Below are 57,671 nucleotides of genomic sequence, written 5' to 3' on the forward strand. Positions count from 1 at the left end.
AAGGGAAACAGCCCTAACCTACAGCTAAGGTCCCCAAGTCATATCTAAGTGGGAAAGCATGTGGGAATCCCAAAACAACCAGGAGGTTGGCTTAGAAGCAGCCATCCTTTAAAGAAAGCGTAACAGCTCACTGGTCTAAATAAGGGTTCCTGCGGCGAAGATGTAACGGGGCTAAAGATATGCACCGAAGCTTAGGGTTCATAGTTTACTATGAGCGGTAGCGGAGCGTTCCGTAAGTGGATGAAGCCGAAGGGTAACCGACGGTGGACATATCGGAAGTGCGAATGCTGACATGAGTAGCGATAAAAAGGGTGAGATACCCTTTCGCCGAAAGACCAAGGGTTCCTACGCAATGCTAATCAGCGTAGGGTAAGCCGGCCCCTAAGACGAGCCCGAAGGGGGTAGTCGATGGGAACCACGTTAATATTCGTGGGCCTGAAGATGTGTGACGGTTTGTGGAAGTAGTTTGTCCTTATTGGATTGGGCAGGCTGCCAAGCAGATCCAGGAAATAGCCTCTTCATATAGACCGTACCCGAAACCGACACAGGTGGTCAGGTAGAGTATACCAAGGCGCTTGAGAGAAGTATCCTGAAGGAACTCGGCAAATTGCCTCCGTACCTTCGGAAGAAGGAGGCCCTGAATCGAGGCAACTCTTTTCAGGGGGCACAGGCCAGGGGGTAGCGACTGTTTATCAAAAACACAGGACTCTGCTAAGTCGGCTTCAAGACGACGTATAGGGTCTGACGCCTGCCCGGTGCTTGAAGGTTAAGAGGAGGAGTGCAAGCTCCGAATTGAAGCCCAAGTAAACGGCGGCCGTAACTATAACGGTCCTAAGGTAGCGAAATTCCTTGTCGGGTAAGTTCCGACCTGCACGAATGGCGTAACGACTTCCCCACTGTCTCCAGGATATGCTCAGCGAAATTGAATTCTCCGTGAAGATGCGGAGTACCCGCGGTTAGACGGAAAGACCCCGTGCACCTTTACTGCAGCTTTAGAGTGGTATTAGGAAAGAACTGTGTAGAATAGGTGGGAGGCTTTGAAACTTGGGCGCCAGTCCGAGTGGAGCCAACCTGTGAAATACCACCCTGTTGTTTTCTGATATCTAACCTAGATCCGTTATCCGGATCAGGGACCCTCTATGGCGGGTAGTTTGACTGGGGCGGTCGCCTCCTAAAGAGTAACGGAGGCGCGCGATGGTAGGCTCAGGACGGTTGGAAACCGTCTGCGAGAGTGCAATGGCATAAGCCTGCCTGACTGCGAGACTGACGAGTCGAGCAGAGACGAAAGTCGGTCATAGTGATCCGGTGGTCCCTCGTGGAAGGGCCATCGCTCAACGGATAAAAGGTACGCCGGGGATAACAGGCTGATACTGCCCAAGAGCTCATATCGACGGCAGTGTTTGGCACCTCGATGTCGGCTCATCACATCCTGGGGCTGGAGCAGGTCCCAAGGGTTTGGCTGTTCGCCAATTAAAGTGGTACGTGAGCTGGGTTCAGAACGTCGCGAGACAGTTTGGTCCCTATCTGCCGTGGGCGTCGATACTTGATAGGAGTTGCCCCTAGTACGAGAGGACCGGGGTGAACATGCCTCTGGTGTACCAGTCATTCCGCCAGGAGTGCCGCTGGGTAGCTATGCATGGACGGGATAACCGCTGAAAGCATCTAAGCGGGAAGCCTCCCTAGAGATAAGGTATCTTCGAGTCGTAGTAGACCACTACGTTGATAGGCTGGGTGTGGAAGCGCAGTAATGCGTGTAGCTAACCAGTCCTAATAACTCTGATCATGCTTGATGAATCTGCATCATCAACGACAGGCCTGCCAATTTGGCAAGTTTGACCGTTGGTGTCGGAAGACATCCGGCCAGATCTTTGACGCCTAATATACGTATCGCATCGATTAACCCCATATTCGCCTGCTTCATTGCTTGGTGACCTTAGCGTCTGTGACCCACCCGATCCCATCTCGAACTCGGCCGTGAAACCAGACAGCGCCGATGGTACTAACGCTTAAGCGTTGGAAGAGTAGGTCGTTGCCAGGCATTGTAGCCGGCGAATATGCGCGGTAAAAAACCCATTCATAAGTCAAAGGGCTGACCCCACAAGGGCAGCCCTTTTGGCGTCTCTAGGGCCCAGGCCCTGTTGGCGCTGCGCCAAACGAAACCAGAAGTTTCGCAAGGCCAAGGATGCAGTGGCATCCGCCGGCGGCTGACGCTGGCAAACAAGACGGTGACGCGGGATGGAGCAGTCCGGTAGCTCGTCAGGCTCATAACCTGAAGGTCGTTGGTTCAAATCCAACTCCCGCAACCATCGCAAATTTCAACAACCAGACTCAAATCGCGGCCCTTGGGGTGCCCGCTCAGGCGGGGCACATGGCTGCTATGCGAAGTTGCGACCTGTGGGGGCGATACCCCCGGTGGCCGGGGCGGACTGTCGCAGTCTTTGGGTCTAGAATGTGAGCCCCAGCGCCCATCCGCCCAGCAGATAGGTGAACAGCGTGATCAGCATGATCCCGACTATGTTGAGCACCAATCCGCCTCTTGCCATCTGCGCAATCGTCACCCGTCCAGAACTGAATGCGATGGCATTGGGCGGCGTGCCTACGGGCAGCATGAAAGCACATGTCGCGGCGAAAGCAGCGGGGATGAGCAGCGTCATCGGGTCCATACCGATACCTATCGCAACGCCGCCCAGTATCGGGATGAAGGTCGCAGCGGTTGCGGTGTTGCTGGTCACTTCGGTCAGGAACAGCACCAGAGTGACGACGCTCAGTACGATCAGGATTACAGGCAATGCGGCCAATCCGGAGACTTGCTGACCAAACCACGCATCCAGCCCTGTCGATGCGACCGCGCTGGCGAGGCTCAAGCCGCCGCCAAACAGTAGCAACACGCCCCAGGGCAACCCGTCCTCCGCATCTTTCCATTCGAGCACCATTTCGGAGCGGCCTTTGCCCGGGAGGACAAACATGGCGAGCCCGGCTGCGATGGCGATCGCGGTATCATCGAGCTGGCCCAGCCATGGTGCCTGTGCCTCAATCGATGGTATCGAGCTCAGCAGTCCGGGAACGACCCATAGAAAGGCGGCGGAGGCAAACACCAGGGCGACCATTTTTTCTCCCTGACTAAGCGTGCCTAGCTTCGTGATCTCTCCTTTGATCATTTCCTCGCCGCCTGGAATTTCCTCGATATCAAAAGGATAGAGATAGCGGGTCATCAGAAACCAACCGATGAGGATGAACACCGCGGCAGTCGGAACGCCCAGCAGCATCCATTCGAGAAAACCGATATCGCGCCCGAGCTCGTCGGCCGCATAGCCGGCGATGATCGCGTTGGGTGGGCTGCCAAGAAGCGTTCCCAAGCCGCCCATGCTGGCTGACCATGCGATGGCGAGCACCAGACAGGTGCCGAAACGGGCAATGTTGGCATCGAGCGGCTCGTCGCTATGCACCGCCATCTCTCCTGCAACATCAGGATTGCCCGATCGCATCCTGCCGCTGACCAGCGCGAGCACAGAGAAACCGATGGGAAGCATCATCAATGTGGTTGCGGTATTGGACACCCACATCGAGAGGAAGGCGGTGGCGATCATCAGGCCAAGCACAATCCGGCGCGGCGCAACGCCAACGCGTTTGAGGGTCAACAGCGCCACACGGCGGTGAAGGTTCCATTTTTCCATCGCAATCGCGATCAGGAAACCGCCGAGAAACAGAAACACGATCGAACTGGCATAGGGCGCGGTTGTTTCCCCCACCGACCTCTCGGTCAGCGCCGGGATCAGAATGATGGGGAGCAGAGATGTTGCTGCAAGCGGGATTGCTTCGCTGATCCACCAAACCGCCATCAATGTGCCGATAGCTGCCACCCAACGCGCATCAGAGGACAATTCGGGCGATGAGCCCAGAAGAAAGTAAACCAACGCGGCGGCGAGTGGCCCGGCGAGGCGCAGCAACCAAATGGTTCGCGCAGAACGTTCTGATCCGGTGGGGTAATCACCATATTCGCCTTGCTGTGCGATGGGTTCTGACACTCTGTTCCCCTTATTTCGCGTCACGGATGACGGCTTCGATCTGCTCGATAATCTGCGGGTCAATCTGCTCGGGATCGAGCAGCATCGCAATTTCGCCGGGTTGCAGATGGAGGTTGACCCCGGCGGACGCATTCAAGGCTTCTTCAAATGCAATGCCCTGCTGCGCGGATGACTGTATGATCTTCTTGACCAGCGCCTCTGCCTCGGTCCGGGGCATATGTTCGGCGAGGGCAAAGGCCACCCGCTGCGACATGGCATAGCCCGAGGTTCGGTCGATATTGCGCCGCATCGCTTCCGAATCCACTTCCAGCTCGTCGAGCAGGCGCACCAGGTTGCGCGTGGTTGTGACCGATTGGATCGAGATATCTTCGACAATGGGAGACAAGCGCGACGTGTTGTCGCGTTCATAGAAATTGACCATGTCATCGGAAAGAATTTCACCAAGACGTGGAATGGTTCGTCCCGCATGGATCAGGCGCTCTGGTACGATGGGGTTGCGCTTGTGCGGCATGCTGCTGCTGCCCACGACCCCATCAGGCAAGCCTTCGCGCAATTCGCCGATGTCGGTTGACTGGAGCAAAAAGATCTCCTGCCCGATCCGCGCATGCGATTTGGCAATCAGACCCAGAACCATTCCGTATTCGGCGATGACATCGCGCGTGCCGTGCCAATCGGCGGCATATGGTGCGCCGAAGCCCAGTTCGCGGGCAAAGCTCCTTTCAATGGCAATCGCGTGGGGGCCAAGCCCGGAATAATCGCCAACCGCCCCTTTGAGAATGGCCGAGCGGCGCACACGCGCGCGCAAATCGGATAAACGGCCGCGGTGCCGGGCATATTCACCGATCCACGTGCTCACCTTCTTGCCGAAAGTGATTGGCTGCGCATGCTGGCCCAGCGTCCGCCCGATCATCACGCTCGATCGATGCGCGCTCGCCAATTCGGACATTTCGGCAATGGCATCGACCAGACAGGCGTCCAATTGGGCGATGCTCTGATCGATCTGGATGATTGTCGCAGTGTCGTAAATATCGACCGTGGTCGCGCCGAAATGGACATATTGCGAAGCTTCTGGCGACAGGCTGCGGCGCCATACGTTGAGCAAAGCGACCATCCGGTGACGGACGGTGGCGTATTCGGCGCGAAAATCTGCCTCGGTCACCAGATCGACGCGCGCCTGACGCGTGATCTCCTCTGCCGCAGCAGCTGGGATATATCCGTGCTCGGCTTGCGCTCGCGCCATCGCCGCTTCGATATCCATCACCGTTTGCGTCTGCGCTTCATATTCGAACAGCGCCGAAACATTGCGTGTCGAGCAGGCAGCCGATGCCTGAACCGGCATGGCGATGAGAGCCAAAGCAATCGCCGCCGATTGCAATTTGAGCTTGAAATTGTGCAAGCGTCCCTCTCCCAATTTGGCCGCCATAGACGTCAGCTATAGCCGCCCCGCCATTCATTATTGGCGCTTTATGAAGCGCTCTAGCATCCTTTTCGCCAAGGGGTGAAGCGATTGTCTGAGCAGCGATCTGCAATTGTAATTGGTGCCGGCGTGGTCGGAATGGCGACAGCCTATGCGCTGGCCCGTCGCGGGTGGCGCGTCAGGCTGGTCGACCAGGCAATGGGCCCGGCAATGGGCGCATCGCATTCCAACGGAGCGCAGCTCAGCTATTGCTATGCAGACGCGCTTGCTTCGCCCGCGGTTCTGGCCAATTCGCTGTCCATTCTTTTCAAGGATGACGGGCTTAGCATAACGCCAAGCCTGAGCCCGGCCTTCGCCGCGTGGCTGGCCGCCTTTGCGCGCAATTGCACATCCGCGCGGTTCAAGCAGAACACCCTTGCGGCATTGGCGCTGGCGCAGGAATCGCGGGCGGCAATGGATGCTCTGCTGGCCAAGCATCCGATATCGTTCGGCCACCGCAAATCGGGCAAGATGCATCTCTATTTTGCCCCTGCCGCGTTCGAGGATGCCAAGCGAGTGCTGGATTTGAAATCGCGCCATGGATGCGAGCAATCGGTGCTTTCGCCCGATGATATTCCGGCGATCGACCCCGCACTCAAATCTATTGCAGGCAGCCTTGCTGGCGCGATCTATACGCCTTCCGAAGAGGTCGGGGATCCTCACCGTTTCTGCCGCGGCCTTTTGACGGTTTTGAAGACCCATTACGATGTGCAAACAACATTTGGATCGGCGGTCAAATGTCTCGATATAGCTGGCGACACTGCCCGCCTGCACTTGCAAAGCGGAGAGGATTACGAAGCCGGATTGGCGGTTATCTGCGCCGGGCAGGGCAGCAATGCGCTGCTGCGCCCGCTGGGCCTCTCGCTTCCGATCCAACCGATGAAAGGTTACTCGTTTGAAATGCCGCTGACCGAGGGTTCGCCCAAGGTTTCGGTTACCGATACAGCGCGCAGGATCGTCTTTACCAATCTGGGCGACCGGATGCGCGTTGCGGGCTTTGCGGATCTTGGCAATCGCGATCCCGCAGTCGATCCCCTAGTTGCAGCGCGCTTGGTCGCAGCGGCGCGGGCATCTTTGCCCGATGCGGGTGATTATGACCTGGCGGACAAGCATTGGGCCGGGCTGCGCCCGATGACGCCCAATTCGATGCCCATCATGTCACGGCCCAAACGTGCATTGGCGATCAATGCCGGTCACGGCATGTTGGGCTGGACCTTGGCGATGGGCTCTGCCGAATATTGGATACGGTTGATGGACCCGATGCAGATGACTTCGTGAAGCAACGGCGCACCGGGCAGCGCGCCGGTATAATCGCCATCGGCAATCATCGGTACACCGTTCACCAAAAGATGACGCACACCAACCGAGAGTTCGCGCGGTGACTGGTATGTTGCCACAGGGGCGAAGGCGTCGGGATCGAAAATGACGATGTCTGCGGCAAATCCCTTCTTCAGGTACCCCCGGTCGCGCAGGCCGATTATATCGGCGGTTTGGCCGCTGCTCCGGCGGATGAAGCGCGCCATATCCATCGTGCTGCTGTTCACCACCAGATCGCGATAAGCTTTGGGGAAGCTGGCATATTTGCGCGGGTGGCCGTTCGATCCATCGGATCCGGTAACCACCCATTCCTTATGGGCAAATGCGGCGATGTCAGACGGGCTCATGTTGAATGAGGCGACGCGGGCATCGCCCGTCATCAACACATCAATGGCCGCGTCGACCGGCTCGCGGTCAGTGGCCCGCGCGAGCTCTGCTAGCGTTTTGCCCACTTCAACATGGGTATGGCCGAGCAGGCCGGTAATCAGCAATTTGTCTGCGCCGCCGCGCCTTTCCAGACCGCCGAGCATTTCCTGGCGGATTGTCGCGCGGGTTTCTGCACTGTTCAACCGCGCGCGAAGACCGTTCAAGCCACCTTCCAGCGCCCAGCGCGGGACCAGAGCATTGCTGATCCGCGTGCCCGAGGCTTCCCACGGATATTGATCGGCAGTGATCCTGATGCCGCTTGCCTGCGCCTGCTCGATCGCTGCGATCATCTTTGTGCTGTGCCCCCACACAGCCGGGCCCAGCGCTTTGATATGCGAGATATGTACGGGAATATCGGCCGCGCGGCCGATTGAAATGGCTTCGTTCACCGCGCCGGTGACGGTGATATTGTAGGTGCTCTCGTCGCGAAGATGGGTGTCGTAATACCCGTTAAACTCAGCAGCGACTTTTGCGAGCGCGATCACCTCTTCGCTCGAAGCATAGTTTTGCGGGACGTAGTAAAGACCAGCGGATAGGCCCCATGCGCCCTCGCACATTGCCGATCGTGTAATCTGTTTCATCTGCGCAAGTTCGTCTGGCGACGGCGCGCGGTTGGCTTTGCCGAGCACAGCTTCGCGGATCGGTCCCAAGCCGGCAAGATACGCGACATTGGTGCCAATCCCGGCAGAGCGGGCATTTTTCGCCAGCTCGCTAATCTCGGGTTTGCCGTCGCCGTCATTGCCAACGACAACGGTTGTGACGCCCTGGAATGCGAAGGGCAGGTTGGCGCGGCGCGCTTTGTCGCCCGAAGCAAGATCGCTGCCTGCATGAGTGTGCGGATCGATAAAACCGGGGCAACGACGAGCCCGGATGCGTCCAAGATCTGCGCCGGTGCAAAGCGTGATCCGGCATCCGGACCGAGATAGGCAATGCGGTTTCCATCGATGGCAATGTCCACGCGGCGGGCGGGTTCTCCGCTACCATCAAAGACGCTTCCGCCGGTGATCAGCAGGTCAACGACCGGCAGTGGAACATCAGGGGGCGGGGATGTCTGGCAACCGGTCAACAGCAGCGCCGCTGCCGCCAACGAATGCCGCCAGCGGATCATTTGGGATCGGTGGCGAGCAGCGTTTCCATCATTGCAAGCGCCGACTGTTCGCCAATCCGCTTGATCAGTTCGCGGTCAGTCTCGTCACCCAGTTCGAAAGTCACGCCGGGAACGCCATAGGTATCAAACACATAGGCTTTCGAAATCGGGCGGCCTGCCGTGTGCCGTGCATCGCGGGTTACTTCGTAACCAGGCATCCGTTCCTGAAACCGCGCCAGCCAATCGCGGGTAAAAAACGGCGGATCGGTCGGTAGATCGTCAGGGATGGTGTAGAAAATATCGCGCTGCGTCGAATGGAAGTCGATCATCAGGCGCAATTGCCTGTCGGGGTCCTCGGCAATTTCATTGAAAAGCGTTTGCATCAGCTTGGTTTCGGGCTGGGTGAAGGGCCCCCAGTCGCGATTGAGATCAATCTCGCCCGTATTGTGCCGCCAATGCCCGCGGACTACCCCGTCTGGATTGAGCATAGGCACGACCTGCGTTTCAAAGCGGGCGCGATATCGCTTGGCTAGATCGCTGTCGCCGAGCAGTGTTTCGACGAATGGCAGCATTGCCAGCGCGCCGGTAATTTCGGGCGGATGCTGCCGGCCGACAAGCACCACCGTTTCGCGCTGGCCGCCCGAAGGTGCGGCGATAGTCATCGCATGGATTTCGCGCCCTTCGGCAGATTTGCCGAGCAGCCGCCGCTGGGTATCGGGCGAAGCGCTGAGCTTGTCGAGCCATGCATCATAGACCGATGGCGGCAGTATTTCTTGTCCGGCGATAAAGACCGGGGTGGTGCCCAGCTTGACCTTGATGGTGGCGGCGCTGTCATCGCCTTCGCCGTCAATTCGTACCGATTTGGCTGGAAGAAATTCCCAATTGACCCCGTCAGTGCTCATTTTGGGCCAATAGCGATGGCCGCATTTGGTATAGTTGAGGTCAACCGTGACCCGTCCTTTGTGTTCGGGCGTCAGCCGGAATGCATACCATGCGCTGCAATTTATGTCGGTATCGTCTTCGGGCGCGATGGTCAGCGTGAAGCGTTTTGCACCCGCAGCCTCGCATTTTGCATAGGCGCCGGTTGGGAAATTGCCATCGAGCGTTGCAGAACGATTTGCGCAAGTTTCCTGTTGTGCTCCGGCAGGATGCGCCGATGCGCCGCCGCCGGAAGAGATCGCCAGAAACAAGGCGGGTAGGGCGGCGGGAATCAGGAAACGCATATTACCCTACCAATCATTTTCCCAATCGATCAGTTGGTGGGACATTCGGGCGAATGCCCCACCAATTTCGATCAGAAGTCCTTGCGGATGTCGACCGAGAACTGCCGTCCGCGTGCACTGTGCAAGCTACCGTAGAAACCATAGCTTTCATCGGCAATCGGCGGTGCCTTGTCAAAGATATTGTTGATACCGAACCGCAGGCGCAGGCCGTCAAGGGCGGTGTCATTATCAACTGTATAGCTGACCGAAGCGTTCATGGTGAACCAGTCATCGACAGGGAAGAACGCCGCGGTCTGGTCTTGCTGTGCGCTCGGATCGAACACTTTGCCGACATAGCGGCCGAATGCGTTCACGCGCCACGGGCCATTGTCCCATGTAACCGACCCCGAGAAACGCCATTTCGGACGTCCGTCTATCTCGAGCAATTCGCCGAAGCCGAATGGCTGCAGCGCTGCAATATCGCCCACCGACAGTTCAGTGCCGCTAGGATCGGTCCGCGTCAGGCTTTGCAGTAGCGGCGTAAGATCGGTGAACAACGGCTCTGCGTCAGGGCCAGCGGCTTGGTTGAAACCAAGCAGCCGCGCTGCGTTGAGCTGGATATCGAAATCGCCAAAGCCGGTTCCGAATTCATAGAACACGCCAAAGTCCAGACCATCCGAAGTCCGTTGGTCAAGATTGCGATACGGGTTCAGGATTTGCTGGATATCGCCAGCGGGATTGATCCCGGTTCCCTGATACAGCGCAATCTGCCCGGCATCGGGCGCATCGCGGACCACATTGGGGTTGAAGCTTCCTTGTGAACGCAGCACCAGATCGAGCAGCAACGCATTCTGGTTGCCAAAGATACCGATAATACCTTCCTGGTTGACCCGCCAATAGTCGGCGGTCAGCGTAAGGCCCGGAATGAAGCTAGGCGTAATTACAGCGCCAAGGTTGATGCTCTCCGTTTCCTCGGGCTCGAGATTGGCTGCGCCCGACCGGAAGTCGATCGTGCCAACGGTGCCGCAATCTGGAACATCATCCTCGTCGCCGGCAAGAATCTCCGCAACGCATTCAACCGCGCGGATGACCGAGTTGGAACGCGTTGTGCCCGCATCATTGATCTGGATCAGGTTCGGCGCGCGGAACCCTTGCGAATAGGCGCCGCGGAAGAGAACATCGCGTACCGGACGCCACGCCAGTGCAGCACGCGGTACTAGTGCGCTGGTCGAATCCGAGAAGTCTTCGAACCGGCCAGCAAGTTGCAATTCAAGCGAATTAACCAGCGGGATATTCATGTCTTCTGAGACCAGCGGAACGAGCAATTCGGCGAATGCCGAATAGACTTCGCGATCTCCGCTAGTGTCGGGCGATGGGCTGGAACCGAGCACGTCGCTGCCGAATGTATCGCCGTTGACTGCATTGACGAAGGTAATCGTACCGTCGAGACGCGGATCGCGATCATCCTTGAAAGTCTCGCGGCGGAATTCGACACCCATGGCCAGACCTACATCGCCGTCGGGAAGGGTAAGAATGTCCGGCCTGGAGACTTTGAAGTCGGCCAGCGCCAATGTGGTTTCGCCCTTGCGGAAAACATCAATGGTGATGTCGTCGATCACCGATTGCGGATTGGGTGTGCAATCCTGATTTTCGAAAGCAGATTGCGGGAAGCAGCCACCATTGAACGGGTTATAGGCCGTTGCATCGGTGCGGTTGATTGCATCCTGCACAAGCGTGTTGGAAATCCGGTTGAGCGTCAGGTCGTTGGTATTGGCTTGCGAATAGAGGAAGCCGGTATCGAAGTCCCAACCCCACAGATCTCCGCGGAATCCGGCAACGAACCGGTACGTGTCCTTGGTCACGATACCAACGCGCGGACCCGCGTCGATGAAGCGGTAATCCTCCATCAACAGATCGCGTCCGCCGGGCCCGACATTGGGGCCAATGCCGTTATCGGCGCGGTTGGGGTTGGGCGAACCATCGGCAAGCGTCGTCGCGCCAATCGGGTTCCAATAGGCAGTGGCCTCTACCCCCAGAGGAACCGCGCTTAGCATTGTGTTCTGCTCGCGCTCGCGCTGCGACCTGGAGCGGTAATAGGAACCCTCGAGATAGAACTCGACAGCATTGCTTAATTCGTAGCTGAACAGACCCGAGACATTATAGCGGTCTTTCTCGGAGAACAGAAAGCGATCGCCGCTCAAATTGTGGCGTAGGACGCGATCGATTGTGCCGCCATTGTCGGCGCAAACTCCGCCGCCCAGATCGATCACGCGTCCATCGCTGTCTGCTGCGCCGTTGGGGCCGAACAGGCTGCAGGGTTGCAGGTGGAAGTCATCATCGCGCAGCGCAGTTGTGTTTGACGATGTCGCGCTGGAGCCTTGAATATCAAAGGCGCCCCATGGCGAGTTGATCGAACGGTTGTCGAATTGCGTATCGCCTTCGAAATCGGTGCCGACCAGGAAGGGACGAAGATCGCTGCTGGCAGCATAGTCACGCGCGGTCGCGCGAAGGCCGTTCTCGTGGAAATAATAGCCATAGACGGTCAGATTGCCGCGTCCGTCGGCAAAATCGAAACCGTAACCGCCGCGAATGCTGGCGCTATATAGGCTGGTGTCGTCCGATGCGCGCCAATTGCCCTGCAGGAAGCCGCCTGTCCGTCCGCCGCGCTGGATCGTGTTGACCACGCCCGCAACGGCATCGGCACCGTAAATCGGGGATGCACCGTCACGCAGTACTTCGACCCGGCGAATGCTGCCAGGAACGATAGTGTTTGTATCAGGCGATACCACCGGAACGAAAAGTTCGGTCTGGAAACCGGGGTTCAAAACCATCCGGCGGCCGTTGAGCAAGAGCAGCGTGTTGCCGGTGCCAAGCCCGCGAAGGTTGATTGATGCGATATCGCCGCGTGCGCCGTTGACGCCGCCGGTGGTGTTCTGTTCGTTAAACTCGACAGAGCCGGCTTGCGGGATTGCGCGGAACAGCTCGTCGCCTGAAGCCGGGTCAATGGCATCGACGTTCTTTTCGTCGACAACCGTTACCGGAAGAACATCATCGACCTTGGCTCCCTGAATTTGCGAACCGGTGACAACGATAATGTCTTCGGGTTCCTCCTGGGCTTGATCGGTGGCCGGTGGCGCGTCAGTTCCCTGCGCCAATGCCGCACTGCTTGCCAAAGCAAGCGCCGACGTGCCGATAGCCATACCCAGCTTTACGAAACTCTTTTTCATCAATTCCCCCATCCAAACACGGGCGTTGCACCCGTCGAGTTGAAGCAAAACTGTAACGTGATGGGGAAAGAAAACGCAACCGACACGCCTTAGAAAGTCCGACCCGAACCATAGCCTTGCGTTATGGTTCAGCTTTCCGCGGGGTTGATCGGTCCATTGCCAAACAGCGCGTCTAGGGCGTGAATACACTCTTCGATTAGTGCCAATTGCTGATTGTTGCGCAAATACATCGCTTCGAAAGGAAGTTGCATTCCCTCCTCGATTTGCGAAATTTTGAGCCCGTCAGCCGCCGAAGATTGCGCTGTAAACATATCGACGATGGCTAGTCCCACACCGAGTCGCACCAGCGCGGCTGCGACATAGTGGGTGTGTGCGGTAACGATGCCGGTGGGCTCGATGCCATTTTCAATCATCATAGAATTGGCGAGCGCAGCAGCAGGCCCGCTGTCGGTCAGGCCAATAAACTCGCGCTCATGCAGTGCGTTTATGGATATCTGTTCGCCGCTACCCGGCAGATCGCCCGGACGCGACAGGACAACCATGTCGACATTGTTGATATGATGCTGGGCAATCCGGCTGTCTTCCTCATATCCGAAGCCCAGGCAGATATCATGGCGTCGCTCCACCAAAGCGGGCCCGAAATCGTCGGTATGCAGCGTGCTTACATCAAAGCTGAGATGACGATTGAGCGCGCGCATCTGTGCGATAAATTTTGGCACAACCGAAAAGCCGAGCGAAGGCAAAACGCCCAAACGGATATGCCCGCCGGTGCGCCCGCGAATATTGCGTGCGGTCCGGTCAAAAGACGCCATCTTGCTGTAAATGTCGTGCACTTCGACAAACAGCTCATCGGCTGCGGGGGTTGGTCTTAAGCGCCCTTTGATCCTGTCGAACAAGAGGAAGCCCAGCTGGTCTTCGGCATGACGCAAAGTCTTGCTGACCGAAGGCTGCGAGACGTGGAGCACACGCGCGGCACCGCTGATCGATCCTTCGAGATAGACATGGTAGAAAATTTCGATGTGCCGCAATCGCATTGGGGCTGTGTGCATCGCGCGATTGACGCTGGCAAGCCACTCGCGCCGAACATCAGTTGGATTCTCGACATTCGTGGGGGAGGTGACAAGCAGGGGATTGTGGCTTTCGATGCTTGTCGCGCGAAAGGGCGGGCCTATAGTCTCGCCATGTCCAATGCCGATCCCGCGCCGCAACAAAAGCCCGAGGGCCAATGGCGCATTGCGATAGATCGCGGGGGTACCTTTACCGACGTCGTCGCCACCACGCCCGACGGGCGGATTGTTACCGACAAACTGCTTTCCGAAAATCCCGATCATTACGAAGATGCGGCGAGTGAGGCGGTGGCCCGGCTGATGGCAGAGCATGGCGAAGCCGCGATCCGCGAAGTGCGCATCGGCACCACGGTGGCGACCAATGCATTGCTCGAACGCAAGGGAGAGCGCGTTGCACTGGCGATTACCGCCGGATTTGGCGATGCTTTGAGAATCGGCACGCAAGCCCGGCCGGAAATATTCGCCCGGCATATCGTGCTGCCATCGCAATTGGCGCAGGACATTGTCGAGATTAACGAGCGGGTCGGGGTTGATGGGCAAGTGCTTACCGCTCTCGATGAGGACACGGCGCGCAAAGCGCTCGGCAAGATTCGCAAGCAAGGCATTTCCGCGCTGGCCATCGTGCTGATGCACGGCTGGAAATATCCGGAGCATGAGGCGCAGCTGGCGCGCATTGCCCGCGAACTGGGCTTTACCCAGATCAGCGCCAGCCATGAAGTGTCACCGCTGATAAAGCTGGTCCCGCGTGGCGATACGACAGTGGTGGATGCCTATTTGTCGCCGGTGCTTGGCCGTTATGTCGATCGGGTTGCCGCGCGTATGCCGGCGGCGCAGCAGCTTCGCTTCATGCAGTCGAATGGCGGGCTTGCCGAAGCACGCAGTTTTCGCGGGAAAGATGCGATATTGTCCGGTCCCGCAGGCGGGGTGGTCGGTATGGTCGCGGCGTCGCAACCGCTGGGTTACGAGAAGCTGATCGGTTTCGATATGGGCGGGACATCGACCGATGTCGCGCATTATGCTGGCGAATATGAACTGACCGGTGATAGTGTGGTTGCCGGCGTACGCGTTGCCGCGCCGATGATGCAGATTCACACGGTGGCCGCGGGTGGCGGTTCGATCTGCCGTTTTGACGGGACACGATTCCGCGTCGGACCTGAAAGCGCGGGGGCCAATCCGGGGCCTGCCTGTTACCGCAAGGGCGGGCCGCTGACGGTCACGGATTGCAATCTGTTTTTGGGGCGGATCGATCCGGCATTGTTTCCTTCGGTTTTCGGACCGCAAGGCGACGAGCCGCTCGACCCGGCGGCATCGCGCGATCGGCTGGCGGAAGTTGCGGCATCGCTGGAGGGCGACATGCCGCTGGCGGAAATTGCCGAGGGTTTTCTCGCCATCGCGGTCGACAATATGGCCAATGCGATCCGCAAAATCAGCGTGGCGCGCGGCTATGATGTGACGCGATATGCCCTGGCCTGTTTTGGCGGGGCTGGCGGGCAGCATGCCTGCAAAGTGGCCGACGAATTGGGCATCGAGACGGTGCTGGTGCACCCGTTGGCCGGAATGCTCTCTGCCTATGGAATCGGTCTCGCGCCTATCAAAGCAATCAGAGAAACAAGCGTCGTCAAACCTCTCGGGGAACCGATCGAGGCAGAGCTGGGTCAACTGGAAAATGCCGTGATGGCGGTGATGCGCGAACAGGGGCTGGAGGATGCCCAAATTTCTTTGGCACGCCGCGCAAAGTTGCGCTTTGCCGGCAGCGACAGCACGCTGACGCTCGACCTTGCCGATGCCGGCGCGATGGCCGAAGCGTTCCGGATCGAGCATCGCCGCCGCTTCGGCTATTCCGAGGCTGAAGGGCAGATCATCGTCGAAGGGCTTAGCGTAGAAGCGAGCGGGGCCGCAGGCGGATTGGCCAGCGCGGCGTACCAGCCCAAGCAAGCGCGCTTGGCAGCACAGGGTGATTGGCCGGCCTATGATCGCAGCCAGTTGGAGCGTGGGCAGCCGGTAAAGGGGCCTGCTCTGATTATCGATCCGGGATCGACCATTGTCATCGAACCGGGCTGGCAAGCCGCGCTGCAGGACGATTTCAGCCTTGTCGTCACGCGCCATTCGCCGCTTGAACGCCAACGCGCAGAGGGGACCGATGTTGATCCGGTCCGGCTGGAGATCTTCAACAATCTTTTCATGGCGATTGCAGAGGAAATGGGCGTTGTCCTGCAATCCACCGCGACTTCGGTGAATATCAAGGAGCGGCTCGATTTCTCATGCGCGCTGTTCGATGCGGAGGGTTCGCTGATCGCCAATGCGCCGCATATTCCGGTGCATCTGGGAAGCATGGCGGATTCGATACGGCGCGTGTTGGAAGCGCGCGGGAATTGCGAGGGCGGCGCAGCGCGCGATGGTCGCGGCATCCGTCGCGGCGACGCTTACGTACTCAACGATCCTTATCGCGGCGGCACGCATCTGCCCGATGTGACGATCATTGTTCCGGTGTTCTATTCTGACGATAGCGGCGCGCCCGATGCCTTTGTCGCGGCGCGCGGGCACCATGCCGATATTGGCGGGATCGCGCCCGGATCGATGCCGCCCGAAAGCCGCAATATCGATGAAGAAGGCGTGCTGCTCGACAATCTGCTGCTGTTCGATGAAGGGCGCTTTTGCGAAAACGAAATCCGCGCGGCGCTGGCATCGGGCGATTGGCCCGCGCGCAATCCGGATCGCAATATCTCCGATCTTCGCGCACAGATTGCAGCGTGCACGCGCGGTGCGGAATTGCTGGCGGGCGCTTCAGCGGATCAAGGAGCCGATGTGCTCGCTGCCTATATGCGCCATGTGCTTGCCAATGCGGAAGAGTCAGTACGGCGATTGCTCGACCGGCTCGAGGATGGGCACTTCACCTATCCGATGGACAATGGCGCGCGAATCCGTGTCGCAATCCGGATCAATCGCGCAGAGCGATCTGCCGTCTTCGACTTCACCGGCACAAGCGATCAGCAGGACAACAATTTCAACGCCCCGCGCTCGATCACACGCGCCGCCGCGCTCTATGTGGTGCGCACGCTGATTGACGATGCGATACCGATGAATGACGGGTGCCTGCGCCCGATTGAACTGGTCGTTCCCGAAGGATCGATGCTCAATCCGGCCTATCCGGCAGCGGTGGTGGCGGGCAATGTCGAGACCAGTCAGGCGGTGACCGACGCATTGTTCGCGGCGACAGGCAAGCTTGCGCCATCGCAAGGCACGATGAACAATTTCACTTTTGGCAATGACCAGCACCAATATTACGAGACAATCGCGGGAGGATCGGGCGCGGGGCCGGATCACGACGGGACCAGCGCGGTGCAAACGCATATGACAAACAGCCGCCTGACAGATCCCGAAATTCTCGAAACGCGGCTGCCTGTGAGGCTGGATCGCTTCGCCATTCGAAGCGGTTCGGGCGGCAAGGGCGCACATCAGGGTGGTGACGGGGTGGAGCGGCGGGTGACGTTCCTTGAACCAATGCGCGCCAATATGCTGGCCAACCGGCGCGCAATTGCACCGCGCGGAATAGCAGGTGGCGGTGATGCGCTGGCCGGCGCGAATTGGGTTGAGCGCGCTGATGGCTCGCGCGAGGACCTTTCGGCTACGGCATCCGCTGAAATGCAGCCGGGCGATACATTTGTAATTCTAACGCCCGGCGGCGGCGGTTTTGGACAGGTTCAGGGGGAACCGAAATGAGCGAATATTGGCCATTGGCCGGCATATTGATCGTTGTGGTGGGCTTCGCGCTGCGCTTCAACCCGCTGCTTGTGGTGGTGGTTGCGGCGATTGCGACCGGGCTGCTCGGCGGGCTCGATTTTGTCGCGGTGATCGAGGCGCTTGGCAAGGCGTTTAACGACAATCGCTACATAAGCGTTACGTGGATTATTCTGCCGGTGATCGGCCTGCTGGAGCGGTACGGTCTGCAGCAACGTGCCCGCGGGCTGATCGAAGGCATGCGTGGGGCGACGATGGGCAAGCTGCTGGTGGTCTATCTCGGCTTCCGGCAATTAACCGCAGCTATCGGCATGAAGGACATTGGCGGCCACCCGCAAGCGGTGCGCCCGCTGGTCGCGCCGATGGCCGAAGCCGCGGCGGAAAAATCGCATGGTGATCTACCCGATGCCGAGCGCGAGAAGGTCAAAGCCATGTCGGCAGCGACAGACAATGTCGGGCTGTTCTTCGGCGAGGATATTTTCTTCGCCATCGCGTCGATCCTGCTGATCCAGGGCGTGTTTGAAAGCGCGGGCTATCCGCTCACGCCTTTGCAATTGTCGGTTTGGGCGATCCCGACAGCGATCTGTGCGTTCTTTATCCATGGGGGCCGCATACTCGCATTTGATCGCAGGCTGGCGAATATTCCTCCCCCGCCGGGGGAGGGGGACCATCCGCAGGATGGTGGAGGGGCACCGTCAGCGTTTACCTTAGGTGGTAGAGAGTCTGATAGTTTGAACGTGCCTCTCCACCCCGCCGCTGACGCGTCGCGGTCCCCCTCTCCCAAAGGAGAGGAATGATGATCACTTATGAATGGCTCTATATCCTCGCAGGCCTGTTCTTCCTCGCTTGGTCGCTGCTGAGTATTCTCGACAGATCGAACACCAAACGCTGGGGCAATGCAGCGTTTTGGGGACTGCTTTCGGGTAGTTTCCTGTTCGGCAGTCACCTGAGCGATTTTGGCAACGGGATATTGGTTCTTGCCATGGTCGCGATTGCCGGCGTGGGCGGATTGGGGCGAAGCAATCCTGACACGACATCATTGGAGGATCGCCTCAATTTCTCCAATTTGCTGGGCAACAAGTTGTTCGTCCCCGCGCTGATTGTACCGGTAACCGCCCTCGCCGGGACGCTGCTCTATAATTACACGCCGTTTGGAGAGACCGGCCTGTTCGAAGAGCGTCGAGAGACGCTGATCCTGTTCGGCATTGGCGTACTTTTTGCGCTGGCCGCAGCGATGGTTTGGCTTAAACCACCCGCATTGGCGGCAGCCGAAGAAGGGCGGCGTTTGCTCGATTCAATCGGCTGGGCGGCGATCCTTCCGCAAATGCTCGCGGCTCTCGGAGCGGTGTTCGCTCTGGCCGGTGTGGGCGATATAATCGGCGGCATCGCGGGATCGGTGATCCCGGAAGGCAGCGTGCTCCTCACCGTCATAGTCTTCGCGCTCGGTATGGCGCTTTTCACGATGATCATGGGCAATGCCTTTGCCGCCTTCCCGGTGATGGCGGCGGCGATTGGCATTCCGCTTTTGGTCGAAGGATATGGAGGCGATCCGGCAGTGATCGGTGCGGTCGGGATGCTCGCCGGTTTCTGCGGCACGTTGATGACGCCGATGGCGGCGAATTTTAACATCGTGCCCGCTGCGCTGCTGGAGCTCAAAGACCAGAACGGAGTGATCCGCCAGCAGATCGGCACCGCGATCCCGTTATGGGTGTGCAATGTGATCATCATCTATGTCGGGGCGTTCCTGCTATGGAACTGACCCGGGACATTGCGCGCAATTTTGCGCGGATCGCGCTGGGTCATGTGGCGCAGGAGTACCCGCACAAGCTCGATCATGTGATGTCGGATGATGCCGATGTGTTGCCTCCGCGTGTGCTGCATCCGTGTTTCTTCGGCAGTTTTGATTGGCACAGCTGCGTGCATGGCTGGTGGACACTGCTTACCTTACGGCGTCTCTATCCGGACATGCCCGAAGCGGCGCAGATTGCAGAACTGGCCGAAAGCACGTTCACCGAAGAAAAGCTCGCCGCAGAGCTGCGATATCTCGATCGTCCGGGCTCGGCGGGATTTGAGCGCCCCTATGGTTGGGGCTGGTTGCTCTATCTGCATTTGGAAGCAGTGCGGCATGCGGATCAGCCATGGGGTGAACGGCTCGAACCGCTGGCACGCGCATTTGCCGCACGGTTCAAACACTATCTTTCTATCCTCACTTACCCGATCCGGACCGGTACCCATTTCAACAGCGCCTTTGCACTGACGCTGGCAATGGAATGGGCGGACGCGTTTGATGCGAACCTTGCGGGCACTATGCGCGAGGCCGCCAAGCGATGGTTCGGAGAAGATCGCGGGTGTAAGGCGTGGGAGCCGGGCGGCGATGAATTTCTCTCACCTGCTCTCAGCGTGGCGATGCTGATGCAAAAGTCACTCCCGCCGGAAGAATTCGCAAACTGGTTCGATGCTTTCTTGCCAGATTTGGCTGACAGCAGGCCCGCGACATTGTTCACCCCGGCGACGGTGAGCGACCGCAGCGACGGCAAAGTCGCGCATCTGGATGGGCTCAATCTCAGCCGCGCATGGGCCTGGCGCGAAGTCGGGCAAGCGACGCCGGAGCATAGCCAACTGGCCGAGCGTTTGGCCCATACACATCTCGACGCCGCAATGCCGCATGTCGCAGGCGATTATGCCGGTGAACACTGGTTGGCGAGCTTTGCCTTGTTGGCGTTGCTCGCCCCCCAGTCCTTAGGGCTTCACTCCCACCAATAGGGCAGGCGTTTCGCGTTGCCGGTTTCGACCTCGTTCATCGTTGTCGCATCGTACAGCCTGCCGCCGAGCATGACTTTCTCGATATCGTCGCTGTGCTGGATATCGGCAGTGGGATCGGCAGACAGCACAATCAGATCGGCCAGCTTGCCCGCCTCGATACTGCCAATGTCCCGATCCATTCCCAGCGATTGCGCTGGTATAATAGTGCCCGCGCGCAGCGCTTCGGTCGGGGTCATTCCGCCGCGTACAAAGCTCCACAATTCCCAATGCGCGGCAATACCGGCCTGCTGGCCATGCGCGCCGATGGAAACCTTGACGCCGGCATCGGCGAGCTTCTTTGCCTCGCGCGCATTGTCGTCATCAACGAATGCCCATTCGGGTGCGAGAGTGCGCCGCGCATTGTCTGCCAGAAGGCGCTTGGGCGGGGTGTGAACCAGCAGCGGGTTTTTCCAAACGTCCTGCGCTTGCCGCCAATAGGGATCGCCGCCCAGTCCGCCATAGGTGACGGTGAGTGTCGGGGTGTAATTGGTCTGGCTCTGGCTGAAGACCTGCACGACATCATCATAGAAAATGTCGAGCGGGACATTGTGCTCAACGGTTGAATTGCCGTCTGCGACCAGATTCATATCCATGCCGAACAGCGAACCGCCTTCGGCCACAACCAGCATATTTTCCGCCGCTGCGGCACGCGCGACCTGTTGGCGCTGTTCGCGGCGCGGCTGGTTGTAGTTTTTGACCGAGATACCGCCTTGTGCCTTGATCCGCCTCACATGGCCGAGCGCATCTTCATAATCGTTGATCTCGGCATAAACACTGGGTGATTTCGCGCCGTAAATGATCTCTCCGGTAGAGAAAATGCGCGGGGCGAGCAGCGTTCCCGCCTGCTGGCGTTCCGACGCGGCAAATATCTGGCTGGCAGATGAAGAGGGATCGTGGATCGTGGTCGTCCCCATGGCCAGATTTTGCACCAGCGCCCAGTTTTGTTGCGGTACCAGATCGCCGGTTCCCTGCGCACCATGCGCGTGGGCATCGACCAGGCCGGGCATGATGATCTTGCCGCTCATATCAATCTGCTTGGCCCCGGCAGGGATCGCCAGTTTGACATCCGGACCGCCAACAGCGGTGATCCGGTCGCCTTCAATCACGATGGTGCCGCCTTCGATCCTGCCCGCGCCTTCGCCGGTCATGGTCAGCAGCGTCGCGCCGGTCAGCACAACAGCGCCGCTCGGCTTGGCTGCATTACGCGTCATCGACAGCGAAATTCCGCTTTGGGGCGGGCTATAGGCATTGTCGCCTTGCGCCGGAACCTTCGGGAACATTGCGCTGATCGCTGCGGAATAGAGCGTGGGCCCCATGCTCCAATTGAGCGTCCCGCCATTGTTCGACCAGCCCATATAATCCGCGCCGCCGCTGCTGGCTTTGGCAACCGGAAGCGCATTGGCGCCCGCGCTGACCGAAACCATCTGCCCGCCGGGCATCAGCGGCATTGCGAAAGCTTCGTAATTTTCGCGGAATGCGAGGAATTTCCCGTCGGGAGAGACGGTGAATGCATTGACCATTTCGCCTTGCGCATGGACGCGCTGTGCTTCGCCGTTGAGATCGGTCGAAACCAGTTGCAGGCCGCTACCGCTTCCGCCGGTCATAAACAGCCGGTCCGATGCCTCGCCGAATTGGGGCGATCCTTTGCCCTGCGCAACCAGAGCAGGCGCGCCGCCGCTCGCCGAAACGCGATAGACGCCGGTATTTTCTGACCATTCGGGAGAGGTCAGGTATCCGCCGCTGCGTTTCTCGAACACGATGGTTCTGCCATCGGGAGAAAAGACCGGGTTGCCATAATGGCCCGGTTGGCTGGTGACAGCGGTTTCGCCGCTGCCATTTGAACCCACGGTAACAATCGAGCCCAGTCCCTGATCGGTCCAGCGGACGAACACGATCTTGCGTCCGTCGCGCGACCAGCTCGGGAAGGCTTCGATGGCATCGCCGCCGCCCGATGTCAGGCGGCGCGGGCCGCCGCCGCTTGTCGATTTGATGTAGAGTTTGCCCAGCGTTTCAAACACCACTTGCCGGCCATCGGGGGATACGCTGGCGAATTTGGGGATGCTGGTGGTGAAACTATCTGGTGCGACTTCTATTACAGGATGCGGCGCATCGGCCACTCCGCGCGTGTCGGAAATGCTGAAGGGGATGACGCTGGCGCCTGATCCATCGGCATTTACCCGGCGAATTTTTCCGCCCGCCCAGAAGATGATGGAGCGTGAATCGGGTGTCCAATCCATGTTCGGATAGACGCCGGTAACCGCCCAGGTTTCCTGCACATCCTTGTCCAGATCATCATAGATTTTGGTTTCGCGGCCCGATGCGATGTCTTTTACAAACAGCCGCGATTGGTCCTGCTCGCGCCGGACAAAGGCGATCTTCGTTCCATCCGGAGAAGGGGCAGGGCGGACCGCGCCGCCATAACCCGATACGGCGGTCGAAATCTCTCCGGTGGTGAGATCATACCGCTCGATATCGAAAATGCCCGCGTTGGAATCCTGGGCGTAAATGAAGGTTCCGCCCGGCGTCGTGTTGCGGGTGTAGTAAATTGCTTTGCCATCGGGCGAATAGGTCGGCTCGCCCAATTCTTTCTGGTGGCTTTCATTGGGCCGTTTGACCAGTTTGACCCCGCCGCCACCCGATACGTGGTAAAGCCAGATTTCGCCGGTTCCCAGCGAACGGCCCGTTGTGAAATGCTTCTTCGCCGCGATGAAACGGCCATCGGGGCTCCATGTCGGCTGGTTTGTCAGGCGGAAGCTTTCCTTGGTGACTTGCCTCGCATTGCCGCCCGCCGCATCCATAACCCAGATATTGTCGCCGCCGCCGCGATCGGAAGTGAATGCGATTTGCGAGCCGTCGGGGGACCATCGCGGTTGCACTTCCCATGCAAGCCCCTCTGCGATCCGGGTGGGGGTGCCGCCACTGATCGGCATCGTGTAAATGTCCCCCAGCAGCGAGAACGCGATCCTGCCGCCATCGGGGCTGACATCGACATCCATCCAGCTGCCTTCATCGACATTGATCGGGACCTGCTTGATCGTCGCGCCTTCGGGCGCGTTAACGTCCCAGCCTTTCTTGCCGGTTTCAGCAGCTTCACCGGCAAGCTCTTCTTCGGGAGCCTCTGCTGCGTCTTGCGCGTAGGCTGAGGTGGCGAAAAGCAGACCGGCAAGGACTGATGCCACGCCGGTGACTTTGCCGAATGACTTGGCAGTTTTCATAATTGGCTCCCCTAAAATGCTGAGCAGGTTTTAGGGGCGGGAAGGCGGCGCGTCCATGCTGTGCGTCTGGCCGATTTGACCGCTTGTAGAGTAGCTATCCGGCGCGCACGTGCCTCAGGAAATCACCAACTTGGGTGCGCAGCGTTGCGGCCTGATCTTCAAGCGCAGTTGCCGATGTCAGCACTTGCGATGCAGCGGCCCCGGTCGCCAGCGCGGTTTCGCGAACCCCGACAATGCTGGATGATACTTCGTCGCTGCTGCGCGCGGCGAGATCGATGCTGCGCGCCAGATCCTGCCCGGCGACCGATTGCTGATCCACCGCCGATGCAATCGAAACCGCAGTGGATTCAAGCTCTTGGATCTGGCCGCCGATTGTGCGCAAAGCGGAAACGCTGTTGCTGGTGGAGCTCTGCATGGCGCGAATTTGCTCGGCCACTTCCTCTGTCGCGCGGCTTGTCTGCGCGGCCAGTTCTTTGACTTCGGACGCGACAACCGCAAATCCGCGGCCTGCCTCGCCACCGCGCGCTGCTTCGATAGAGGCATTGAGCGCGAGGAGATTGGTGCGTTTGGCGATAGAGTGGATCAGTTCCACAATATTGCCGACCTGCTGGGCTGAATCGGAAAGGGCCGAAATCGTGGCATCGGCTTCTTCGGCAGAATCCGATGCCTTGCGCGCCAGTTCGGCCGAAGATGCGGCCTGGCGGCTAATTTCGCCAATCGACATGGCGAACTCGTCGCTCGCTGCCGCTGCTGCGGTCACGCCCGACGATGCTTCGCCCATCGATCGCACAACAATCGAACTTTGCGCAGTGGACTGGTCTGCCGCTGCTGCCATCGAACCGGCGGTTGATTTCAATTGCGAGGATGCCGTGGCGACGCCGCCGACAATATCGCCAACCGACATTTCGAAACGATCTGCGAGATCCCTCAGCAGCTTCGCCTGCTGCTCGCGTTGCTCTGCCTTTTCCTGTTCACGTTCCCGGCGTTGCTCCTGCTTGGCCTGTTCGCGCTCTTCGCGTTCGGCTGCGGTTTTCTTGAGGATGCCGTTTGCGCGTTTGAATACGTCCATCGCGCGAACCATCTCGCCTATTTCGTCTCCGCGATCTGCACCGTGGAGTTCGAACTGGTCATCGCTTTGCGCGAGCTTGGTCATCGATCCCGTGATGTTGGTGATCTGGGTGATCAGATCGCTGAGGAAGTAACGCATGCTGAAAAACAGGATCACACCTGCAATCGCCGCGAGGACCAGCACCACTACTACCAGATTCATGAAATACGCCATGCCCGTAGTTTCCAGGCCTGTGACTTCGTTGTTCAGCTGTGTCTGCAAGCTATCGACTTGCCGGTAGAATTCGTCACCGATCGCTTTCAATTCCGTCGCATTTTCCCGCGCTTCGGGGCCGTCGCTGTCGCGTGCGACGCTAGCCATGGTCCGGTCGAAAGCTTTGTCATAGTCGGCAAGCTGGGTGTCCAGCGCATTGGCGGCTGGTATGAATTCGGGATTGGTGCCGGAGACCTTTGTCTTGATAGTCGCGATGCTGTTCTTTGCATCCGCCATATTTTGCGACAATTGGTCGATTGACGATGCGCCGAATGACACGGTGTGAACCGCCGCCACATAGCGAATTTCGCCAATCTGGCTGCGCAAATTGGCAGCTTCGATGGTTGCGTCATTGAGCGCTTCGGTCTGCTGGTAGCGGTAATAGACGTCGATCATTCCCACGCCGAGCACAGCTACTGTGATGGTGAGAACGACCAGAAAAGTCCCGAATACAGCCCTGAGCTTGCGCGGGATGGACTGGTCCTGGAACCAATCGCGCAGGCGCAAAAACGGGTTTTCGCGTTGGCGTTTGCCCGTTTCAATGGCTTGAGTGGGATGTGTTGCCACAGCGCTCATGACACTTTCCTTTGGATTGAAATTGCAGCCGCTTTCTTGAGCGGGTCCGGCGCGGCCAGGTGCCGCGTCACGTCTTCGGCCGGCATCGCTTTGAAATAAAGCCAGCCCTGTATTTGGTCACACCCGGCGGAACGGACGAGATCGGCCTGGGCCTCGGTCTCGACACCTTCCGCAGTCACGTCCATTTTGAGCGCCTGGGCCATCGAAATGCTCGACAGCATCATCGCCCGCATCGACTCGTCTTCAGCGGAATCGACCACCAACGACCTGTCCAGTTTGAGCTTTTCAAAGCGGAACTGTCGGAGAAAACCGATAGAGGCGTAACCGGTGCCAAAATCATCCAGCGCGATGTTGACGCCGAACCCGCGGATCAGATCAAGGCTTCGTTCGGCAATAACCGGATCGAGAACCAGGCAGGTCTCGGTAATCTCTAGCTCGAGCAAAGTCGGCTCGAATCCCGTTTCTTCAAGAATTTGCCCCAGCTGGATCGGAAATTCCGGATTGCGCAACTGGGCGGCGGAAATGTTGACTGACAGTTTTATCCCGTCCCAGGCTATTGCATCGCTGCAAGCCTGACGGAGGACAAAAAGCCCGATCGCGTTGATCAGGCCCGATTCCTCGGCCACCGGAATAAAAGTCGTGGGTGAGATTTGCTTTCCGTCGGGGCGTTCCCACCGGATCAGCGATTCAACCGCGACAATCTCGCGCGACTTGGCATCAACCAGCGGCTGGTATCTTACGACAAACTCGCCTTCTTGCAGCGCGCGGCGAAGCTCTTCATCCATGTCACGGATGGCTTCGATATTGCGGTCAAATTCGCCTTTGAACCAGGTGCAGCGCATTTTTCCGCCGCGCTTGGAAACATACATCGCGACATCGGCGCGGCGCAGAAGTTCTGATGCGCCCAGACCATCTTTTCCGTCTGTTTCGGACAAGCCAACGCTGGCGCCAATGGCAATCCGGCGTTCGTCAATGGCGATGGGCTGTCCAAACCGACCCAGCAACTTGCGGCAAATCCCCTCAAGGATGGTCCCGGCCAAAGGTCCGGCCATGTAGATTGCAAACTCGTCTCCGCCGAGGCGGAAGCATTTGGCTTCCTTGCCGCACACTTCGCGCAATGTTTCCGAAATGCTTTTGATCAGCGCATCACCAACGGCGTGGCCATACAGATCGTTGACCATTTTGAACCCGTCGAGATCTATCAGCGCCACAGCCAGCGCGGTCTTGTTCTCTTTGAGCTTGCGAATTTCCGCCTGCAGTGCGCGCCGATTGGGCAAAGTGCTCAAACTGTCGGTCAGCCCCAGCTTTTCCAGCTGTGAAACGATATTCACACCGAACCAGCCGAGCAGCGCGGCAACGACCAGATAGCTGAGCAATCCGGCGACGATCAGGGTAGGTGATGTTGTTGTGCCGCTGGCCGCGATCACCGCCATGACCGCAACAAATATGGCGGTCAGGCCCGCAAGCGGTGCCACCACCAGCATGCGCGGCGCAGAGCCAAATTTTCGCCACGAAACTTGCATCAATACCCCCAAAATTGCCGCATCAGCGACATTGGGCTCCGGAGTTAACCACTCGACACTAAAGTCTGGTTAATTTCGGGTTTATTTTACGATTTTCTGCGCCCGACTTTTCTAGGATCCGGAGCGACGGTTTAATTGCCCGAGTTCGGACTGGTTTTTTGCACCAAGCCGAGGCACGAAAAGCCCCTGATGCCCCTCGACAGAGAGGAACCTGTCCGAATGACCGACGGTGGTTTCGCCTGAACCCAGCATCAGCCACCCGTCATTGTGCATCGCGCCGGCAATCCGGTTGAACGCACGGGTGCGCAAAGGGCTGTCAAAATAGAGCAAGACATTGCGGCACAGCACCAGATCGAACCGTTTGATGCTGGCGATCGGTTCCAAAATGTTGGCGGGTTTGAAGACGATCATGTCCCGCAAATCAGGCGAGGGCACCCAGCCTTCGCTGGTTTCGCTAAAATGGGTCAGCATCTGGGCCACACCCAGACCGCGCTGTACTTCGAATTGCGAATAGATGCCCCGCCGCGCGAGGCGGATCGCTTTCTCCGAAATATCCGTGCCAAGTATATCGATTTTCCAGCCCTTCCAAAGGCTGGGATTGTCCGCAAACAGCATCGCGAGCGAGAGGGCTTCCTGCCCGGTGGAACAGCCTGCAGACCAGATCGAGAGGCGCTTTGTGTCCGCGCGCTTTTTCGCCAGATCGGGGAGCACGCGCTGCGATAGCAGCTCGAACATGATCCGGTCGCGGTAGAAATAGGTTTCGTTGTTGAGCAAAGCTTCGACAACGTCCTGCGCAAGGTCATCCGCATTGTGTTCGGCCAGCATGCAAACAAGCTGGTCCAGATTGGAAATGCCGCGATCCCTGAACACGCCCGAAAGCGCCGTTCCGATCCGCCACCTGCGGCTTTCGGACAGCTGTTGCCCGGTCCGCGCACGAAGCAGATCGGCGATAATCCGGTAGGAAATGTCGCTTACTTCCATGGCGATGCGCCCAAGCTAGACATGACCCGGTCGGCCAGTTCGATCGGTGGCAGAAGCGCTGAGGCAAGGCCGCGTTCGGCAACGGCGCGGGGCATTCCCCAGACTGCAGAGCTTTCCTGGTCCTGCGCGAAAATTGCCCCGCCGTTTTCGACCAGCTCTGCCGCGCCAAGCGATCCGTCACGGCCCATCCCGGACAGGATCACGCCGATCGCGTGACCATCTGTTGCCGACGAAGCCGAAGCCAGCATCGGATCAACCGAAGGGGTGCATCCGCTGGGCATGGACTCGTTTGAAATGTTGCATTTGAACCCGCCCGCCGCGGCAATCACATTCAGATGGCCGTGCCCCGGCGCAATGTAGATATTGTTCCGCTCGATCCGCATGTCGTCTGCGGCAATGAACGCCTTGCGCGAGGATGCGGTTTCGATCTGGCGCGCGAACACCGTCATGAAAGATTCGGGCAAATGCTGCGTCACCAGTATTGGTAAGTGGAATTCTTTTGGCAGCGCCTGCAGCAGCGAACACAGCGCGTGGATACCGCCGGTCGATGCGCCAATCGCCAGCAATTGCGGAACCTTGTCTTGCCTGACCTTCTTCGGGCGCGTTATCTGCGCGCCTTCCAAGGCGGCAGCAACAGCATTGCTCTTGCGCCCCAATATGCGGATCTTGGCCAGAAGCGTTTCGCGGTACTCCGTATCAAACCCGCCAGAGCGGGGTTTGGGCATTGTATCCGCGGCGCCCATGGAGAGGGCCTTGAGAGTGGGTTCGGCGCCTTCTTCGGCAAGCGTCGATACAACCAGCACTTGCACATTGTTTTGCGTTGCGAGGATGTCCGGCAATGCCTTCAACCCGCCCATTCCCGGCATTTCGAGATCGAGCAGAACCACGTCTGCAGGTGTCTTTTTCAGCGCCTGCAGCGCCAATTCCGCGCTGCTTTTCTTGCCGACGATTTCGAGATCAGGCTGATCGGCGATCAGCCGGGTCAACGCCGTGCGCACTGTCAGGCTGTCATCGACAACCATCACGCGTGTGGGGCGCAATCGGCCTATAGAAGGCGGCTGTGCTGATTTGGATATCTTGGTTTCGCTGCCCATGGCCGCAGCCTTAGGCCATGCCAACCAGCTGGAGTTTGATCTGAAGCGTTTCATGATCAAACGGTTTCATCACATATTCGTCGGCACCGGCGCTGATCGCTTCGCGGATATGCGCGATATCGTTTTCAGTAGTGCAGAAGACCACTTTGGGCTTGTCGCCGCCCGGCTGTTCACGCAGTTTTGCGATGAATTCGATGCCGGTCATCACTGGCATATTCCAGTCGAGTAGGATCACGTCGGGCATGGCCTCCTGGCACTTGCCCAGCCCATCTTGCCCATTCTCGGCCTCATCGACCACAAAATCGAGCGATTCGAGGATGTGTCGCGAAACTTTCCGGATTACCCGCGAGTCATCGACGATCAAGCAGCTCTTCATATTGGACGATCCCTCTTATTCTTCTGCACTCAAGGTTCATATGCTGTCATGGTAACCAAATGATTAAGCCGCGACGGCAGGTGGTCCTTCAATCAGGCAGCGCACATCGATGACCAGTGCCGGCCCGTCTGCGGTTTCGACCATGCCATGCGCAACACGCTGCCAATTCTTGCCAAATCCGCCGGCCACAGCGGTGATTTCCGATTGCGCTTCGGCAACGTCATCGACTGCGTCGACCAACAAAGCGTACAGATGGCCGTCAATGTCGACCACCGGCGCGCGTTCGGCGGCGTCGCTTTCGCCTTGCAGGCCAAGCGCTTTGCGGCAGTCCACCACCGTCAGCGATTGGCTGCGCATTGCGCTTAATCCGGTGACGTAATCCGGCGCGCGAGGGATCGGGTATACTTTTTCCAACTCGATCACCGAGTTTACTTCGGCTGCCGGAATTGCGGCGCGCCGTCCGGCAATGTCGACCATTACGAGCAATCCGGTCATGATCCGCCTCCTGCATTGCGCACTTTGCCGAGCCCCGCACTGACGCCTCGCAGCGCGCTGACAAGCCCGCTGCGGTCATAGCGATAGATGGAATTGTCATTCGTTCCGGTGCGGTCAGGATCGTTGTGGATGGTGATTATTTCTCCGCTCAAAGCCGTCGACAACAGATCAAGATCATCGGCCATGGCAATCGTCACATCGGCATGATTATCGTGCGATTGGGCAATACGGTAGCCTGCGGCAGCGACCAGCGGAGCGAGCATTCGCGACGCCCATGGATCGTCCTGTGGCAACCTGCAGACAAGACGGTCCGCAGGCGCCACGCCCGATTGACCATAGCGCGCGAATAGCTGGTATCCGTCAATCACCGGAACCGGCTTCCCGCCGATCAAAGCGGTGCCTTCAATGTCTGTATCGCTGTTTGCCGGTGTCAGATTGTCGGTAATCGCGACTGTTTCGCCCAGTTCTGATACCGGCAGAGCGAGCTCGCAATCGCTGTCTGACAGCCGCAGAACCCTGATCTGCTCGCCGCTCATATCGTTCATGTCTCCGGCAATACGCGCAACCGGAAGAATGGTATCGTCGATAACGACTTGCCCGTCCGCGCCGGTGAAAGAGAACGCTTCGCCGGGAACCTGATCGATCCGCGCGACCAGCTCCATCCCGATCGCCCGTTCCCGGCCGTCGAATGCGGTAAACAGCATCAATGTCCGGCTGGGTTTGTCAGTGATTTCGGGTTCTGACGGGGCCGATTGCGCCGGGCGTTGGCGTGCATCGCTTACCAATCCGTGCTGCGCCCCGATCGAAGGGATGTCGAGCATCAACACCGGGCTGCCATCATCCAGCAAAGTTGTCCCTGCATAGATGCCGCTTTGCATGACCGCGGGGGCCAGCGGCTTGATAACAAGATCTTCCTGATCGTGAATCTTGTCGACCGAGATCGCGAACAGGTCATCCTTGCCCAGCTTGAGCAAAACAAGCCGCTGGTCGGAACCCGCAGCGCGCGGATTGACGCCGAGAATATTGTTCAGCGTCAGGCACGGAATGCGGCTTCCGCGAAATGTCACAAGGTCGGTGTCGCCGGCCTGAGCAAAATCCACCCACCCAGCGGCGCCATGCGCAATCTCTTCGACATAGGATTGCGGGATTGCGAAACGTTGCCCTGCTACGCTGACGGTCAGTGCGGAAATGATGCTGAGCGTTAGCGGAATTTGCAGATAGAACATCGTGCCTTCGCCCGGATTTGACGAAACTTTGATCGATCCGCCGATCTTTTCGATATTGGCACGCACAACATCCATTCCGACGCCGCGGCCCGATATTTCGCTGACCTGATCCGCGGTCGAGAATCCCGGTTCGAAAATGAGCGAAGTGATCGCATCATGCGACATCGCGTCGAGTTCGGCCTGGCTGATCAGGCTGGAAGAGACTGCCTTCTTGCCAATCGCAGCGGTATCAAGCCCGGCGCCGTCATCGGAAATGACTATCATAATTCTGTTGCCCGATTGGCGCGCGGAAATCGCCAGCATCCCGATCTCGCGCTTGCCGGCGGCGAGGCGGACTGACGGCTTTTCAATGCCGTGATCAATCGCATTGCGGATCAAATGCGTCACCGGGTCGCGAATGACTTCGATCATTTCGCGATCAAGCTCGACCTCGCCGCCGCTGAAATCGACCATGACTTGCTTGTCGAGCTGCGATGACACATCGCGGACCAAGCGCGGGATTGCGTTGAACAGATGCTCGATCCGCTGCATGCGCATCTTGGTGATCGCTTCGCGAACATCGGCAAGAATGCCCGAAAGCCGGTCAAACGGCCCGTCAATCGTCGGATCGCTGCCCGCATCGCGCAACCGCCGCGCGAGGTCGTTGCGTGCCAGCACCATGTCGGAGACACCGCTCATCACCCGGTCGAGCAATTCGACGGGGAGGCGGATGGAGCGCGGGGCTGCGGGTGCATTTTCGGTGCTTTGGCTAACCCGTTGCGCGGCCTGCATTGCAACGGTTTCGCCCACATCGATCGCATCGGCTTCGAGCGCTGCGATCAGGAATTCATCGTCACCCTCGGGCATTTCCTTGCCAGCTTCGATGGCACCCACAATCAATGTGATACGGTCGATTATGGCGAGAATGGCAGAAACAAGGCGGCTGTCGGGATGGCGGCGGTCAGAACGCACTTCTGCCAGCGCGCTTTCGGCAGCATGGCTGAGCGCTTCGAGCCGGGGGAAGTCGAAAAAGCCGCAATTGCCTTTGACGGTGTGAACGAAACGGAAAATATGGTCGAGGCGCGCACGATCAGTCGGCTGCGCCTCCCACGCGACTAGCTCGCCCTCGATTGCTTCGAGCATTTCGCGCGTTTCTGCGACGAAATCTTCCAGCAGATCATCCATCATCCCATGCCCCTAAGAAAGCTCCCGAAACCTATGGGCCATGATGGTTAATGATTTGTAACCGCGCGGCACTTGTCCGGCGGGCTGTGAAATTTAGTCTCGATCGAGAACGCGCCAGATTATGATGATCGCGACAAGCCCGCCAATGACATTGGCGGCGAGTTCTGCGCTATAGACCGCATCGGAACCCCACGAATTGCGCAGAAACCATGCCACCGGCATCATCACCAGAAACACGCGGACAAAGCTCTGCGTCAGCGCCCAGCCGGCTTTGCCAACCGAATTCAACGCGCCGTTGCTGACGATCAACAATCCGAACCCGGCATAGCCCCACGCGGCAATGGCCAGATAGCGGGCAAATTCGTCGATCACCTTGGGGTCATTGGTAAACAGGTCGGCAAAGCTATCGCTCGCGCTGACCAGCACCACCGCAATGACCAGTCCGTAGATTATCGAAAATCCGCCGGCCCAGCGCATTGCCTGACGCGCCCGATCAAATTTCTGCGCGCCCCAATTCTGGCCCACAATCGACCCGATGGCTCCTGACAGTGCCAGCAGCGGGACGATGGCGAATGACTGGACGCGCCCGGCCGCGCCAAATCCGGCAACCGCATCCTGTCCCTGTGTGGCGATCAGAGCGGTCAACACCGAAAGGCCGATCGGGTTGATCGCGTTGGAAAATCCGGCGGGCACGCCCACCGACGCCAAGGCTTTTAACGAGGGTGCAACGTGCGCTTTTTCGATTTTTGACGGGTTGAAGGGCAGGCTCGTCCCCTTGAGCAGGAACAGCGCCAGAATGATCGCCAGCGCCCAACCGGCATTGGTCGCATAGGCCGCGCCGGCGATGCCAAACCCTTCGAAGCCGAACGCGCCGGTGATCAGAATAGGGTCGAGCACCCAGTTCACTGCCGAATAGAAGATCGAAACATAAGATGTTTTGCGCGCCTCGCCCTGGCCGCGCATCACGCCATTCACGCCCATCATCAGCAGCAACAGCGGAAAGCCCAGCGCATAGGGCTGCATATAGCGCCGGATTATCGGAAGCATTTCCTCATCCGCTTGCATCAATGTGAACAGCGGATCGAGCAAAGCGTAAAGCGCCACAGCCATCACCGCGCCCAATGCCAGCGCGAACGCAATGCCGATATTGGCACGGATTGCGGCGACTTCGGTGTCTTCCGCGCCAAGCGCGCGCGAAACAACCGAATTGATCCCGACCATCACGCCGATGCCCAGACTGGTCAGCGCGATGCTGATCGGGAAGATGAAGGAAATGGCCGCCAGTTCGGCGCTGCCAAGCTGTCCGATGAAATAGGCGTCAACCAGGCCGACCGACATCATCGCGGCGACGCCAATGATCATAGGTGTGGTTTGGGTGACGAGGTGCCCGCGAATATCGCCGCGCGTTAATTTTGCTGCCCCGCTCATTGCGAGAACCCCTAGCGCCGCGAACGGAAACGGGAAAGCGATTTCCCGTTGCTTGTGCTGCGCTTCCTGCCCATGATAGCGGACGCGCCATAAGGCGCAGTGACGGGGAGCTTGGATTACATGCCGCGGATGACGGTCAATGAACAGCCGGTCGAGTTCGACATGGAACCCGACACCCCGCTGCTATGGGCGCTGCGCGATGCCGCCAATCTGACCGGCACCAAATATGGCTGCGGCGTGGGTGATTGCGGCGCATGCATGGTGATAATTGACGGGGAGGCTCTGCGCAGCTGCCTGATCACCATCGCCGAGGCGGAAGGCCGCTTTATCACCACGATCGAAGGTCTTTCGCGCGATCGTTCGCACCCGGTCCAGCAAGCATTGGTGGCAGAACAGGCGATCCAGTGCGGCTTTTGCACGCCGGGTATCGCGATGGCGGGCGCTGCGCTGATCGCCAAGAATGCCGATCCCAGCAGGGAAGACATCGAACAGGCGATTCCCAATCTGTGCCGCTGCGGGGTCTATCCGCGGCTGGTCCGCGCGATCGAGCGGGCGGGGCGGGTGACCCGCCGACGCGAAACCATCAGCGCAGCCCCCGCACCGGGTATCAGTGCGGAGGATGCGGCTGAGGAAGTTCCGGCGCTGCGTGCGCCCGATGAATAACGGATCCGTTAGAAACGTCCGCTGATCGAAAAGCGCGCATTGATCGGCGCGCCAACGGTTACCTGATGCGTTGAATGCGCATTGGGGAAATAGAGCGTGTCGGTGAGGTTCTCGACATTAACCTGCAGCCGCAGATTGTCGCTCAATTCGTAAAACGCCGCCGCATCAATCCGGATATATTCGGGCAGAGTGGCGTTGTTGCCATTGTCGATGAAGCTCTCCGATTGATAAGTGAAACCGGCACCGAAGCCGAAGCGATCGGTGATCTGGAACTTGTTCCACACTGCCAAAGTGCTGTCGGGCAATTCGCGCGGACGCAGCCCGGTGGGGCCGGCCTGATCCACTTGTTCGCCATCAAGGAAGCTGTAGCCCGCAGAGACTGACCAGAAGTCTGACAATGCACCTTGCAGCTGCACTTCAAACCCTTGGATCTTTGAATCCACGACAACCAGTTGCGACGCATCATTGTCGTCAACTTGCGGAGAACTTTGCTCGATCTGGAACACCGCAGCGGTCAGGCTGAGGCGCGGGTCGATATCCCACTTCACACCGGCTTCGAGGCTGGAGAATGTATCGGGATCGAGCGCGCTGTTGTTGCCATTGATATTGGCATATTGTTCGCCGCTGCGGGGCAGGAAGCTTTCGCTGTAGCTGCCATAGATCGAGACATTTTCTTGCGGCTTGATGATCAGGCCGAGCCGCGGCGAAATTTCCTCGTCCTTGCGGGTCCGGACTTCGTTGGCGACGACATTGTTCACGGTAATGTCAAAGCTGTCGAAACGCGCGCCGAGGACCACGTTGAGCCAGTCGGCCAGTTCGATCTCGTCCTGGATATAGGCCGAAAACACATCGATGCTGACGCGCGTATCATCGGCGATATCGACGGTGAAATCATTGGAGGTTGGCAGGCCCGAGGCATTGGTTCCGATGCCGCCGTTCAGCGCGAGCGGGCGGTTCGCAAGGAAAATCTCGTTGTCGTCTAGAGTGGCCGACCAGAACGAATTGTACCGGTCCTGATCGGATGATGTGTTGATATATTCACCGCCAACGATCAGCGTGTGCCCGATGCCGCCGGTCGCGAAATCGGCGATCAGATTGCCTGCCAGAGTCAGGTTCTGCCGCTGGGTTGTGTCAAGATATCCGTCAAGCGTAACCCGATCGGGTGTGGCTGCCTGGTTGTAACCGGACACGTAAAAGTTCTGGTAGAGCTTGTCGTAATCGCCATAGGCGGCGCTGATATTGGCTTTGACGCTGTCCGAAAGATTATGCTGCAATTTGGCGCGCAGCAGATGGGCTTCCAGCTCGGTCGTGTTGAGCTCTGGGTCGGCGAAGACGATATCCTGAAACGCTTCGACCGGGCTGCCATCCGATCCGGTCGGGATGCCGCGATCGATAAAGCGCTGGTGATCGAGATATTCATAAGACAGGTCGAGCGTTGTATCGCTGCCCAGCAGGATGCGCGCGGTTGGGTTGATGCCGATCCGCTCGCCATCATAAAAGTCGCGGTGATTATCGAGGCTCTCGTACATCGCATTGATACGGAATGCGGCATTGTCGCTGGCGGACAGGTTGAGATCAACTTGGCCGGAAAACGCCCCGAATGTATCGACGCTGGCCTGGAATCCGGTGAAGTTTTCGCCCACCACGCCTTTCTTGGTGACGCGGTTAAGGATCCCACCGGTGCCGCCGCGGCCGAACAGCAGCGCATTGGGGCCGCGCAGGATTTCAACCTGCTGCAGATTGTAGAGCGGGCGGTAATATTGAACGTCGTCGCGCACGCCGTCGATGAAGAAATCGGCGGTGGAGCGCACGCCGCGGAACACCACCGAATCGCGGTGGCCTTCGCCTTGCGAGGTATTCACGCCCGGGGTGTAATCGATGATCTGGCCGATGCTGGAAAATCCGCGATCGCGGATTTCTTCTTCGGTGGTGATCGATAGGCTTTGCGGCACATCGATGATCGGGGTCGGGGTTTTTACCGCGTTTACCTGATCGACATAAAGCACTTTGCCGCTGACGACGATATCGGCATCATTTGCCGTGTCTTCGGTCTCCTGCGCCAGAGCGGCTTGACCGGTGAATGTGCCAGTGAAAGTGAATGCCGCGCCAAGGAAAAGAGCGGCGCGCAGCGAGTAAGAAGACATATCAATCCTTAATGCAAATGATTCGCGGTAACAGCGCGCCTGCTATTGAGAATAACTTGCAGTAGCAACCTTCAATCTCGACTTGGCGTGAAATTTCTCTCGCTGTAGGAGGCGCGCAACACTTTTCAGGAGAATCACGATGAAAGCGACCATCTGGCACAATCCCAAATGCGGCACTTCGCGCAAAACGCTGGCGATTTTGGAAAATCTGTCAAAAGTCGATGTGACCGTGGTCGAATACCTCAAAACACCGCCGACGGCCGAAAAGCTGGCGCAGCTGTACAAGGATGCCGGATTGTCGCCGCAAGAGGCGCTGCGCCTGCGCGGAACCGATGCAGAAGAACGCGGGCTTCCCGATGCCGATGATGAAACCGTGCTTGCGGCAATGGCGGCTGATCCGATCCTGATCAATCGCCCGGTTGTCGAAACGGAAAAGGGCGTGCGCCTGTGCCGCCCGCAGGACACCGTGCTGGAAATTCTCTAGTCCAAAGACCCTAATCTGAAGCGGTTTCCTGCCCGCCGCGTTCGCGAGTCAGATCGCTGTCGCGCTGGAGCGACTTCCAGCCGCTGGCGGCCACCGCCAGACACAGCGCGATGATCAATCCGAAGCCAAGCCAGTCGCTGATATTATACAGCCACACCCCCAATGCAGGCGCGTAGATAAAGCTTGCCCCGGCAACCGATGCGACAATGCCCGATGCCTGCCCTTGCTCGGCTCTGCTTACGGCAAGCGATGTGCCCGCATTGGTGCCAGGACGGAACAATCCGAAGCCGAGCGAGGCAATCGCGAAACCCAAAGACAGGCTGAACAGATTTTCGGCGATGCCCAATATGACGGTGCCGAATGCGGCCACCAGAATTCCTGACAGCGTGGCAGTGCGCGGGCCAAGATCGAAGCGCGGGATAATCGCCCATTGCGCCAGCAAGGTCGCGAGCGCGCCAAAAACCAGTACAAGGCTGACCATGCTGGCCCCGACATCGGGAGTCGCGCGCAATCCCAATCGGTCGAGCACCAGGAAGCCGACAATGCCCATGATCATTGCCTGGGCGTGTCCGCCAAACAGTCCGGCCAGCACCCACGCACGCAGGCGTGGTTCAAACCAGCGTAGCTTTCCCGCTGGCGGTGTGTCGGAATAATCCTCTTCATCGTGACTGTCGCTGGGCGCACCTGCCGAACCATTGGCATAGGGCGCATCATAGGCCTGCCCGCGCGCGGGGAACTGAGGCACGTCATTGGGCAAGCGAAGGCGTAAAATCACCAGCGCAACAAGGCCGATCAGGGCAAAACCAAGAAACGGACCGGTCAGCCCGATACCGAGATAGGGGAATACCAGCAAAGGCGCCAAAACGGGGCCGAACACTGTTCCCAAACCAAAGCTTGATGCCACCAGAGACAGCGCCTTTGTCCGTTCCGCGCGCGGGGTGCGTGCAGCGACATAGGCCTGTACCGCTGGCGGTGCGGCGCTGCCAAAGCCGCCATAGAGGCTGCGCGCAGCAGCAAAGGCTATGAGCGCCCAGATGGCCGTGATCCAGCCAGACAGGCCCGCCCAAAGCGCAGCCCCGCACAGCGCCATGGAAACAATAAAGCCGACCAAGCCCAATGCCATCATGGCTTTGCGGCCGCGCCGGTCAGACCGTGCGGCCCAGATCGGGGCACATACCACCCACAGCAATGCTGACCATGAATAGGCAAGGCTGATCCACACATCGTCAACTTTCAGCGCAGTGCCGATCGACGGCATCACCGATTGCATCGCCGTATTGCCCGCCGCAGTGACCAGCATCACCGTGAAGAGCAGGGCCATCCGCTCTCGCGAAATCGGCTTGGACGGCGCGTCAGGCGAAGCTTGCGGCATTGGGGATTGATCGCTTTGGGACATTGTCAAAGCCGCTACGCCTGCTTTGCTATGCTTGCAATGGGATGGCGAATTTGGCAGGCGCACGCAGTCCAACCTTCCGATACGGAACGTTGTCATAGCACAAGGTGCATTTTTTGACTGAGATACAGAATGTTCCCGCAAGCAAACCTGCGGGTCTAGGCGGGCGGTTTCGCCGTCTGATGGGCCAGTGGGGTGTATTCTTCCGCGGATTTTTGGAGCACCCGCGAATGGTCGGATCGATCATTCCATCGTCGCGCTTCACCATTCGCAAGATGCTGGGCCCGGTAAAATGGGACGAATGCAAATTGTTCGTCGAATACGGACCGGGCGTCGGAACATTTTGTGGCCCGGTGCTGGAGCGGCTCCGCAGCGACGGGGCGTTGGTGGTGATCGACACCAATCCTTTGTTCATCGACTATCTCAACCGGACCATTACTGACAGCCGGTTTACCGCAGTGCATGGCTCTGCCGCTGATGTGGAGAAAATCGTCGCCGATCTGGGGCACGATCATGCGGATTATGTCCTATCCGGCTTGCCATTTTCCACCTTGCCCGATGGGGTGGGGCCGGCCATCGCCGCCGCCACGCACCGCATCCTGCGCCCCGGCGGTGCGTTTCTGGTCTATCAATTCAGCGCCAAGGCGCGCGATTTCATGGCGGTCCATTTCGACCGGATCGATAGCGGTTTCGAATTGTGGAACATCCTGCCCTGCCAGCTTTTCTGGGGCTGGAAAGACTAAGCCGCCCTATTGCGGCGGCTTTGCCCGCGCGGATTTACCCGAACGTATCGGTCAGCGATTCGCCCGAAGAGCCCGATAGCTGGCGGTGTACTGCGGCGAGGATCCCAGAGAAGAACATCGCCACTACCATGCCCAGCAAGCTGCTGAGGATGCCAAGGATCGCGATCCCGCCAGCGGCAGATACCACAACGCCCAGCAAGCCGAATACGAGCAGCGCGATCACCATATAGGCGACAAACAGCAGCACGTAGAAGCCGAGGAGCCGCCACTGAGCAGGCCCGGTCATCGACCATGACCGTTTCAGGACCGTGACCGGGTTGGTCACGCCTTCGATTGCGACAACCGGCATGATCATCGAAAGACGGGCGAATACCCACAGGATCGCCACAAACAGGCCTACAACCAGCACAAAGGTGACGATACCGGCAAGCGCGCCTGATATTGCGCCCAGGCCTGCAACCAGCAGACCCACAACAACACCAACAACAACTGCCGCCAAAATATAGGCGATAAAGAACAGCACGAAGACGCCGAGCAGCGTCGGCAGCGCCCTGAAACCGCGCGTAATGGCTTCACCCACCGTCAATTTCTGATCGTGATGCATCAGCGCGATCATCGCGGTATATCCGACCGTCGAAAGGATCGTCATCACCAGATAGCCAATGATGACCATCGGGGTGAACAGCTTGAGAATGGCCGTCGGGTCTTGCGGATTCATCCCTGCGCCAGACGCGGCGGCCATCAGATCGGGCGCTGCAATTGTGAAAATCGCGCTGGGCAGGAACATGAAAACACCGGCAACAATTGCCAGCAATTGGAAATTGTCGCGTACTTTGCCGACGCCATCGCTCCACGCCAGACCCAGATCGAATTGCATTTGTTGTCCCCCGCTTAGGTTTTGCTCTTGATAAGCGGAACAAGGCACGCCACGCAATAATAATGCACGGAAAACTTGCATCAGATATCGCGGTCAGGCGCGCCATTGAACAAGTGCCCTATCGCAGCGCCTTGGAAGAAATGGACGTGCGCAACCGCGCGATTTCGGCGGGTGACGCACGCGAATTGCTCTGGCTGCTTGAACATCCGCCGGTTTACACCGCGGGTACCAGCGCGGGCGAGGGAGAGCTGCTGGATCCCCGCTTCGAAGTTGTCGAGGCCGGTAGAGGCGGGCGTTACACCTATCACGGGCCGGGTCAGCGCATTGGCTATGTTCTGCTCGATCTGACCAAGCGCGGGCGCGATGTGCGCAGATTTGTCCATTGTCTGGAAGGCTGGGTGATCGACACGCTCGGCGATTTGGGCGTCAAAGCCTGGCGGGCCGAGGGGCGGATCGGAATCTGGACGCGCGATATTGACGGCAGCGAGGCCAAGATCGGCGCAATCGGCGTCCGCGTGCGGCGCTGGGTGACGATGCATGGATTCTCGGTCAATCTGGACCCGGACTTGTCGCATTTCACCGGAATTGTGCCATGCGGAATTGCCGAATATGGCGTGACCAGCCTTGCCAGATTGGGGATGGATGTCTCTGCCCAGCAATGGGATGAAGCATTGCTTGCGCGGGGCGATGCATTCCTCGATATGCTGGCTGAAACTTGTGGAGCTCGAACATGATCCGTTACGCGATTTTGCTGATAGCCGCGCCGGTCCTGGCCGGTTGCGGGGACAATTCCGCCACCACGGCAGGCCCAGCGGACGATGACCGCAGCGTCTCGGGCGATGTGCTCGAAGGGTCAATCAGCGACGAGATGTTACCGCTGGACGAATTGGAATCGAGTTCCCCTCCGGCCAATCCGGGCGAAGCGGAAGACGCCGCTGCGGACGATTCGGACGACAGCGAGTAATCCGCGTTCTAGCCGACCGCCAGAAGCCGTTCTGCCTGACCCAAGGCTTTCCGGTCGAATAATGCGCCATTGTGATCGACGGCGCTGGCCGAAGGATTGCTTTTGAAAAGGCTGACAATGCGCTGCGCTTCGGCGCGTTCGGACGGTGTCGGGGCAAATTGCTGGTTGATAATCCGTACCTGACGCGGGTGCGATGCGCACATGCCGGTAAATCCGTCCTGCTTTGCACCGCGCGCGGCCAGCAGGCCCGTGTCCACATCTTTGGGATCGGACACCTGCGTTTCAATCGCCATTAGCCCCAGCGTCTTGGCGAGCAGGATCACAGTGCCGCGCACCAGACGCATCGTGTCGCACCACGCGCCCGTCTCGGTATGGGTCCGCTGTGCACCCAATGCCCTAGCAAGCCCTTCGGCATCCCAGGCAAACCCGGCGAGGCGGGGGTGCGGATCATCTGTGTAATCGCGCAGCGTCAGCGCCGAGCCCGGGGTCGAGCCGATTTGCGGGATAATCTTGGTCGAACTGTGTTCAATACCCAGCCGCTGTTCCAACTCGTATAATTCGGATGCCAGCGTCCGGATCTGCTCCGGGCCGGTGCATTTGGGCAGAATGAGCCCGTCGGGCGCACCTTGCAGCGCGACCGCCAGATCATCATGCCAATGCGGCTGATCGAGCGATTTGATCCTGAGCCAGCGAGAGAAACCTGCCTTTTTGGTGACCCGCGTCCCGTGCATGGTCAGCCATTCGGCGGCATCCATGCGCAGTTGCGCAGCCGCCGGACCCGCCACGACATGCGACAGGTCCAGCACCAGCGCATCCGCACCGATACCGGGGGCCTTGCCCATTTTCGCGGCATTATCGCCTTCGATGAAAAGCCAGGATCGCATGCGACCGGCTATATCGCGAAAATGTTAAAGAGTGTTTCTATCCGCCCTACGCGGCGTTTCCGGCGGCTTGCTCTGCCTCTTCCATCGTCGGATAGTCGATATAGCCGGCGGGGCCGGGCAGATACCAGCTCTTGGGAACATCGACATTGGGGGCAAATTCCGCACCCTTGGCAATGCGCGCGGGCAAATCGGGATTGGAAATGAACGGGCGGCCATAGCTGATCGCATCGCAGCGGCCCGAAGCAATATCTGCCGCGCCTTCTTCGCCCGTATAATCGCTGTTGAGCACCAGCGGGCCTTTATAGATGCTGCGGATCAGCGCGTCCTGTTTGGGAACATCGGTCGATCCGAATGTGCCGTCGGGGCCGGGCTGGCGCAGCTCGACAAAGCCAAGGTTCAGATCCTGACAGACCTGCGCCGCGGCACCGAAAATAGCCGGCGGATTGCTGTCATCTGCGCCCTGCGTATCGCCATTGGGTGACAGACGCACGCTAACGCGGCCTGCACCCCACACCTCGATCAATGCCTCCAGCACTTCGCGCAGGAAACGCACCCGGTTTTCTGGCGGGCCGCCATATTCATCGGTGCGCAGATTGGTGGTTTCGCGCAGGAACTGATCGACCAGATAGCCATTCGCGCCGTGCAGCTGCACACCGTCAAATCCGGCTTTCTTGGCGTTTTCAGCCGCGTGTTTGTAATCCGCAATCACCCGCGGAATCTCGTCAATATCGAGCGCGCGGGCTTCCTGATGCGGCTGGCGTCCGGTGGGCGTATGCGCATGATCGGGCGCGGTGGTGGCGGATGCGGAAACGCCTTTCTCGCCGCCGAGGAAATCGGGGTGCACGATCCGGCCCATATGCCACAATTGCAGCACGATCTTGCCGCCTTCTTCGTGGACTGCATCGGTGATCGCTTTCCAGCCTTTGACCTGATCATCGTTCCAGATGCCCGGTGCATTGGGCCAGCCCAGACCTTCGACGCTGATCCCTGTCGCCTCGCTGATGATCAGCCCGGCGCTGGCGCGCTGACGATAATAGGTGACGTTCATTTCGTTGGGCTGGAAATCCGGCGGAGTGGCGCGACCGCGCGTCAGCGGAGCCATCAAAATGCGGTTCTTCGCTTCGATATCGCCGAGAGTGATCGGCTGGAAAAGTTCGGCGTTTTGTGGAGCGGTCATGCGCGGATTCTCACTTTTTTCTATGCTTTGGTTTTTTGCTAGCTATGGGCGCTGCATGAGCAATTCAACCGCAACAATCCCCTCTAGGAAGGAAAGCAATAATTGGCCGCGCTGGGTTTTGGTGGCGGCTTTGCTGGCGGGGAATATTGCTTTGGCAACGGGGCCGTGGTTCGTCCGGCTGGCCGATACCGGACCGGTTTCGGCGGCCTTCTGGCGGTTGTTTCTGGCCATTCCGTTCCTTGTTCTTCTGGCCAGAGGCACGGGGCAAGCGCTTTCCGGAATTCCTCGCAAGACACTGATGCTGGTGGTGCTCGGGGCGATTGCTTTCGCGCTTGATTTGTCGAGCTGGCATATCGGGATCGAGAAAACGCGGCTCGGCAATGCAACGCTGTTCGGCAATGCGGGCAGCATCGTGCTGCTGTTCTGGACTTTTATCATCACGCGTACTTTGCCCAAGGGGATGGAGTGGCTGGCGATCATTTTCGCGCTGGGCGGGGCGGCGATCCTGATGGGCCGCAGTCTGGAAATTAGCACCGCAACTTTGATCGGCGATCTGTTCTGCCTAGCGGCGGGCCTGTTCTACGCGGTCTATCTGCTGACATTGCAAGACGCGCGCAAGAATATCGGCGCGTGGAGCCTGCTGGTGTGGGTCAGCATCTTTGCATGCCCGGTGATATTGGCGCTGGCGCTGCTCAATGGTGAACTGATCTGGCCAACCAACTGGACCCCCATCGTGACGCTGGTGGTGACCAGCCAACTGATCGGGCAAGGCTTGCTGGTGTTCAGCCTGCGCCATTTCCCGCCGCTGATCATCGGGCTGGCCTTGCTGACCCAGCCAGCGGTCGCGGCGCTGATCGGCTATGCACAGTTCGGCGAGGTTTTGCTGCCGATGGACGTGTTTGGAATGGTGCTGCTTGGCGGGGCATTGGTGGTGGCAAAAAGCACCAAGGCAAAGGTCGCCAACGCGCCGGTCAACCGGCCTTAATTGGCACTGGCGTCTTCCCAGAAGCGCCGTTCAAAATCTGCGACATGCGTTTCGAACCGCTCCAGATCCGGCCCGGTAAGATGATTGCGGGCCTGCTGCGCCAGCAGCTTGCCCTCTTCGCGCAGAAGCGCCTGACGCTTGCGGTCCTTGATCGGCATGGCGGCGTTTGAAATCGTATCCAGCATCACTTCGGCCGCGATGGGTGAACTGGCCACTGCGCTGCGGATCGAACCGAAACCGCGTTTGAGATAATGTTCGAAACCGTCGGGCAGCGGGATAATGGGGCAGTCATCCGCATCGCCGCCGCACACATCCTTGCGCAGATCGCGCCGCCCGATTTCGGACGTCGCCGCGCCCAGCCAATGAAGCGCGGTGATCGCGGTGAAGGGATCATTTATGCCGGGCGACAGCGCGCGCAGGCCGATCTCGACAAGCTCGTCGATCAGGAATTGCGGGTCCTGTTCGGGAGTGCGCGATGCGCCCAGCGTGAAGTGTTCGCGCAGGCTGTCTTCGATATCCGCAGGCTTACAGCCGCTTGCCTCAAGCAAGGGGATCCCCGGATGCACGAAATCGCCCGTCCGTACTTTCAGTGAGAATGTCGCACCATTGTCGCGCGCTGTTTGCGCCAGCTCTTCGAAATCGATCATTTGCACATAGCCCGAATCCCAGGCCAAAAGCGGTTCGCCTTCGACCGGTTTGGCGGCTTCGGAAAATACGTCTTCAACCGGATAGGCCGATTGCACCGCACTGAGCAGCCGCCTTCCGATCCGCTCAAGCACGCGATTGATCCGGATGCTGGAGGGGACGTGGTGCAGAAAGAACACCAGCACACCGACGCACGCGGCCATCAGCGCATATGCGACCAGCAATGACAATTGCGGGGTGAATCCGGGTAGCGCGGTGGCGGTTGCATCGGCGGCGCTCGATGCGGATTCGTCTTCGGCGCGGACGCTTCTCAGAACGATTAGCGCATAGACAAAGCTGCCGATAAATGTGGCGAGGCTCAACTGGTTGCCGCGATCTTCCATGAAATTGGTGAGCAAGCGCGGCCCGTAATTGCCGCTGGCATAGGTCACCGCGACCAGCGTGATCGAAAACACGGTTGAGGCAACGCCGATCATGCTGCCCGCCATCACGGTTAGCATATCGGACGCGCCCTTGGGCCGCGCGGGGATCAGCCAGTCAACATCGTTCAACGCCTGCGCAAAGCCGCTACGATCAAGCGCGACCATGGCGAAGGCGAGCATCGCCGCAAGAATGGAGAAGGTCGCCGGATAGAACCAGTAATTGGCGTTCAGGCGCGCCCAGAAAAAACGGATTTCAGCTGTCATCGACGACAGTAACGCACGAGACGAAGGATGGTTGCCAATGGAAGTGCTTAAACTGGTTTCGTGTGGGGGGGATGGTTAACCGGAATTAGCCCTTAGTCCGTCATTCCCGCGAAAGCGGGAATCCAGATTGGCATGGAGCGAGTTACCCTAGATTCCCGCTTTCGCGGGAATGACGAATATTTTCTGGAAGGCGGGCGTGCCCGGGCAAGTCGGGCTCTACCTATTCCCCAAATCACCCTTGCCAACGGTCCCGCTCGCCATCTCAAGCATCTTGTCGAGGCTTTTCTTCGCTTGCAGGCGCAGGCTTTCCTCGATCTCAATCCGTGGCTCCAGATCGCGCAGGCAGGTGTAGAGTTTTTCCATCGTGTTGAGCGCCATGTAGGGGCAGATATTGCAGTTGCAGTTGCCGTCTGCGCCGGGCGCGCCGATGAAGTTTTTCTCCGGCAGCGCCTTTTCCATCTGGTGGATAATATGCGGCTCGGTCGCGACGATCAGTGTGTCGCCTTCGAATTCCTTGGCGAAATTCAAAATGCCGCTGGTTGATCCGACAAAATCGGCGTGATCGACAATGGTTGGCGGGCATTCGGGATGCGCGGCGATGGGCGCGTCGGGGTGTTCTTCTTTCAGCTTGATCAGCTCGGTTTCGCTGAACGCTTCGTGCACGATACACACGCCGGGCCAGAGCAGCATTTCGCGATTGAACTTGCGGCTGAGATAGCCGCCCAGATGGCGGTCGGGGCCGAAGATGATTTTCTGATCTTCGGGGATTTGCTGGAGGATCGTCTCCGCGCTGGAGCTGGTCACGATCACATCTGACAGCGCTTTCACTTCGGTCGAGCAATTGATGTAAGTCAGCGCGATATGATCGGGATGCGCCTCGCGGAAGGCCTTGAATTTGTCCGGCGGGCACGAATCCTCGAGGCTGCAGCCTGCATCCATATCGGGCAGCACCACGATCTTTTCGGGGCTGAGGATCTTTGCGGTATCGGCCATGAATTTCACCCCGCAAAAGGCGATCACATCGGCATCGGTTTCTGCCGCTTTCTGGCTCAACTGAAGCGAATCCCCGACATAATCGGCCAGATCCTGAATCTCCGACTTCTGGTAATAATGCGCCAGGATAATCGCGTTCTTTTCCTTCCGCAGCCGGTCGATTTCGGCCAGCAGATCATCACCGGAGGGAAGTTTGGATTCTACGCTCATGAAAAGTCCTTTTCGGGATTCGGTCCCGCCTCTTTAAACTATTGCCGCAGCCTAGCCAAAACCGGTCAGGCCGTCTGCCAAATATTGCCGGACCGGCTTACAATGCCGCGGCGTTCCAAATCAATCAGATGCGCCTTGACCGACATCCCCGCCGCGCCAGTCAGCCGCGGGTCGAGATTTTTGTACATTTGCGGGACCAGCCCCTCGATCGCGCTGGGTTCTTCGCCAAGCAGGCGCAGGATCTGGTTTTCCCTCTGCCGCCTGTGGCCGATCATCCCGCGCACCAGTTGGCGCGGCTTTTCGATCGGGGCGCCATGCGCTGCGTAATAGACCGTGTCTTCGCGTGCATAGAGCTTGTCGAGGCTTTTCATATAATCGCCCATGTCGCCATCGGGCGGGATCACCACGCTGGTTGACCAGCCCATAACGTGATCGCCGGTGAACAATGCGCCGCTTTCTTCGAGCGCGAAACACAAATGGTTCGACGTGTGGCCGGGCGTGTGAACCGCGGTCAGCGTCCATCCGCGCCCGGTCATCTGTTCGCCGTCTTCCAGCACCCGATCGGGTTCGTAAGTGTCGTCAAACGCTTCGTCTGAACGCGGCCCGCCTTCCACATCAAGCACCAGCGGCGCGCAGCCCACCACCGGCGCGCCGGTCAGTTCGGCAAGAGGTTTGGCCGCGGGAGAATGGTCACGATGGGTGTGCGTGCACATGATCGCGGTAAGCTTGGCCTCGCCAATCGCGGCGATCAGCGAGTCAAGATGAGCAGGCTCGTTGGGGCCCGGGTCAATCACCGCGACTTCGTTTTCCGCGCCGACAATATAGGTCTGGGTTCCGGTGTAGGTATAGGGCGATGGGTTGGGCGCGAGCACGCGGCGTACCAGCGGTTCGGGCTGCTCGACCAATCCGGTCGGCCATGGTTTGGGTGGCATTGCCATGGTTGGGGATATGGGGATGCACAGGCGCGCTGTCCACAATAACGTCACCCCTGAAGGGCCGTGCGTCGCCCCACCTTTGCCGGATGATGCGAAGCGATCGCTGCTTCCGCTGGGGTGACGAATATGTATGGTGACAGCATGACCAAAAAGATTCTCGTACTCGATGAAGGAACCACCTCGACCCGCGCGATGCTGTTTGGTCCTGATGGATCGCCGCTGGGCAGCGCGCAACATGAACTGACGCAGCACTATCCCGCGCCGGGCAGAGTCGAACATGATGCGACCGAAATCTGGCACCGCACTTTGGCCTGCGCACGCGAAATGGTCGAGAAAGCCGGCGGCGCAGACAAGATTGCCTGTATCGGCATTACCAACCAGCGCGAGACGGTTGTGGCGTGGGACCGCAACAGCGGCGAACCGCTGTCCAAGGCGCTGGTATGGCAGGACCGCCGGACCGCGGATTTCTGCGAGAGATTGAAATCTGCCGGGCATGAAGCAGAAGTGCAGAAGCAAACCGGCTTGCTGCTCGATCCCTATTTTTCGGGCACCAAGATGCGCTGGCTGGTGGAAAACGAACCAGCGGTCAAAGCGGCATCGGATGTGGGCACTCTGGCACTTGGAACAATCGAAAGCTGGCTTGTCTATAAGCTGACCGGCGGCGCGCATATCAGCGATGCTAGCAATGCCAGCCGGACCTTGCTGTTGCCATTGGGCGGTGCGCAATTCGATGATGGGCTGTGCGAATTGTTCGGTGTTCCCAAATCGGCGCTGGGCGAAGTGACCGACAATGCGGGCGATTTCGGCGTGACCTTGCGCGAATTGTTCGGCGCGCCGATCCCGATTACCGGACTGGTGGGGGACCAGCAATCGGCGACAATCGGGCAGGGGTGCCTCACGCCGGGTGAAACCAAAGCGACCTATGGCACCGGCGCATTCGTGCTTGCCAATAAGGGGCATGACATTCCCTCATCGGAGCACCGGCTGCTCGGCACGGTACTTTATCAGGGAAGCGGCAAGCGCACCTATGCGCTGGAGGGATCGGTATTCGTTGCGGGCAGTCTGGTCCAATGGCTGCGCGATTCACTGGGGCTGCTCGGTACAGCGGCGGAGACCGAGACGCTTGCCCGGTCGATTGACGATAGCGGCGGCGTTGTGATTGTTCCGGCCATGTCGGGGCTGGGCGCGCCGCATTGGCAGCCGGAAGCGCGCGGGGTGATTGCGGGGCTCAGCTTTGCCACCGGCCGGGCGCAGATTGCCCGCGCTGCTTTGGAAGCCATGGCGCATCAGACCTATGATCTGGCTGAAGCCTTTGCCGCCGATGGCGCCAAATGGACTTCGCTCAAAATCGATGGCGGGATGAGCGCCAATGACTGGATGGCGCAAGACATCTCCAACTTGCTCGACTTGCCGGTAGAGCGCCCCGATTTTGTCGAGACGACTGCCCTGGGTGCGGCGATGCTCGCCGCGAAAGGTGCCGGATTGGCCGCATCGCTAGACGAAGCGAGCCAAACAATGCGCGGCGCCGTCGGGTCGTTTGAACCTTCTATGAGTGGAGATGTGCGGCAGGCCAGATTGGCCGGTTGGCGAAAAGCGCTGACGGCGGCCTAGCTGCGATACATCGCCTGACCCAGCCGTTCCTGCAATCGCAGGATTGCGGCGGGGCGCATTTCAAACCGTTCGCGCCAAGCCGCATCGAGCCGCGTAATCCGCGCGTGCAAATTCTCGCTTTCGACGATCAATTCGCAGGTGGTATATTCGAGCAGCGCAAGATTTTCGCGCTCCGCCGGGCGATCTGGCGGCAACTTACTGTGCCGCCGCAATTGGAATTCGGAAAGCTCGCCCGCAAAATAAGCGCGGTGATTGAGCAGCCATGCAAGCACATGCATCACGCGGGTGGTTGTGCGAAGCCCCTCGATAGACAGCGCCAGTCTCAGGTCATCGGCATCTTGCCCTGTCTCGCGAATGGGGTGCAGGTCAAACACCTGGCGCACTTCATCGGCCAGCAGCAAAGCTTCGCTGTAGAGCGCCTCGACGATGGGCTCATTAATGTCGGTCGGATTCCCCATGCGCGATTTTGGTAGAAGCTGCGCGGCAAACAAACCAGCGGCGTAACCAAACTATCCCGAGGGATTTGGATAGTGTCCCAAATCGGGGCGAATTTGGTGGAATTTTTGTCTTTCGCTCACGCATCCGCGTGAGCGTCCTCGGTGCTTTTCCCTTTCCCCGGATCAAGTCCGGGGTGCGGGGCACCTGCGGGCGGCCGGTCGGCCTTGCGGTCAGCTGGTCGCTGACCGGATCAGCGCAATACTGACATGGCTTGGAATGGTCCGACCCGACGCAGACGGGTCGCAAGCGCGACTGCGCGTCGCCCGTTAGGGCGGAAGCCTAAGGGAGCGAATGCGACCGCCGGCGCTTGAGGCCAGACAAAAAATTCCGGCGACCGAGGGACTAAAACAAAAGACTTCCGCGACTGAGGGCCCAAAACAACCTACGCAATAATATCTGGGATCAGCGAATCCTCTATTGCAGTAATCTGGTCTTTTATCGCCAGTTTGCGCTTTTTTAGCCGCGCGATTTGCAGCTGATCGGTCGAACCTGTTTCGCGCAAGGCATCGATTGCGGCGTCGAGATCGCGATGATCCGTTTTGAGAATGGCCAGACGTTTGCGCAATTCCTGTTCGTTCACCGGCTCGGACCCCTTGGGCTGGATTGGTTGATCGGCACGGCTCGTCGTGCACCAAACCTTTTCTACCGCTTACGCGTTAATCAGGACTTCGCAAGGGCCGCGCTTTGTGTTTTTATGATGCTACGCGGCACGTCCGCAGGGACGAGTCGCTCTAGCTGGTGTCGCACCAAGAAGGAGAGCCTAATGGAATCGTCTCACGTCAACGCGCTGCAATCCAAACATGCCGGAATCGATGCCCGGATCCGTGAAGAGGAAAGCCGGCCGGCCCCTGACACTGCGACGATACAGGCCCTTAAAAAACAGAAATTGCGACTGAAGGAAGAGCTGGAAATGCAATAGGCATTTCGCGTCCGCAAATTTTGCATTCGAATGGATGATTGCTGCCATTAACATGCAACTTTATCTGGTGTAGTCCTGCGGCATGACAGCCGCCGCTTCCGCCCGCCAGATTCTGACAGAGCTGCATGAGATCATGGCATCGCGCACCCATGCGCAAGGCAAGCTTGACCGTGTGGTTGATATTATCGCCCGCAATCTCGATAGCGAGGTTTGCTCGATCTATCTGCTGCGCGACCAGATGCTGGAGCTTTTTGCGACGCATGGTCTCAACAAATCGGCGGTCCACGTTACCCGGCTGGCGATGGGCGAAGGCCTGACCGGCACGATCGCCGACAATGTCGAAACGCTCAATCTGGCCGAGGCAAAGGCACATCCGGACTTCCAGTACCGGCCGGAAACGGGCGAGGAGAAATTCCACTCTTTCGCCGGTGTGCCGATTGTGTACCGCGAACGCGCCGTCGGCGTGCTGTGTATCCAGCATGTCGATCCGCGGCGCTATGAAGATGTCGAGATCGAAGCGCTCCAGACAACCGCGATGGTTTTGTCGGAACTGATTTCGAACAATGATCTGGTTGATGTGGAGGAAGCGCGCGGTCTGGCGCCCGAACAAACCGGCCCCGCAACAATCAACGGCCTGCAACTAGTCAAGGGCCTGGGCAGCGGCGTTGCGGTGTTCCACCAGCCGCGGGTGACCATCGATCAGGTGATGGCCGAAGACATCGAGGTCGAACGCCAACGTGTCTATCGTGCCTTCCACAAAATGCGCGAACAGATCGACAATATGGCGAGCAATGCCGAGTTTGGCGCGGGCGGCGAGCATGAAGAAGTGCTCAAAACCTATCGCATGTTCGCCTATGACGAAGGCTGGAGCCGCCGGATCAACGAGGCAATCGATTCCGGCCTGACAGCCGAAGCCGCAATCGAGCGCGTCCAGCAGCACACGCGGATGCGGATGCGCGAAATTGACGATCCGTTGCTGGCGGACCGGATGCACGATCTGGAAGATCTGGCGAACCGCTTGCTGCGCATCGTTTCGGGGCAGCTGGGCACCGCCGCGACGCAGGGGCTGCGCAAGGATACGATCCTGATCGCCAAAAATCTCGGCCCGGCGGAACTGCTCGAATATGACCGGCGGCGGCTCAAAGGGGTTATCCTCGAGGAAGGTTCGCTCACCGCGCATGTGGTGATTGTTGCGCGCGCGATGGGCGTGCCGGTGATGGGCCGCGCGAAGGGGCTGCGCGGAATCGTGCGCGAAGGCGACGAGATCCTGCTAGATGCCGACACGAGCACCGCAACGATCCGCCCCTCGCAATCGGTTGCCGAAGCGTTTGATGCGCGTTTTGCCAAGACCAAGGAACGCCAGGCCGCCTATGCCGAATTGCGCGATGTCGAACCTTTTACGCGCTGCGGTTCGCGCATTCAGGTGATGATGAATGCGGGCCTGCGCGAGGATATCTCCAATCTCAATCTGGTCGGCGCGGACGGGATCGGCCTGTTCCGGACAGAGTTCCAGTTCCTTGTTTCTGCAACATTGCCGCAGCGCGAGAAGCAATTGCGGCTGTACCGCGATGTGCTCGATGCCGCGGGTGATCGCCCGGTTATTTTCCGGACGGTCGATATCGGCGGTGACAAAGCAGTGCCTTATTTGAATTCAGCGGAGACCGAGAACGAGGAAAATCCGGCGCTGGGCTGGCGCGCATTGCGGCTGGCGCTGGAACGCGGCGGTTTGCTCAAATCGCAGGCACGCTCCCTGATCGAAGCGGCGTCTGGGCGCACGCTTTACGTGATGTTCCCGATGGTGTCCGAACCGTGGGAATTCGACGCCGCAAAGGCCGTGTTCGAAGAACAATTGGCCTATCTCAAGAAGCAGAAGAAAACGCTTCCCGAAGCGATCAAATATGGCGCGATGCTAGAAGTGCCGGCCCTGGCCGAAGTGCTCGACATCCTCATCCCGAAGCTGTCATTCCTTTCGGTCGGGACCAATGATCTAACCCAGTTCCTGTTCGCGGCCGACCGCGCCAATCCGAAACTGGCGCAGCGTTATGACTGGCTTTCGCCGGCGATACTGCGGTTTTTGCGGCGGATTGCGCAGGCCACGGTCGGGCAAGAGGTTGATCTGGGCGTGTGCGGCGAAATGGGCGGGCAGCAACTCGAAGCGCTTGCATTGCTAGGGCTGGGCTTTCGCCGCTTGTCGATCACCCCGGTTTCGGTCGGGCCGATCAAGGAACTGGTGAGGCAGGTTGATCTGGCTGAGATCAGCGAAGCGATGAACGGTTGGCTGTCCCACCCGCCGGAGAACCTTCGCGAAGAGTTGCAGAAGTGGGCAGGGGCGCACGGGATCGCCATCGATTGACTTCATCCTGAAACCTGCCCGTTCCATCGGAACATTCGGCAAGCGACACGTTCTGTGCTTGACAGGGTGGCAATAGGCTTCTTTTCTGCGGAAAAATAAAACAGTCGGGTACAAGGGTTACTGAATGAGCGAAGAAGGCGAACAGCCCGAAGGTGAACTGCCGCTTGAAGGCGCGGGGCAAAGGCTCCGGCGCGCGCGCGAAGACGCGGGCAAGACGATCGAGCAGATCGCCGCATCGACCCGTATTCCGCAGCGCCATCTCGAAGTGATTGAATCCGGCGATTTTGCCGCGCTCCCGGCCAAAACCTACGCAATCGGTTTTGCGCGGTCCTATGCCCGCGAAGTCGGGCTGGACGAGAAGGAAATCACCTCTTTGGTGCGCGAAGAAATGGCTGGCGACAGCGAGGCATTTGCCGACCCGCATCGCGGTTCGACATTTGAACCGAGCGATCCGGCGCGTATTCCCTCGCGCAAACTCGCATGGTTCAGCCTGTTTGCGGCGATCCTGCTGGTGGCGGGTTCGCTCGCCTATTTCCGCGACTATTTCTTCCCGGGTTCCGGGCCGGGATCGATCGTTGCCGGTGAAGAAACCGCGCCGCGCGATGCCGGCGTTGAAACGCCATCGGATGCCGGCCCTGCGCAGCCTGATCCAACGGGAACGGTTGTGTTTACATCCACCGAAGAAGGCGTGTGGGTGAAATTCTACGATGCTGCTGGCGAACGGCTGATGGAAAAAGAAATGGCGCAAGGGGAAAGCTATACCGTTCCCGCTGACGCAGAAGGGCCGCAAGTGTGGACCGGGCAACCGGAATCGCTGGAAATCCGTATCGGCGGAACCGCGATAGGTACCCTGTCCAACACCAGCGAAGTCGTGCGCGATATTCCGGTTACCGCAGAAGCCCTGAATGCGAGAATAGCCGAGTTGGAAGCGGAGCAATCCGCAGAGGATGAAGCTACCGGATCGGCCGAAGTTTCGAGCGGAAGTTCCGGCAACGATTCCGACGGCTAGCGCGATGTTCCGAGCCCCTTTTGCGGGGTGCTGTGTCTATCTCCACCGATTTGGCCGGTTTCAGCCTCGACAAGACCGTGCCTAATCTGCAAGATTCCCCGCGACGTTCAGCTTGGGTTTGGCGTTTTGACGTCATGTGTGATCGGCAGAGGACCCGGGCTGGAAATGGGACAGGAGCGTTTAGAACAATGTTGAGTCGAAAAAGCCGCACCGTTTTTGCTGGTTTGGCGTTGGCCGCTATGGTCGGAACTTCGCAACCGGTGCTGGCCCAAAGCAGCGGTGACGAAGCGCGTATTCGCAAACTGGAATCCGAAGTCCGCGCGCTGCAGCGCAAGGTTTTCCCGGGCGGTGATGGCCGTTATTTCGAGCCGGAGATTACCGGCACGCCCAATCCCGCCGGTGTTTCCAACCCGTCGACCACGGCGGTTACCGATATTCTGATCCGCCTCGACGCGCTCGAAGCGCAGATTGCCTCGCTCACCGCGCAGACAGAGCAGAACAGCAACGCGATTGTCCTGCTGAGCGATCGTGTGGCGGCGATGGAAAATGGTGGATCGGCCGGTTCGACCGGTGGAGCGCCGGTTACCGGATCGGGCCCGACCAGTGTTCTTCCCACCGCCACATCTGCAACCACCACTACGCCCACTCCGGCCCCCACGCCTACGCCGGCTGTCGCATCGCCGACCGCCGAACGGATTGCCGCGGTCCAGCAGATCGCCAAGCCGCAGACAGACGACGCGGCGGATGATGAATACTCCTATGGCTATCGCTTGTGGAATGCGGGCTTCTATCCCGAAGCGCAGCAGCAATTGACGATGTTTGTTGAAGCGCATCCCAACCATTGGCGGACCACTTTCGGGCGCAACCTGCTGGGCCGCGCCTATCTCGATGATGGCAAACCCAACGATGCCGCTCCGTGGTTCCTCAAGAACTATCAGGCGAACAAGCAGGATGCGCGCGCGCCCGACAGCCTGCTCTATCTGGCAGAGACAATGATCGCGATGAACGATACCAATCGTGCCTGCATCGCGCTTGCCGAATTTGCCGATAATTATCCCGCGATTGCCTCGGGCCGGCTGAGCGACCAGTACCAGCGCAATCTGGGTAAGGTTACCTGCAATTGATATCCCTGACGAAATCGGTCCGGTCGATCCGGAGCTAGTTGAACGGTTCAGGGCTGATCTCGACGCAGTCAGGGAAGAAACGGGAAAACTCGGAGTGGCCGTTTCGGGCGGCCCTGACAGCCTCGCTTTGCTCCTCCTTGCCAACGCCGCGTATCCGGGCGGTGTCGAAGCTGCGAGCGTTGACCATGGATTGCGCACGGAAAGCGAATCGGAATCGGACTTTGTCGCCCGACTTTGTTCGGGGCTGGGCATTCCGCACGAAACGCTGAAAGTCGAAGTCGCCGCGGGTAATGTGCAAGCCAAAGCGCGCGAGGCGCGTTACCGTGCTCTATCCGCATGGACATCCCGGCGGGGGCTGGGGGCATTGGCGACGGCGCATCACGCAGACGATCAGGCAGAAACGCTGTTGATGCGGCTCAATCGCGGAAGCGGGCTGGCAGGGCTGGCGGGAGTGCGCGCGTGGTCTTGGGGCCATTCGATCGACCCGCCCGGTGAATTTGAGCTGGTCAGGCCGCTGCTGGGATGGCGCAAGGCGGAACTTGAAGAGGTCGTTCGCATGTCAGGCGTAATACCGGTGCGCGACCCTTCCAACCAAAACGAAGAATTCGACCGCGTCCGGATGCGCGCGGCGCTGGCCGGTCAACATTGGCTGGACCCCGTTGCAATCGCGAAGAGCGCGGGATTGCTGGGCGAAATGCTCCATGACCTCGAGAGGATATTGGCGCGGCAGCGGCGATCATATGTGATCGAACAGGATGACGGGATCGTCTATCTCTGGGGACACGGAAAAACATTGGAAATCGAAAATGTCCGCTGGATCATCGGCCAGCTGGGCGGCGATGCGTCACGATCGGATATTGCGGCAATGATCGAGCGGTTGAAGCGCAAGCAAAACGCGTCGCTTGCAGGCGTTCTGGGGCGCGTGGTTATGCATCCGACCGGGGCGAATAGCAGCACCGAAGCCTGGAAATTCGAACCCGAACCGCCGCGCAAAACCGGCTAACCGGCCCAATCAGAGTATCGAGTCGCCCATATCCATGGTTTCGCCGCGGGTGATGATTACTTTGTCACCCTTCTTGGCGATCGCGAACAGCTTGGACACGAAGCCATCGGGCGTTCCGATGCAGCCGTGGCTGGCAAAGCCGTTTTCCACTTCGCTGCCGCCATGAATGGCAATGCCGTCGCGGGTCAGGAACATGCTCCATGGCATTGGCGCGTTGTTATATTTCTCTGACACATTGTGGCGCTGCTTCCACAGGATCGGGAACGTGCCGAGCGGGGTAGGGTGCTTGTCCGTACCCAGCATCACCGCCGTCGCGCCGATTTCATATCCGCCTTTGAAGACAGACATGACGCGCGCATCCAGATCAACGGTCACAACGATCGGGCCGGGCGGAACGCCTTCGTCATCCCAATGCCATTCGCCATATTTGATCGGCCCTTCAATCGGCAGGATGCGCTTGACGACGAAGCGTTCGTCCTTCGGTTCGGGCTTGGCTTCGGGAATTTCCTGAACCACTTCTTCGGAAATGAATTCGGGATCAGCTTGTTGACCGGTGGCGGCGGCGTCATCGCCCGCAATCGCAGCTTCATCGACCGGAATAGCGTCTTCCAAAGTCGCCGTGTCAGCCACGCTTTCGCTCTCATCGCCAGACATCATCTCGCTGGCAAGCGTTCCGCCGCCTACCAACAGCACCAGGGCAGCGGTTGCGCCGCCTATCCATTTCATCATCGGGTTCATCCCACCCTTATGCCGCAAAAGCCCTAATTTTTCCAGTATCGGCTTTGACCCGTCCCTCTACGAGACGGGTTTTTGCCAAGTGTAAAAACATGAAAATCGGCGCTTGGCCTAGCCGTGCGCGCCGAATTCGTTGGCGATGGCCGTGCCGATCCGCAAGCTCAGCTGGTAAGCACGGTCGAGCGGATCAATATAGTCGCGCTGGATCGCGGTATAACCTTCGCCATCGCCATCGGGATAATCGCTTGGCTCCTCGACATTGAAATTGTCGAGGCTGGGGAATGTCGTGGGATAGGCGCGGCGCAGCTGGGCGAGTGCATCATCAATCCGCAGCGTGAACACCATTTCAAGCACGTCGTTGCGGCTGATATCGTTGGCACGGCTAAAGGCCGGGATCGATACCGCCTTGAGGAACATATGCTGGAGCAGCGTCAGCCGCAGCGCTTGCAATGCCCCGATCGAACGGCGGATATTTTCGCGATCATCCAGCGGTGCCTCGTTGGGGATCAGGGCCAGCAGGCGGTGCAGCTTCAGTGCGTCAACGCGAAGCCGCGAGGCAAGGCGTCGGAAAACGCCGGTGCGGTCATCCTTGGTGAGATATTCGGCCAGCGTTTCGCAAGCGTCCGACAAATGGCTTTCTGTCCCGCGATAGGGGCGGCTGGCCCAATAGGCCGAATTGAACAGTTCCCCGAAAGCAGCAACGGTCTTGATGCTGGCCAGCGCATTGGAAGCCCGCGCCAGTCGGACCAATTGCCGCCCGCGTTCGCTTTCGGACAGCAAAGCCGCGATATCTTCGTAATTGCCGTCCGCCGCGCTGCCGATGCCCGAAATGACATTCACCGGATAGCCGAGCTGTTGCAGCACGGCATTGTGCGGGATCGCGCGGATCT

44 protein-coding genes, 1 tRNA gene, 2 rRNA genes and 1 pseudogene (2 of these 48 only partly in view) are annotated in these 57,671 nt (G+C 59.0%); 20 read left to right on the plus strand and 28 right to left on the minus strand.

Going from position 1 to position 57,671, the window contains the following annotated elements; all coding sequences use genetic code 11:
- Positions 1-1,791, plus strand: a 23S ribosomal RNA gene (locus GRI41_RS00775); it begins 1,000 nt to the left of the window's first position.
- Here GRI41_RS00775 and GRI41_RS00780 read toward each other — a convergent pair.
- Positions 1,781-1,921: a hypothetical protein gene (locus tag GRI41_RS00780; RefSeq protein ID WP_160602761.1), complete on the minus strand. Its 141-nt coding sequence runs from the start codon at positions 1,919-1,921 to the stop codon at positions 1,781-1,783. The two genes, GRI41_RS00775 and GRI41_RS00780, sit on opposite strands and share 11 nt — an antisense overlap.
- A 2-nt stretch (positions 1,922-1,923) precedes the next feature.
- On the opposite strand from GRI41_RS00780, the gene rrf reads away from it, so the two are divergent.
- Together rrf and GRI41_RS00790 are read left to right on the plus strand one after the other, a co-directional pair.
- A 5S ribosomal RNA gene (rrf, locus tag GRI41_RS00785) occupies positions 1,924-2,038 on the plus strand.
- A 191-nt stretch (positions 2,039-2,229) separates the two neighbouring features.
- Positions 2,230-2,306, plus strand: a tRNA-Met gene (locus GRI41_RS00790).
- 138 nt (positions 2,307-2,444) lie between these two features.
- Here GRI41_RS00790 and GRI41_RS00795 read toward each other — a convergent pair.
- Together GRI41_RS00795 and GRI41_RS00800 are read right to left on the minus strand one after the other, a co-directional pair.
- Entirely contained in the window at positions 2,445-4,025 is a 1,581-nt protein-coding gene (locus tag GRI41_RS00795) for an SLC13 family permease (RefSeq protein WP_202388781.1), read from the minus strand.
- Positions 4,026-4,035: 10 nt separating this feature from the next.
- Positions 4,036-5,448: a lyase family protein gene (locus GRI41_RS00800; RefSeq protein WP_160602763.1), complete on the minus strand. Its 1,413-nt coding sequence runs from the start codon at positions 5,446-5,448 to the stop codon at positions 4,036-4,038.
- A gap of 84 nt (positions 5,449-5,532) precedes the next feature.
- Here GRI41_RS00800 and GRI41_RS00805 point away from each other — a divergent pair, with 84 nt between their 5' ends.
- On the plus strand, positions 5,533-6,759 hold the full coding sequence (locus GRI41_RS00805) for an FAD-dependent oxidoreductase (RefSeq protein ID WP_160602764.1): 1,227 nt from the start codon (positions 5,533-5,535) through the stop codon (positions 6,757-6,759).
- Here the strand turns inward: GRI41_RS00805 and GRI41_RS00810 are convergent.
- The 4 genes from GRI41_RS00810 to GRI41_RS00825 all read right to left on the minus strand — a co-directional run bounded on the left by GRI41_RS00810 (position 6,675) and on the right by GRI41_RS00825 (position 13,774).
- On the minus strand, positions 6,675-8,129 hold the full coding sequence (locus tag GRI41_RS00810; RefSeq protein WP_160604553.1) for an N-acyl-D-amino-acid deacylase family protein: 1,455 nt from the start codon (positions 8,127-8,129) through the stop codon (positions 6,675-6,677). The genes GRI41_RS00805 and GRI41_RS00810 overlap by 85 nt on opposite strands.
- Positions 8,130-8,328: 199 nt before the next feature.
- Positions 8,329-9,534, minus strand: coding sequence for a M14 family metallopeptidase (locus tag GRI41_RS00815; RefSeq protein WP_160602765.1), 1,206 nt, complete (start codon positions 9,532-9,534; stop codon positions 8,329-8,331).
- Positions 9,535-9,605: 71 nt separating this feature from the next.
- Entirely contained in the window at positions 9,606-12,740 is a 3,135-nt protein-coding gene (locus GRI41_RS00820) for a TonB-dependent receptor domain-containing protein (RefSeq protein ID WP_160602766.1), read from the minus strand.
- Positions 12,741-12,868: 128 nt separating this feature from the next.
- Positions 12,869-13,774 (minus strand): LysR family transcriptional regulator, encoded by a 906-nt coding sequence (locus tag GRI41_RS00825; RefSeq protein ID WP_160602767.1) that lies wholly within the window; start codon positions 13,772-13,774, stop codon positions 12,869-12,871.
- Between the two features lie 147 nt (positions 13,775-13,921).
- On the opposite strand from GRI41_RS00825, the gene GRI41_RS00830 reads away from it, so the two are divergent.
- The 4 genes and pseudogenes from GRI41_RS00830 (at position 13,922) to GRI41_RS00845 (ending at position 20,308) form a co-directional block, all read left to right on the plus strand.
- Entirely contained in the window at positions 13,922-17,527 is a 3,606-nt protein-coding gene (locus GRI41_RS00830) for a hydantoinase B/oxoprolinase family protein (RefSeq protein ID WP_160604554.1), read from the plus strand.
- Positions 17,524-18,189 (plus strand): annotated as a pseudogene (locus tag GRI41_RS00835) (DUF969 domain-containing protein); the annotation flags it as partial. The gene GRI41_RS00830 and the pseudogene GRI41_RS00835, both read left to right, overlap by 4 nt.
- 152 nt (positions 18,190-18,341) lie before the next feature.
- The gene (locus GRI41_RS00840) at positions 18,342-19,304 is read left to right on the plus strand and encodes a DUF979 domain-containing protein (protein WP_160604555.1); all 963 of its coding nucleotides are present in this window, start codon (positions 18,342-18,344) and stop codon (positions 19,302-19,304) included.
- Positions 19,295-20,308, plus strand: a complete 1,014-nt coding sequence (locus tag GRI41_RS00845) for a DUF2891 domain-containing protein (RefSeq protein WP_160602769.1) — start codon at positions 19,295-19,297, stop codon at positions 20,306-20,308. The genes GRI41_RS00840 and GRI41_RS00845 overlap by 10 nt, the downstream gene beginning before the upstream one ends.
- Here GRI41_RS00845 and GRI41_RS00850 read toward each other — a convergent pair.
- From GRI41_RS00850 to GRI41_RS00890, 9 genes are all read right to left on the minus strand, one after another.
- On the minus strand, positions 20,293-23,562 hold the full coding sequence (locus tag GRI41_RS00850) for an amidohydrolase family protein (RefSeq protein ID WP_160602770.1): 3,270 nt from the start codon (positions 23,560-23,562) through the stop codon (positions 20,293-20,295). The genes GRI41_RS00845 and GRI41_RS00850 overlap by 16 nt on opposite strands.
- Positions 23,563-23,656: 94 nt before the next feature.
- Complete coding sequence (locus tag GRI41_RS00855) at positions 23,657-25,459, minus strand: methyl-accepting chemotaxis protein (protein ID WP_235901012.1); 1,803 nt, start codon at positions 25,457-25,459, stop codon at positions 23,657-23,659.
- Positions 25,456-26,982 (minus strand): putative bifunctional diguanylate cyclase/phosphodiesterase, encoded by a 1,527-nt coding sequence (locus GRI41_RS00860; protein WP_235901013.1) that lies wholly within the window; start codon positions 26,980-26,982, stop codon positions 25,456-25,458. The genes GRI41_RS00855 and GRI41_RS00860 overlap by 4 nt, the downstream gene beginning before the upstream one ends.
- A 111-nt stretch (positions 26,983-27,093) precedes the next feature.
- Entirely contained in the window at positions 27,094-27,963 is an 870-nt protein-coding gene (locus GRI41_RS00865; RefSeq protein ID WP_160602771.1) for a CheR family methyltransferase, read from the minus strand.
- The gene (gene cheB, locus GRI41_RS00870; protein WP_235901014.1) at positions 27,954-29,057 is read right to left on the minus strand and encodes a chemotaxis-specific protein-glutamate methyltransferase CheB; all 1,104 of its coding nucleotides are present in this window, start codon (positions 29,055-29,057) and stop codon (positions 27,954-27,956) included. Before cheB ends, GRI41_RS00865 begins: the two co-directional genes overlap by 10 nt.
- A 10-nt stretch (positions 29,058-29,067) precedes the next feature.
- A complete protein-coding gene (locus tag GRI41_RS00875; protein WP_160602772.1) occupies positions 29,068-29,433 on the minus strand; it encodes a response regulator in 366 nt (121 codons plus the stop codon).
- Between the two features lie 63 nt (positions 29,434-29,496).
- Positions 29,497-29,928, minus strand: coding sequence for a chemotaxis protein CheW (locus GRI41_RS00880; RefSeq protein WP_160602773.1), 432 nt, complete (start codon positions 29,926-29,928; stop codon positions 29,497-29,499).
- Positions 29,925-32,321: a chemotaxis protein CheA gene (locus GRI41_RS00885; RefSeq protein ID WP_235901015.1), complete on the minus strand. Its 2,397-nt coding sequence runs from the start codon at positions 32,319-32,321 to the stop codon at positions 29,925-29,927. The genes GRI41_RS00880 and GRI41_RS00885 overlap by 4 nt, the downstream gene beginning before the upstream one ends.
- Positions 32,322-32,411: 90 nt before the next feature.
- Positions 32,412-33,746: an MATE family efflux transporter gene (locus GRI41_RS00890; RefSeq protein ID WP_160602774.1), complete on the minus strand. Its 1,335-nt coding sequence runs from the start codon at positions 33,744-33,746 to the stop codon at positions 32,412-32,414.
- A gap of 120 nt (positions 33,747-33,866) precedes the next feature.
- On the opposite strand from GRI41_RS00890, the gene GRI41_RS00895 reads away from it, so the two are divergent.
- Positions 33,867-34,409 carry a (2Fe-2S)-binding protein gene (locus GRI41_RS00895; protein ID WP_160604560.1) on the plus strand — a complete coding sequence of 181 codons (543 nt, stop codon included), beginning with the start codon at positions 33,867-33,869 and terminating at the stop codon, positions 34,407-34,409.
- Positions 34,410-34,417: 8 nt separating this feature from the next.
- Here the strand turns inward: GRI41_RS00895 and GRI41_RS00900 are convergent, their stop codons facing one another.
- Positions 34,418-36,553, minus strand: a complete 2,136-nt coding sequence (locus tag GRI41_RS00900; RefSeq protein WP_160602775.1) for a TonB-dependent receptor — start codon at positions 36,551-36,553, stop codon at positions 34,418-34,420.
- Between the two features lie 139 nt (positions 36,554-36,692).
- Between GRI41_RS00900 and arsC the strand changes: the two genes are divergently transcribed.
- Positions 36,693-37,037, plus strand: a complete 345-nt coding sequence (arsC, locus tag GRI41_RS00905; protein ID WP_160602776.1) for an arsenate reductase (glutaredoxin) — start codon at positions 36,693-36,695, stop codon at positions 37,035-37,037.
- 10 nt (positions 37,038-37,047) lie between these two features.
- Here the strand turns inward: arsC and GRI41_RS00910 are convergent, their stop codons facing one another.
- Positions 37,048-38,433 (minus strand): MFS transporter, encoded by a 1,386-nt coding sequence (locus GRI41_RS00910; protein WP_160602777.1) that lies wholly within the window; start codon positions 38,431-38,433, stop codon positions 37,048-37,050.
- A 179-nt stretch (positions 38,434-38,612) separates the two neighbouring features.
- Between GRI41_RS00910 and GRI41_RS00915 the strand changes: the two genes are divergently transcribed.
- Positions 38,613-39,173: a class I SAM-dependent methyltransferase gene (locus GRI41_RS00915; protein WP_160604561.1), complete on the plus strand. Its 561-nt coding sequence runs from the start codon at positions 38,613-38,615 to the stop codon at positions 39,171-39,173.
- A gap of 34 nt (positions 39,174-39,207) precedes the next feature.
- On the opposite strand, the gene GRI41_RS00920 is transcribed toward GRI41_RS00915, so the two are convergent.
- Positions 39,208-40,050 (minus strand): hypothetical protein, encoded by an 843-nt coding sequence (locus tag GRI41_RS00920; protein WP_160602778.1) that lies wholly within the window; start codon positions 40,048-40,050, stop codon positions 39,208-39,210.
- 62 nt (positions 40,051-40,112) lie between these two features.
- Between GRI41_RS00920 and lipB the strand changes: the two genes are divergently transcribed.
- Both lipB and GRI41_RS00930 read left to right on the plus strand, forming a co-directional pair.
- Positions 40,113-40,784 carry a lipoyl(octanoyl) transferase LipB gene (gene lipB, locus GRI41_RS00925; protein ID WP_160602779.1) on the plus strand — a complete coding sequence of 224 codons (672 nt, stop codon included), beginning with the start codon at positions 40,113-40,115 and terminating at the stop codon, positions 40,782-40,784.
- The gene (locus GRI41_RS00930) at positions 40,781-41,014 is read left to right on the plus strand and encodes a hypothetical protein (RefSeq protein ID WP_160602780.1); all 234 of its coding nucleotides are present in this window, start codon (positions 40,781-40,783) and stop codon (positions 41,012-41,014) included. Before lipB ends, GRI41_RS00930 begins: the two co-directional genes overlap by 4 nt.
- A gap of 8 nt (positions 41,015-41,022) precedes the next feature.
- On the opposite strand, the gene GRI41_RS00935 is transcribed toward GRI41_RS00930, so the two are convergent.
- Positions 41,023-41,898 (minus strand): HpcH/HpaI aldolase/citrate lyase family protein, encoded by an 876-nt coding sequence (locus tag GRI41_RS00935; RefSeq protein ID WP_160602781.1) that lies wholly within the window; start codon positions 41,896-41,898, stop codon positions 41,023-41,025.
- A gap of 46 nt (positions 41,899-41,944) precedes the next feature.
- On the minus strand, positions 41,945-43,075 hold the full coding sequence (locus tag GRI41_RS00940) for an alkene reductase (RefSeq protein ID WP_160602782.1): 1,131 nt from the start codon (positions 43,073-43,075) through the stop codon (positions 41,945-41,947).
- A gap of 55 nt (positions 43,076-43,130) precedes the next feature.
- On the opposite strand from GRI41_RS00940, the gene GRI41_RS00945 reads away from it, so the two are divergent.
- A complete protein-coding gene (locus GRI41_RS00945; protein WP_160602783.1) occupies positions 43,131-44,060 on the plus strand; it encodes a DMT family transporter in 930 nt (309 codons plus the stop codon).
- Here the strand turns inward: GRI41_RS00945 and GRI41_RS00950 are convergent.
- The 3 genes from GRI41_RS00950 to GRI41_RS00960 all read right to left on the minus strand — a co-directional run bounded on the left by GRI41_RS00950 (position 44,057) and on the right by GRI41_RS00960 (position 47,526).
- A complete protein-coding gene (locus GRI41_RS00950) occupies positions 44,057-45,391 on the minus strand; it encodes a DUF2254 domain-containing protein (RefSeq protein ID WP_160602784.1) in 1,335 nt (444 codons plus the stop codon). The genes GRI41_RS00945 and GRI41_RS00950 overlap by 4 nt on opposite strands.
- 216 nt (positions 45,392-45,607) lie before the next feature.
- Positions 45,608-46,594: a quinolinate synthase NadA gene (gene nadA / locus GRI41_RS00955; protein WP_160602785.1), complete on the minus strand. Its 987-nt coding sequence runs from the start codon at positions 46,592-46,594 to the stop codon at positions 45,608-45,610.
- 65 nt (positions 46,595-46,659) lie between these two features.
- Positions 46,660-47,526 carry an MBL fold metallo-hydrolase gene (locus GRI41_RS00960; protein ID WP_407985538.1) on the minus strand — a complete coding sequence of 289 codons (867 nt, stop codon included), beginning with the start codon at positions 47,524-47,526 and terminating at the stop codon, positions 46,660-46,662.
- Positions 47,527-47,670: 144 nt separating this feature from the next.
- Between GRI41_RS00960 and glpK the strand changes: the two genes are divergently transcribed.
- Positions 47,671-49,140, plus strand: coding sequence for a glycerol kinase GlpK (gene glpK / locus GRI41_RS00965; RefSeq protein ID WP_160602787.1), 1,470 nt, complete (start codon positions 47,671-47,673; stop codon positions 49,138-49,140).
- Here the strand turns inward: glpK and GRI41_RS00970 are convergent.
- Both GRI41_RS00970 and GRI41_RS00975 read right to left on the minus strand, forming a co-directional pair.
- Positions 49,137-49,598, minus strand: coding sequence for a DUF1465 family protein (locus GRI41_RS00970; protein ID WP_160602788.1), 462 nt, complete (start codon positions 49,596-49,598; stop codon positions 49,137-49,139). The two genes, glpK and GRI41_RS00970, sit on opposite strands and share 4 nt — an antisense overlap.
- Positions 49,599-50,020: 422 nt before the next feature.
- Positions 50,021-50,218, minus strand: a complete 198-nt coding sequence (locus tag GRI41_RS00975) for a YdcH family protein (RefSeq protein WP_160602789.1) — start codon at positions 50,216-50,218, stop codon at positions 50,021-50,023.
- Between the two features lie 183 nt (positions 50,219-50,401).
- Between GRI41_RS00975 and GRI41_RS00980 the strand changes: the two genes are divergently transcribed.
- The 5 genes from GRI41_RS00980 to tilS all read left to right on the plus strand — a co-directional run bounded on the left by GRI41_RS00980 (position 50,402) and on the right by tilS (position 56,046).
- Positions 50,402-50,557 carry a YdcH family protein gene (locus GRI41_RS00980; RefSeq protein WP_160602790.1) on the plus strand — a complete coding sequence of 52 codons (156 nt, stop codon included), beginning with the start codon at positions 50,402-50,404 and terminating at the stop codon, positions 50,555-50,557.
- An 82-nt stretch (positions 50,558-50,639) separates the two neighbouring features.
- The gene (gene ptsP / locus GRI41_RS00985) at positions 50,640-52,910 is read left to right on the plus strand and encodes a phosphoenolpyruvate--protein phosphotransferase (protein ID WP_160602791.1); all 2,271 of its coding nucleotides are present in this window, start codon (positions 50,640-50,642) and stop codon (positions 52,908-52,910) included.
- 124 nt (positions 52,911-53,034) lie between these two features.
- Entirely contained in the window at positions 53,035-53,919 is an 885-nt protein-coding gene (locus GRI41_RS00990; RefSeq protein WP_160602792.1) for a helix-turn-helix domain-containing protein, read from the plus strand.
- Between the two features lie 188 nt (positions 53,920-54,107).
- Positions 54,108-55,043, plus strand: a complete 936-nt coding sequence (locus tag GRI41_RS00995) for a tetratricopeptide repeat protein (protein WP_235901017.1) — start codon at positions 54,108-54,110, stop codon at positions 55,041-55,043.
- A 94-nt stretch (positions 55,044-55,137) separates the two neighbouring features.
- The gene (tilS, locus tag GRI41_RS01000; RefSeq protein WP_160602793.1) at positions 55,138-56,046 is read left to right on the plus strand and encodes a tRNA lysidine(34) synthetase TilS; all 909 of its coding nucleotides are present in this window, start codon (positions 55,138-55,140) and stop codon (positions 56,044-56,046) included.
- A 9-nt stretch (positions 56,047-56,055) separates the two neighbouring features.
- On the opposite strand, the gene GRI41_RS01005 is transcribed toward tilS, so the two are convergent.
- Both GRI41_RS01005 and GRI41_RS01010 read right to left on the minus strand, forming a co-directional pair.
- Positions 56,056-56,775: a L,D-transpeptidase family protein gene (locus GRI41_RS01005; RefSeq protein ID WP_407985505.1), complete on the minus strand. Its 720-nt coding sequence runs from the start codon at positions 56,773-56,775 to the stop codon at positions 56,056-56,058.
- Positions 56,776-56,892: 117 nt separating this feature from the next.
- On the minus strand, positions 56,893-57,671 hold the 3' portion of the coding sequence (locus GRI41_RS01010; protein WP_160602795.1) for a phosphoenolpyruvate carboxylase. 1,996 nt of this gene lie beyond the right edge of the window; the window shows 779 of its 2,775 coding nt (coding positions 1,997-2,775); its start codon lies beyond the right edge, outside the window; it ends in the stop codon at positions 56,893-56,895.

Source organism: Pontixanthobacter aquaemixtae, assembly GCF_009827395.1.
GTDB lineage: Bacteria > Pseudomonadota > Alphaproteobacteria > Sphingomonadales > Sphingomonadaceae > Pontixanthobacter > Pontixanthobacter aquaemixtae.

Bases quoted from the DNA above. Each gene is read 5' to 3' on its own strand.
- GRI41_RS00780 (WP_160602761.1), bottom strand. From the start codon at position 1,921: ATGAAGCAGGCGAATATGGGGTTAATCGATGCGATACGTATATTAGGC.
- GRI41_RS00800 (WP_160602763.1), bottom strand. From the start codon at position 5,448: ATGGCGGCCAAATTGGGAGAGGGACGCTTGCACAATTTCAAGCTCAAA.
- GRI41_RS00815 (WP_160602765.1), bottom strand. From the start codon at position 9,534: ATGCGTTTCCTGATTCCCGCCGCCCTACCCGCCTTGTTTCTGGCGATC.
- GRI41_RS00820 (WP_160602766.1), bottom strand. From the start codon at position 12,740: ATGAAAAAGAGTTTCGTAAAGCTGGGTATGGCTATCGGCACGTCGGCG.
- GRI41_RS00825 (WP_160602767.1), bottom strand. From the start codon at position 13,774: ATGCGATTGCGGCACATCGAAATTTTCTACCATGTCTATCTCGAAGGA.
- GRI41_RS00830 (WP_160604554.1), top strand. From the start codon at position 13,922: ATGTCCAATGCCGATCCCGCGCCGCAACAAAAGCCCGAGGGCCAATGG.
- GRI41_RS00840 (WP_160604555.1), top strand. From the start codon at position 18,342: ATGATCACTTATGAATGGCTCTATATCCTCGCAGGCCTGTTCTTCCTC.
- GRI41_RS00845 (WP_160602769.1), top strand. From the start codon at position 19,295: ATGGAACTGACCCGGGACATTGCGCGCAATTTTGCGCGGATCGCGCTG.
- GRI41_RS00850 (WP_160602770.1), bottom strand. From the start codon at position 23,562: ATGAAAACTGCCAAGTCATTCGGCAAAGTCACCGGCGTGGCATCAGTC.
- GRI41_RS00855 (WP_235901012.1), bottom strand. From the start codon at position 25,459: ATGAGCGCTGTGGCAACACATCCCACTCAAGCCATTGAAACGGGCAAA.
- GRI41_RS00860 (WP_235901013.1), bottom strand. From the start codon at position 26,982: ATGCAAGTTTCGTGGCGAAAATTTGGCTCTGCGCCGCGCATGCTGGTG.
- GRI41_RS00865 (WP_160602771.1), bottom strand. From the start codon at position 27,963: ATGGAAGTAAGCGACATTTCCTACCGGATTATCGCCGATCTGCTTCGT.
- cheB (WP_235901014.1), bottom strand. From the start codon at position 29,057: ATGGGCAGCGAAACCAAGATATCCAAATCAGCACAGCCGCCTTCTATA.
- GRI41_RS00875 (WP_160602772.1), bottom strand. From the start codon at position 29,433: ATGAAGAGCTGCTTGATCGTCGATGACTCGCGGGTAATCCGGAAAGTT.
- GRI41_RS00880 (WP_160602773.1), bottom strand. From the start codon at position 29,928: ATGACCGGATTGCTCGTAATGGTCGACATTGCCGGACGGCGCGCCGCA.
- GRI41_RS00885 (WP_235901015.1), bottom strand. From the start codon at position 32,321: ATGATGGATGATCTGCTGGAAGATTTCGTCGCAGAAACGCGCGAAATG.
- GRI41_RS00890 (WP_160602774.1), bottom strand. From the start codon at position 33,746: ATGAGCGGGGCAGCAAAATTAACGCGCGGCGATATTCGCGGGCACCTC.
- GRI41_RS00895 (WP_160604560.1), top strand. From the start codon at position 33,867: ATGCCGCGGATGACGGTCAATGAACAGCCGGTCGAGTTCGACATGGAA.
- GRI41_RS00900 (WP_160602775.1), bottom strand. From the start codon at position 36,553: ATGTCTTCTTACTCGCTGCGCGCCGCTCTTTTCCTTGGCGCGGCATTC.
- arsC (WP_160602776.1), top strand. From the start codon at position 36,693: ATGAAAGCGACCATCTGGCACAATCCCAAATGCGGCACTTCGCGCAAA.
- GRI41_RS00910 (WP_160602777.1), bottom strand. From the start codon at position 38,433: ATGTCCCAAAGCGATCAATCCCCAATGCCGCAAGCTTCGCCTGACGCG.
- GRI41_RS00915 (WP_160604561.1), top strand. From the start codon at position 38,613: ATGGGCCAGTGGGGTGTATTCTTCCGCGGATTTTTGGAGCACCCGCGA.
- GRI41_RS00920 (WP_160602778.1), bottom strand. From the start codon at position 40,050: ATGCAATTCGATCTGGGTCTGGCGTGGAGCGATGGCGTCGGCAAAGTA.
- lipB (WP_160602779.1), top strand. From the start codon at position 40,113: ATGCACGGAAAACTTGCATCAGATATCGCGGTCAGGCGCGCCATTGAA.
- GRI41_RS00930 (WP_160602780.1), top strand. From the start codon at position 40,781: ATGATCCGTTACGCGATTTTGCTGATAGCCGCGCCGGTCCTGGCCGGT.
- GRI41_RS00935 (WP_160602781.1), bottom strand. From the start codon at position 41,898: ATGCGATCCTGGCTTTTCATCGAAGGCGATAATGCCGCGAAAATGGGC.
- GRI41_RS00940 (WP_160602782.1), bottom strand. From the start codon at position 43,075: ATGACCGCTCCACAAAACGCCGAACTTTTCCAGCCGATCACTCTCGGC.
- GRI41_RS00945 (WP_160602783.1), top strand. From the start codon at position 43,131: ATGAGCAATTCAACCGCAACAATCCCCTCTAGGAAGGAAAGCAATAAT.
- GRI41_RS00950 (WP_160602784.1), bottom strand. From the start codon at position 45,391: ATGACAGCTGAAATCCGTTTTTTCTGGGCGCGCCTGAACGCCAATTAC.
- nadA (WP_160602785.1), bottom strand. From the start codon at position 46,594: ATGAGCGTAGAATCCAAACTTCCCTCCGGTGATGATCTGCTGGCCGAA.
- GRI41_RS00960 (WP_407985538.1), bottom strand. From the start codon at position 47,526: ATGCCACCCAAACCATGGCCGACCGGATTGGTCGAGCAGCCCGAACCG.
- glpK (WP_160602787.1), top strand. From the start codon at position 47,671: ATGACCAAAAAGATTCTCGTACTCGATGAAGGAACCACCTCGACCCGC.
- GRI41_RS00970 (WP_160602788.1), bottom strand. From the start codon at position 49,598: ATGGGGAATCCGACCGACATTAATGAGCCCATCGTCGAGGCGCTCTAC.
- GRI41_RS00980 (WP_160602790.1), top strand. From the start codon at position 50,402: ATGGAATCGTCTCACGTCAACGCGCTGCAATCCAAACATGCCGGAATC.
- ptsP (WP_160602791.1), top strand. From the start codon at position 50,640: ATGACAGCCGCCGCTTCCGCCCGCCAGATTCTGACAGAGCTGCATGAG.
- GRI41_RS00990 (WP_160602792.1), top strand. From the start codon at position 53,035: ATGAGCGAAGAAGGCGAACAGCCCGAAGGTGAACTGCCGCTTGAAGGC.
- GRI41_RS00995 (WP_235901017.1), top strand. From the start codon at position 54,108: ATGTTGAGTCGAAAAAGCCGCACCGTTTTTGCTGGTTTGGCGTTGGCC.
- GRI41_RS01005 (WP_407985505.1), bottom strand. From the start codon at position 56,775: ATGATGAAATGGATAGGCGGCGCAACCGCTGCCCTGGTGCTGTTGGTA.